Consider the following 46,519-nt stretch of genomic DNA (forward strand, 5'->3'; position numbering starts at 1 on the left):
TGCCCGCCTAACTCGAAGAAATTGTCATGGCGGCTGACACGTTCCAATCCCAGCAAACTTTGCCAAATTTGGGCCAATGCGGTTTCAGTCTCGCCTTGCGGTGCTTCATAACTGCGGGTCACAATGGCCGATTGATCCGGTGCAGGGAATGCCCGGCGATCGATTTTGCCGTTGGAGGTCAACGGAAAAGTATCCAGTATGACGAATGCGCTTGGCAGCATATAGTCTGCAAGATGCTGAGCGAGTTGCTGGCGCAGATCTGCGGGAATCAGTTTGGCTCCCGGACGGGGCTGCACGTAGGCAACGAGGCGTTTATCATCCGGAATGGTTTCACAGACAAGCACAATGGTGTCAAGAACGCCCGGGCACTGGGCGAGACGCGCTTCTATCTCTCCAAGCTCAATGCGGAAACCACGCAGCTTGACCTGAAAATCGTTGCGGCCCAGATATTCAATCATGCCATTTGGCAGCCAGCACCCCAAATCGCCTGTTTTATACATACGGGCACCCGGCTGTTCACTGAATGGGTCAGCAATAAACTTCTCTTCCGTCAAATCGTGGCGATTCAGGTAACCACGGGCAACGCCCGCACCACCAATGTGAATTTCCCCTCCAACTCCGAGAGGAGCCGGTCTGCCCTGTGTATCCAGAATATAAATACGCGCATTGGGCAAGGGATAGCCAATCGGGATGCTGTCTGCCATTGGCAGTGTATGTTGATTATCCAGCGTCAACGTTGTCGCAATGACCGTTGTTTCAGTCGGGCCATAGGAGTTAATCCAACGGCAGGATTGGGTTTCTGGCATTGATTGCCAATTCAGCAAATGCCGGAGCTCAGCCTTTTCACCCCCAACAATGATGGTATGCAGGAATTGACCGAAGCCACTGCGTCCCGTCATCATTTCTTGCACCCATTGGTGCCAGAAAGCCGTCGGCATATCCATGATGGTGATTTTCTGCTCATTGAGCAAGGCGACAAACTCGGCATCCGGTACACGGATATGGGCCGGGCGCAGAACCAGAGTTGCACCCGATGCAAGCGTTGGGAAAATGTCAGATACCGAGGTATCAAATGCTACGGTGGCAAATTGCAGGATACGATCGCCCGGCTTGGGTTCGCTGGTTTTGTGTTGGGTATGAATGAAATTCACCACATTCCGGTGTTCCAGCATGACGCCTTTAGGCTGCCCGGTAGATCCTGACGTATAAATGATATAGGCCAGATGATGTGGTTGAAGTCCCATCTTGTCGGCATCAGGGTTATATGCAGGTTGTTGCGCCACACTTTCCTGATGGGTGCGGTCATCCAGCAGCCAGACATTAACGCCCTGAACGGGCAAGCGCGACAGCAAGTGTTTCTGGGTCAGTAATAACGTTGGCTTGCTGTCTGAAAGCTGATAAGCCAAGCGATCGACAGGGTATTCTGGGTCGAGGGGAACGTAACCTGCGCCTGCCTTGAGGATCGCGTACATGCCGATAATCATGTCCAGACTGCGATCGACACAAATGGCAACGCGATCATCCGGGCGTACACCCGCAGCGATCAAATGATGCGCCAACTGGTTGGCATGATGGTTCAACTCAGCATAACTCAACTGATTTTCGCCAAATACCAGCGCCGTGGCATCGGGGGTACGTTCTGCCTGTTGCTCGAACAGCTGGTGGATTAAGGTGTTTTGTGGGAAGCTTCTGGCGGTATTGTTGAATGCATCCAGTAACTGGCTACGCTCTGCCGGTGGCATAATATCGATAGCTTCAATCGCTTGTTCTGGCGAGTTTCGCAGTGCTGCCACGAGACCTTCCAGCGCAGCATTCATATAGGCATTGATGCGGGCTGGATTGATTTGCCGATTGCATTGGGCAGTCAGGCTGAATCCGTCGTCAAAGTCATCGACATCCAGCGATAACGGATAATTACTGCGTTCTTCACCATCCAGTTCCCGGATGCCTTCCCAAGCCAGCTCCCCTAATTCTTCTTCATCCGCGCGTGGGCTATGGCGGAAATTGAGCAGGCTGTTGAACAGTGGCAATGAGGCCGGGATCCCGCTGCAACGCTGGGCCATCGCCAATGGTGCCTGTTCATGTTCCAGCAGGGCACTCAACTGCTGATAAGTCTCCTGAACGGCTTGCTTAACAGTACGAGCCTGTAATCTTACGCGGATTGGCAAGGTATTGATGAACATACCCAGTACTTCGGAAGCACCGGCACCACCTTGCAAACGTCCAAGCAGAACGGTGCCGAATACCACGTCGTCTTTCCCGCTGCATCGAGCCAATACTTGTGCCCATGCCACATGGAACAGGGCGGCGGAACTCATGCCCAATTGACGTGCGCATTCGCGTAAATTGTGGCTCAGATCGCTATCCAGTGCGAAAACATCTTCTTCGATTTCATTCAGATTGTTGCCCTGCACATCAAGCAATCCGAAAGGCAAGGTAGGCTCTTCCACATCTGCCAACAATGTTTGGAAATAATTCTGATGGGATTCCTGCGGCACTTTATTGATCTGGGCGATAAAGTTACGGTAAGGCAATGGTGTTGGTAAGTTTTCACTTTTACCCAGCAATAAGGTTTGTATTTCATTGAATATGATCTCCAGTGAGATATGGTCACAAACCAGATGGTGGTAAAGCAGTGAAAGCAGCCATTCTCCCGATGCGGGATCTTGGGCGATATAAGCCGCCATTAAGGGAGCCTTGGTAACATCCAGTCTTATTGCATAGGGATCGGCAATCAGGCGCAATTGCATTTCAGCGCTTTCTGTCGTGGAGGGATCGGTTGGAAGTTCAAGCTCAATGATCGGCAGAGGAGCACGGCGATTGACGACCTGTACTGGCTCAGGTAATTCTTTCCAGTGCACCGAGCTGCGCAAAATATCATGTCGGTCAATGACACGCTGGAGTGCCTGCAAGAAACTGTCCAGCCGTACCCGGCTGTCAAAGACCACCAGATGGTTATCCAGATAGATATCGCTTTCCTGTTCCAGCAAATGATGGAACAGAATACCTTCCTGCAACGGCCCCAACGGATAAATATCCTGAATATTCTGGACGCCACCCGTTATGCTTTCAATGACTTGGTCAATCTGGTTTTGAGTCATCTCCACCAGCGGCAGCATATCGGGGGTAATCGCCTGGCTCTCTTGATGAATAAGGTTAGGCGGAACTTCCTGTAAGCCGCTGTCTTGCCCGGCATTCTGGCTGATGAGAGCACTCATGGCGACCAAAGTCGGGGCAGAGAAAACGGCACTGACATCAAGGGAAAGGCCATGCTGGCGCAACTGTTCGATTAAATTGACCACCAGTAACGAGTGCCCGCCCAATTCAAAGAAATTATCCTGACGTCCGACTTGTTCTAAATTGAGCAAAGATTGCCAGATCATTGCCAGTTTTTGTTCGATTTCACCTTGCGGCGCTTCATATTCACGGCTGACAATCGCTGTGTGATCCGGAGCCGGCAATGCCTTGCGATCCAGCTTGCCATTGGCGGACATCGGGAAAGCATCCAGCATGACAAACGCACTGGGAAGCATATGTTCCATCAAGCGGCTGCTCAGTTGCTCACGCAGAAGAGAGGGGGTCAGCGTGACACCAGCCTGTGGGATCAAGTAAGCCACCAAGCGTTTATCACCCATGCCTTCTTCACGGGCAATGACTACCGCATCACTGACACCTTCACAGGCCGCAAGCTGGGTTTCAATTTCCCCCAATTCAATGCGAAATCCACGTATTTTGACCTGAAAGTCATTGCGCCCCATGTACTCAACCATGCCATTTGGCAACCAGCGTCCCAAATCTCCGGTTTTATACATGCGGGCATTCGGATGCTCACTGAATGGGTCAGCAATAAACTTCTCTTCCGTCAGATCGGGGCGATTCAAGTAACCACGGGCGACTCCGGCTCCGGCGATGTGGATCTCGCCTGTCACCCCGACGGGAACAGGCTGCCCGTGGGTGTCTAAAATATAAATGCGGGTATTGAGCAATGGATAGCCAATCGGAACCGATCCCATGAACTGCGGATTTTCTTCGCCGTTCCGGTTCAAGCTATTTAGGGTCAATGTGGTGGCAATGACCGTTGTTTCGGTTGGGCCATAAGAATTTATCCAACGGCAGGATTGTGTCTCTGGGCTGGACAGCCAATTCGTTAAATGGCGGTGTTCTGCTTTTTCTCCCCCGACAATGATGGTATGCAAATGAGGGCTGAAACCGCTGCGCCCCTCCATCATTTCCTGTACCCAGTGGTGCCAGAAAGCGGTTGGCATATCCATGATGGTGATTTGCTGCTCACGCAAAAAATTGACAAAGGTAATGTCCGGTATTCTGATGTGCGGCGGACGCAGAACCAAAGTAGCACCGGATGCCAGCGTCGGGAAAATATCAGACACTGAGGTATCGAATGCGACAGTGGCAAATTGCAGGATGCGATCCCCCGGCTTGGGTTCACTGGTCTTGCGCTGGACATGGATAAAATTCACAAGATTGCGGTGTTCCAGCATGACGCCCTTAGGCATGCCGGTTGAACCGGAGGTGTAAATAATATAAGCCAGATGTTCCGGTTTAATCCCCAGCAAGCTGGCATCAGGATTATGGCCCGGTTGCTGTGCCACGTGGTGGCGATTGTTTTCATCATCAAGCAACCAGACATTGACCGCCTGAGTGGATAAACGGGCTTGCAAATGCTGCTGGGTCAGCAATAACACAGGCTTGCTGTCAGATAATTGATAGGCCAGACGCTCGGCTGGGTATTCAGGATCGAGCGGAATATAGCCTGCCCCGGCCTTGAGGATAGCGTACATGCCGATAATCATATCCGGGCTGCGCTCTGCACAAATCGCAATGCGATCATCCGGGCGTACACCCGATGCGATCAGATGGTGTGCCAATTGGTTGGCATGCCGGTTCAGCTCAGCATAACTTAATTGGTTGTCACCAAAGGCCAATGCGATGGCATCAGGCGTTTGTTCTGCCTGCTGCTCAAACAGTTGGTGAGCCAGCAATTGTTGGGGATATGAAAAATCCGTGTCATTGAATTCCTGCAAAACTTGGGTGCGTTGTGCCGGTTGCAACAGTGGTAAATTTTCCACCCGTTGTGAATCATCCGTAATCATTGCGGCCAGCAAGGTTTGCAGGTAACCGGCGATGCGTTCTACGCTGGCACGGTCAAACAGATCACTGGAATATTCTAAATCACCCACTAAACCTTCTTCGGTGTCATTCATGGAAAGTGACAGATCAAACTGCGAAATGTTTTCGCTGGGATTGATCTCACTGATTGTGACACCGGGCAGCTCGATATCCTGTTGTCCCGGCGTATTATCCACTGACATCATTACTTGGAAGATCGGGCTGTAGCTGAGGCTGCGCGGAGGTTTCAACGCTTCAACCAATTGCTCAAATGGCAGATCTTGATGTGCATAGGCTTTCAGGGCATGGCTTCTGATTTGCGCCAACAAGCCACTGATTGTTGGGTTGTCATCCAGTTGAACCCTGAGTGCCAACGTATTGACGAAGAAACCGATCAATGGTTCCAATTCCCGATGTTGCCGATTGGCAACCGGAGTACCGATGACCAGATCTTTTTGTCCGCTGAGGCGGGAGAGCAATGTTGCCCAGCCGGCCATCAGGGTCATAAATAATGTTGTTCCGTGGCGCTGGCTGAGCGCCCTCAATCCGGAACTTAATTCTGGTGGCAGGATAATCTCGACACGCCCTCCGGTGTAACTCTGTTTTTCCGGGCGTGGTCTGTCCGTGGGCAACTCCAGCAACGCCGGGGCACCTTGTAGCGCGCTGCGCCAGAAATCCACTTGTTTTTCCAGCATTTCACCCTGTAACCATGCTCTTTGCCAAAGGGCATAGTCCGCATATTGAAGCGCCAAAGGGGGCAGGGGATCAGCCTGCCCTTCGCTGAATGCATGATAAAGGGTTGCCAGTTCATTCATCAGCACATTGAGTGACCAGCCATCAGAAATAATGTGGTGTTGAGTTAACAGCAAAACATGCTCGTCTTCTGCCAAGCGAAGTAACCGCCCCCTGATCAGGGGGCCTTTTGTGAAATCGAAGGGCTGGTTAGTTTCATGTCGGGATATTTCTCCGATGGCAGTGTGCTGATCAGCGACAGGCAGGTGGCTGATATCTTCCATTGCCAAAGAGAAACCAGAGTTCGGTTCACCAATGATCTGCCGGGCGTGGCCTTCCACCACTTCGATCGTCGTGCGCAAGATCTCATGGCGGGCGACTACCCTGTTCAGAGCCGCTTGCAGCGCATCCAGATCCAAATGGCCTTTCAGGCGCAGGCCACCGGGAATGTGGTATGCCGTCTGCGCAGCCGGATCTAACTGTGCCAAGAACCAGAGGCGCTGTTGTGCCCAAGAGAGAGGCAATGTTTTTTGATCGGCGCTTCTCGGTACAATCTGGTTATTTTCTTCTACCTGACTGTTCTGGATGCGTTCTTTAATTTTTTTCTGGAGTACTGCTTGTCTTAACTTAAGCAGAGTTTGTTCGTGATTACTCATTTAATTAATTATCTCCATTTAACAGGGCACGCAGCTCATCTTCGGACAAGTCTTCCAATTCCTTTTGCAGCAACTCGATATCTTCTTGCGCGAAAAAGGTCTCAATTTGCCTTGATGCAATAAGTTCAGCGAGTTCAGAAAGCGTTGAATGGGCAAAAATGTCCTGAATAGATACTTCAAGGTGGAATTCATCACGCAGTCTTGCCATTAATTGAATAATTGACAGAGAGTTGCCACCCAAATCAAAGAAGCTGTCATAACGGCCTACCTGTTCTAATTTCAACAAAGTCTGGAGAATGACGGCTATTTGTTGCTCTATCACTCCTTCAGGAGCCGCGTATTCATGGCTGGCAATCGCGGTACGATCAGGAGCAGGCAGAGCCTTGCGATCTACTTTTCCACTGGCAGTCAATGGGAATGCATCCAGCATGACAAAGGCGTTGGGCATCATGTAACCCGCCAGGTGGTTACTGAGCTGTTCACGCAGATCGTTGACATCCAATGTGGTGCCGGGTTGCGGAATGACATAGGCGACCAACCGCTTATCCCCGTCATCTTCCTCACGGGCAACAACCAGCGCTTCCCGGACACTGGTACAAGCCAGCAATTGTGCTTCGATTTCTCCCAGCTCAATGCGGAAGCCACGGATCTTGACCTGAAAATCATTGCGTCCCAAATATTCAATCGTGCCGTCAGGCAGCCAGCACCCGAGGTCTCCGGTTTTATACATGCGCGCATTGGGTTGTGTGCTGAACGGATCAGCAATAAATTTCTCCGCCGTTAAATCAGGACGATTCAGGTAACCCCGGGCAACACCGAACCCGGCAATGTGGATCTCTCCACTCACGCCGAGAGGAACGGGAAGACCGTGGGTATCCAGAATATAGATCTGGGTATTGACGTTCGGGTAGCCAATCGGGATCGCACTGGTGATCGGGGATGAATAGTTATTCAAAACCAGATTGGTGGCGATCACTGTCGTTTCAGTCGGGCCATAGGAGTTGATCCAACCACAGGATTGGGTTTCTGGCAGAGACAGCCAATCCTGCAAATGATGAAGTTCCGCTTTTTCCCCACCGACGATGATTTTCGTTAAGTATGGGCTGAAGCCCGTGCGGTTTGCTTTCACCTCCTGAACCCAGTGGTGCCAGAAAGCTGTCGGCAAATCGATGATGGTTATTTTTTGCTGAATCAGATAATCAACGAATGTCTGATCCGGTACACGGATATGCGCCGGACGGAGCACCAATGTTGCCCCTGCGGCCAATGTTGGGAAAATGTCAGACACTGACGTATCAAATGCCACGGTCGCAAATTGCAGGATGCGATCCCCCGGTTGAGGGTGGCTTACCTGATGCTGGACATGGATAAAGTTCACCACATTACGGTGTTCAATCATGACCCCTTTCGGTTGTCCGGTAGAGCCTGATGTGTAAATGATATAGGCCAGATGATGGGCTCCAAGCCCCAACTGCTCAGGCTCAGGATTGTGTTCCGGTTGCTGCGCCACCTGTCCGCGGAATATGTCATCATCCAATAACCAAACAGGAATATTTTCTGATGGCAGGCGCTCCTGTATGTGATGCTGGGTCAGCAACAATACCGGCTGACTGTCTGATAATTGGTAAGCCAGACGATCACTCGGATATTCCGGATCAAGCGGAACATAGTTTGCTCCGGCCTTGAGGATGCCAAACATGGCGATGATCATATCCGTGCTGCGTTCAACGCACAGCGCAACATGGTTGTCAGGGCGTATACCAAAGGCAATCAGGCTGTGTGCCAATTGGTTGGCGCGGCGATTCAGTTCGGCATAGCTCAGTTCAGTATCACCGGATACCAGCGCAGTCATATCAGGTGTCCGGGAGACTTGTTGTTCGAACATCTGGTGAATCAGCATATCCTGAGGATAATCCAGCCCGGTATCGTTAAAGTCTTGCAATAACTGGGTGCGTTCGGCCTGTGGCAGGATATCCATCGTATCGAACGACTGTTCCGGCGCATGTTGCAGAGCCGCAACAATCTCTTTCAGTGCGATTTCCATGTACGCATTCAGGCGTGCCGGATTGATTTGTTGATAGCACTGGACAACCAGTGAGAACCCGTCGGTCAGAGAATCCACGTCCAGTGACAGTGGATAGTTGCTGCGCTCTTCACCGCCGATGACCCGTATGCCTTCCCAAGCCTGCAAGGTAGACTGTGTGTTGTCATCCGGACTATGACGGAAATTGAGCAGGCTGCTGAATAACGGCATTGGTGCCTGAATGCCACTGCAACGCTGGGCAACGGCGAGAGGAGCCTGTTCGTGGTTCAACAATTCAGTGAGTTGCTGATTGGTTTCCTGTACCACTTGCAATACATTGCGGGCCTGTAGCTGAACACGGACAGGCAGAGTGTTGATGAACATACCCAGAGCCTGCGATGCTCCGGCCCCGCCTTGCAAGCGACCAAGCAGAACCGTGCCGAATACCACATCATCCCGCCCACTGCATCGTGCCAGTACCTGCGCCCATGCCACATGGAACAGTACCGCGACACTCATGCCCTGCTGACGTGCACAATCACGCAGATTGTTTGCCAGTTCACTGTCAAGGGTGAGGATATCTTCTGCAATTTCCTTGTGCTGAATTTCATCCTGATTACTGTTTTGCACTTCATGCAACCCAAACGGCAGCGTAGGCTCGTCCACATCTCCCAACAGTTGCTGGAAATAAGCCTGATGCACTTCCGGCGCTATACTGCGGGTTTGAGCGATGAAATTGCGGTAAGGCTGTGGGGCAGGCAAGCTGTCATCTTCTCCCAACAGCAGTGTTTTCACTTCATTGGAAATGAGCTCCAGCGACAGGTGATCGCAAACCAGATGGTGATTCAGCAGGGAGAGCAGCCAGTGTCCTGATTCATGATCTTGGGCAATATGGGCCGCCAGTAATGGTGCCTGAGTAAGATCCATCCGCATCGCGCGCGAGTCGGTCAGTCGGGAGAGCTGCGCTTCGGCGCTTTCTTCCACGGACAGCGTGTGCTCAATGACCGGCAATGATGCATGACGATGGACGATTTGCACCGGTAGAGCCAGCCCTTGCCAGTAAGCTGAAGTCCGTAGGATATCGTGGCGGTTGATGACTTGCTGCAAAGCAGTCAGGAAGGCATCAAGGCGCTCGCGGCTATCAAATACAAACTGGGTGCGCAGAAGGTAAGTATCACCTAGGGTTTCCAGTAAATAGTGGTACAGAATGCCTTCCTGCAATGGGGCAAGCGGGTAAATATCCTGAATATTGGCCGCGCCACCCGGTATTGCTGCGGTAACGAGGTCAATCTCATTTTGTGGCAGAGAGACTAAAGGCAACATATCCGGCGTGATGGCAGTACAGCCGTCAGGAATAAGATTGGGCGGTGCAATGAAGTCATCCGTGCTGTCCGGGCTGATTGATATCGCTTTTGCCATTTCTGCCAACACCGGAGTAGAAAACACAGTGCGGATATCGATAGACCACCCTTGGTTGCGCAATCTTTCCAACAGACTGACTATCATCAGCGAGTGACCACCCAGCTCAAAGAAATGGTCATGGCGGCCGACTTGTTCCAAGCCCAACAATGCCTGCCAGACTTCCGCGAGTACTCTTTCCTGTTCATTGACCGGCGCTTCATAACTGCGCATCGCTATTGCTGTCTGATCGGGCGCAGGCAGGGCCTGACGGTTAAGTTTGCCGTTAGGCATCAACGGGAAGACATCCAGCATCACAAAAGCGCTGGGCAGCATGTACTCGGTAAGATGCTGGCTGAGTTCTTGGCGCAGGCTTGCTGGTTCCAGTTCAATGCCGTCTTCTGCTATCAGATAGGCGACCAGACGTTTTTGGCCCGGTTCATCTTCACGGGCAAGAACGACGGCGTCACGCACACCATGACATTCCACCAGACGGGATTCAATTTCGCCCAACTCGATGCGGAAGCCACGCAATTTAACCTGAAAATCGTTGCGGGCAATGTATTCAATATTACCGTCAGGCAGCCAGCGGGCGAGATCGCCGGTTTTATACATGCGTGCTTCTTGGTTGTCAGAGAACGGATCAGCAAGAAAACGCTCATCAGTGAGATCCGGACGGTTGAGATAACCCCGGGCAACACCATCCCCTGAGATATACATTTCACCCGTAACCCCGAGAGGAACAGGCTGGCTTTGCGGATCCAGAATATAAATCTGGGTATTGCCAATCGGGCGGCCAATCGGAATTTTCCCGCTGTTGCTTCGGGTTAACGGAACTTCATAGATAGTGGCATAGGTTGTTGTTTCCGTCGGGCCGTATGCCTGCAACAGAGCTTTCGGTGGATAATTTGTTCTCAGGCTCATGACAGGGCGTGGATCGGCTTGCTCACCACCAAAAATAACATAACGCAAACCTGATAGCGCCGGGGCGAGCAGGCTGGCGTACTGATTGAACAGGGAAGTCGTGAGGAATAAGGCACTGACTCCCTCGGATGATAAACGCTGGCCGAAAGCCGCCGTTTCCAGCAAGGCTTTTTCCGGAAGCAACAGCAGACGGGCCCCGTGAACCAGACTGACCCAAACTTCCCAAGTGGCTGCATCGAATGAAATATTGGAGCTATGAGCCACACAATCATCAGGGCCAATATCAGCAAAGCCGCTATTGATAATGAGACGAAGCACATTTCGGTGCTCAATCATGACCCCTTTGGGTTTTCCGGTTGAACCTGAAGTGTAGATAATATAGGCCATATGGCGTGAAGTCAGCCCCAGGGCCTGCGAGTCCGGATTGTGGGTCGGCTGGCTTTCCATCAGTGCTTCACAGTCATCCAGCACCAAGATAGGCATGTTGGTGGCCGATACAGCTTCACCAGTTACAGGCTGTGTGGATGGGAGCGCGTTAACGAGGGTCTCAACCCAAGCGGTTTGAGTCAGTAAAACAACCGGAGCCGCATCGCCAAGCATATAGGCCAGACGTTCAGCCGGGTAAGTAGGATCGATGGGCACATAAGCCCCCCCCGCCTTGAGAATAGCCAGTAACCCGACCACCATTTCCGGGCTGCGTTCAGCACTAATGGCTACGCGATCATCAGGACGAACACCCAAGGCAATCAGGTGATGGGCCAGACGGTTGGCGCGCTGGTTCAGCTCCCCATAGCTCATTGTCTGATTTTCATAAATGAGCGAGGTTGCATCAGGGTGCTGTGCTGCGTATGCCTCGAACAATTGATGGATCAAGGCATCCCGTGGGAAATCCGCTTGAGTGGCATTGAAATCAAACAACACTTGTTGCCGTTCTGAGGCCGACAGGATTGGCAGATTTGCCACGGTTTTATCGGCATCGTGAACCATCGCTGCCAGTACATTACGCAAATAACCTGCCATGCGCTCAACCGTTGCATGCTCAAACAGATCTGAGGCATATTCCAGTGTCCCGTGGAGTCCAGCCATACTTTCAGACAGCGACAAGGTCAGATCAAAATGGGCGCTGCGATAGTTCTGCTCGACTACTGAGACGGACAAACCGGGCAGTTCAATGTCCTGAACGGGAGTGTTGTCCAGCGCCAGCATGACCTGAAAGATTGGGCTGTAACTTAAGCTGCGCTCAGGTTGCAGCGTTTCCACCAATTGTTCAAAAGGCAGATCTTGATGTGCGTAGGCAGCCAGTGCTTGCTCACGGACATGTGCGAGCAATTCAGCCACGGTCTGGCCATGTTCCGGCTTAACCCGCAGAGGCAGCGTATTGACGAAGAACCCAATCAAATCTGAAAATTCATTCCGTGGGCGGTTAGCGACAGGCGTACCAATGACAATATCTTCCTGACCACTGATCCGGGCAAGCACGATCCCCCAAGCAGCCAGTAGGGTCATAAATAACGTAGTTCCTTCACGTTGGCAGAGTGCCTTGAGCGAAACCAATAAATCCGCATCCAGACTGACTGCAACTTGCCCGCCTGCGTAACTTTGTACCGCAGGGCGCGGGTAGTCAGTAGGCAGTGTCAGCAATGCAGGAGCATCCTGAAGCTGGTTCACCCAGAAATTACGTTGTGACTCCAAGACATCGCCCTGCAACCATCCACGTTGCCATACCGCGTAGTCAGCATATTGAATGGGCAAAGGCGGCAGGGGATCGCCTTGTCCTGCAAGGGCAGAACGGTAAATTTCCCCAAGTTCACGGATCAGTACCCCGACTGACCAGCCATCGGAAATAATGTGATGCTGGGTGAGGATCAACGTATGTTCATCATCCGCCAATTGCAGCAACTGACCGCGGATCAGTGGCCCGTTGATGAAATCAAATGGGCTATTCATGTCCTGTTCAATCAATTCAGTAAGTTGGTGTTGCTGAGTTACCGCATCCAATGAACGGAAATCTTGGTAAGTCAGGGCAAAACCGGTATCCGCTGCATCGATTTGCTGGGAAGGCTGTTCATCGACCAGAACAAAACGCGTGCGCAGGCTCTCTTGTCGGGCAACAAGGCGATTGAGCGTGGCGGTGAAGGCCGTGTGGTCGAGCTGTCCCTTGAGGCTGAGAACCGCAGGGATATGGTAGGCCAGGCTGGCTGCCGGTTCGAGTTGGGCAAGGAACCACAAGCGTTGCTGGGCGAAAGAGAGCGGCAATGGTTGATTGCGATCTGCAACCGGAATGAACGTTTGCGTAGCCACTGAGGCGTTATTGAGCGCAGTGGCTAAATCTGCCAGAACTGGATGGGCAAAGAGTTGTTGCAAAGGCAGCTCCAGCCCCAGTTTCTGGCGCACAGATGCAGCAAACTGAACAGCAAGCAAGGAGTGCCCGCCTAACTCAAAGAAATGGTCAGAGCGACCGACTTTTTCCAATCCCAACAGGGTTTGCCAAATCTCGGCCAAGGTGATTTCCATGTCACCGATCGGGGCTTCATAATCACGTGTCACCGCGGCTGACTGATCCGGTTCCGGCAGGGCATTGCGATCAATTTTGCCGTTGGGAGTCAGGGGGAAAGCACCAAGCGTGACAAAAGCACTGGGGATCATGTAATCCGCAAGATGTTGGGTCAGTTGTTGACGCAACGTTGCTGGCGTCAGTTCAGCACCGGTTTTGGGGATCACATAAGCAACGAGGCGTTTTTCCCCCGGTGTTTGTTGTTGCAGCAGATCGGCATGCAAACCCATCTCACGGGCAACGACGATTGCTTCTTGAACGCCGTGGCACTGAACCAGTCTGGCTTCGATTTCACCAAGCTCGATGCGGAAGCCTCGGATTTTGACCTGAAAATCATTGCGGCCCAGATATTCAATCGTGCCATTTGGCAGCCGGCATCCCAGATCGCCGGTTTTATACATGCGGGCATTGGGCTGGTTGCTGAATGGGTCGGCAACAAATTTCTCGGCTGTCATTTCAGGCCGGTTCAGGTAACCCCGTGCAATACCGGCGCCGCCAATGTGAATTTCACCGCATACACCAAGAGGAACAGGCTGGCCATGTGCATCCAGAATATAAATGGCGGTATTGGGCAGAGGGTAGCCAATCGGGATATTGTTTTTCGGGGCAATGAGTTCAATATTCAGGGGCGCATCGCTGTTTTGTGCACGATGGTTCAGGGACAATGCATCCAAGGACAACGTTGTCGCAATAACGGTGGCTTCGGTTGGCCCATAGGAATTGACCCAGCGGCAGGCGCGTGTTTCCGGGCTGGACAGCCAATTCATTAAATGGCGGTATTCTGCTTTTTCGCCGCCGACAATAATCGTGTGCAGATAGGGGCTGAACCCACTGCGACCCGCCATCATTTCCTGTACCCAGTGGTGCCAGAAAGCGGTTGGCATATCCATGATGGTGATTTGCTGATCGCGCAAGAACGAGACAAATTCCATGTCAGGTATTCTGATATGGGGTGGACGCAGAACCAGCGTAGCGCCGGATGCCAGCGTCGGGAAAATATCAGACACTGACGTATCAAATGCCACGGTCGCAAATTGCAGGATACGATCACCGGGTTGGGGTTCGCTGGTCTGGTGCTGGGCGTGGATAAAATTCACCACATTGCGGTGTTCCAGCATAACGCCTTTCGGTTGCCCGGTTGAGCCGGACGTATAAATAATATAAGCCAGATGGTGTGGCAGCAGCCCCATTTGCTGGGCATCAGGGTTATGGGTTGGTTGCTGTGCCATTGCAATGCGATGGTCGTCATCATCCAGCAGCAAGAACGGCGTATTTTGCCCCGGCAAACGATCTTGCAAGTGCCGTTGGGTCAACAATAATGCGGGTTTGCTGTCGGATAATTGATAGGCCAGACGTTCGGCAGGATATTCCGGATCAAGGGGAACATAACCCGCACCCGCCTTGAGGATAGCGTACATGCCGATGATCATTTCCAGACTGCGGTCAACACAGATGGCAACCCGGTCATCAGGGCGTATTCCTGACACAATCAGGTAGTTTGCCAGTTGGTTGGCATGGCGATTCAGCTCCGCATAACTCATCTGGCTTTCGCCGAATATCAGCGCAGTCGCATCCGGCGTGCGCTCCGCTTGCTGCTCGAACAGTTGGTGAATCAACACATTTTGCTGATAGCTCAGCGCCGTGTCGTTGAATTCCACCAATAATTGTTCGCGTTGTTGCGGTTGCAATAACGGCAGATTTTCCACAGGCAGAGAATCATCCTCGACCATAGCTGCCAGCAAGGTTTGCAGATATCCGGCAAAGCGCTCAACAGTGGCATGTTCAAACAGATCGCTGGCATATTCCAACTCGCCAACCAAACCATTATCCGTATCAGTCATGGAGAGTGACAGATCGAAGTGAGTACTCTGGCGGGTTGATGGCAGCTCATCCAGCATTAAATCAGCCAGTTCAAGAGATTGCTGTACCGGCGTGTTGTCCAGGGCCAGCATAACCTGAAAAATTGGGCTGTGGCTCAGGCTGCGCGGTGGTTTCAGTGCTTCAACCAGTTGTTCAAATGGTAAGTCCTGATGGACATAGGCGGCCTGTGCATGTGTTTTTACCTGTGCCAGTAATGTCGCAACCGTAGGATTGCCTTCTAATTTAACCCTCATTGCCAGCGTGTTGGCAAAGAAACCGATCAGGGGTTCCAGCTCACTGTGCTGACGGTTGGCAACCGGCGCGCCAATGACAATATCTTGTTGACCACTGATGCGGGAAAGCAAGATTGACCACGCTGCCATCAATGTCATAAACAGCGTGGAACTATGGCGCTGACTCAGTGCCTTTAATCCTTGGCTCAACTCAGGGGAAAGTGTGAATGCCACTTGATCCCCGCGATAACTCTGTACTTCGGGACGCACTTTATCGGTAGGCAGCTCAAGCAGGGCAGGAGCTCCCTGCAAGGCATCACGCCAGAAATTCACCTGTTTTTCCAGTGATTCACCCTGCAACCATTGCCGTTGCCAGAGGGCATAATCAGCGTATTGCACTTTCAGTGCAGGCAGGGGATCTGCTTGTCCCTGATTGAACGCCTGATAAATGGCAGTCAGCTCATACATGAGGATATTCAGTGACCAGCCATCTGAAATCATATGATGCTGGGTCAATAACATCACATGTTCATCGTCAGAAAGTTTCAATAATTGACCACGAATCAAAGGATCCAAGGCGAAATCAAAAGGCTGGTTACTCTCATATTGCGCGGTTTCATCAATGGCCGCCTGCTTTTCTGCCTCATTTAACTGGCTGAGATCTTTGATGGTTAAATCAAAGCCACGGTCAGCTTCAGCAATGATTTGCTGGGCTACGCCATCGACCACTTTGATTGTGGTGCGCAGAATTTCATGGCGGGCAATAATTCTGTCCAGCGTGGCTTGCAGGGCGCTTTGATTGAGTTTGCCCTTTAAGCGCAAACCGCCGGAAATGTGGTATGCCGTTTGGGCGGCTGAATCCAGCTGCGCCAAGAACCACAGGCGTTGTTGTGGCCAAGAGAGCGGAAGCACTTGTTGCCGGCTGGCAGGCAATATCACCGGTTGTTCCGGGAGATCTTCTGCATGGCCGACAGCAGCTTGCGCTTGTACCGTCAGGGATTGAGCACTCAGCGACTGTGCCAAGTCCGACAATATGGGATGTGTGAATAAACTTTGCAAATCAACTTTGATATTGAGAGCCTGACGCACGCGGGAAGCCATCTGTACGGTCAGCAAAGAGTGCCCGCCCAGCTCAAAGAAATTGTCATGGCGCCCCACTTGTTCCAGCCCCAGCAGGGATTGCCATACTTCCGCCAGTTTTTGCTCTATTTCACCTTGGGGAGCTTCATATTCACGGCTGGCAATGGCACTGCGATCGGGTTCAGGCAGCGCCTTGCGGTCTATCTTGCCACTGCCGGTTAATGGGAACTCTTCCAGCATAACAAATGCGCTGGGGATCATATGCTCCATCAGATAAGTGCTCAATTGTTCACGCAAATGAGCCGGAGACAGAACAGTACCGGGTTGCGGGATCAGGTAGGCTACCAAACGTTTGTCACCGCCTGTTTCCTCACGGGCAACGACCACCACATCCTTGACGCCTTCACAAGCCGCCAGCTGTGTTTCGATTTCCCCCAACTCGATGCGGAACCCACGAATTTTGACCTGAAAATCATTGCGTCCCAAATATTCAATCGTGCCGTTGGGCAGCCAGCGCCCCAAATCCCCACTCTTATACATGCGGGAATTGGCTTTTTCTCTGAATGGATCAGAAACAAAACGCTCCGCAGTCAGTTCTTCTCTGTTCAAATATCCTCTGGCAACACTGTCACCACCGATGTGAATTTCTCCACTGACACCAATGGGAACCAGTTGCCCCAGTGTATCCAGAATATAAATGGGAGAATTGGTATTCGGATAGCCAATTGGAATGGAACCGTTGAGAGAATCGAACGCCTTGTCATCCAAAATCAGGTTGGTTGCGGTCACTGTCGTTTCAGTCGGGCCATAGGTGTTGATCCAAGTGCAATTTTGGGTAACAGGCAACGACTGCCAATCCGCCAAATGACGATATTCCGCTTTTTCACCACCGACAATAATGATGCGCAGGTGAAGGCTGAACCCCACGCGACCCGCTTTCATTTCCTGAACCCACTGGTGCCAGAATGCGGTTGGCAAATCGATGATGGTGATTTTTTGTTGTTCCAAGAAGTGGATAAATTCCGCATCCGGTACGCGGATGTGCGCAGGGCGCAGAACAAGTGTTGCCCCCGCAGAGAGTGTCGGGAAAATATCAGACACTGATGTATCAAATGCCATAGTGGCAAATTGCAGAATGCGATCTTCTGGCTGGGGATGGCTTATCTGATAATGAGAATGGATGAAATTGACCACGTTGCGGTGTTCGAGCATCACTCCTTTAGGCAGGCCAGTTGAGCCAGAGGTGTAGATGATATAGGCCAGATGGTGTGTTTGCAGCCCCAACAGGCTGGCATCAGGATTGTGTATGGGTTGCTGCGCCAGAACTTTCTGGTGACTGTCGCCATCAAGCAGCCAAACCGGAACGTCTGTTTCCGGCAATTGAGCCTGCAAATGTTGCTGGGTCAGCATTAACGCCGGTTTACTGTCTGACAGTTGATAAGCCAGTCGCTCGGCGGGGTATTCGGGATCGCATGGAACATATCCGGCCCCGGCCTTGAGAATGCCTAACATGCCAATAATCATATCCAGACTGCGATCAACACACAGGGCAATGCGATCGTCAGGGCGGATGCCAAAAGCAATCAAACTGTGGGCCAGTTGGTTGGCCCGTTGGTTCAATTCCGCATAACTCAGTTGAGAATCTTGATACACCAGAGCGACCGCATCAGGTTGTGATTCAGCCTGCTGTTCAAATAGCTGGTGGATTAATGAGTCCTGTGAGTGCGTCAGGGCAGAGTTGTTAAAATCGACCAATAATTGCTTGCGTTGTTGAGGCTCCATCAGCGGCAATTCGGCCACTGATTGCGTATCATCCGCCACCATTGCAGCCAGCAGGGTATACAGATGACTGACCATGCGCTCAATAGTGGCGTGGTCGAACAGATCACTGGCGTACTCCAGATCACCGGTTAAGCCATTTTCAGTCTCGTCCAAGGTTAATGTCAGGTCGAAGTAAGAGCTTTCCCTGATTAACGGGCGTTCTTCCAGAGTCAGCCCCGGCAGTGCAAAATGCCGCTGCCCCGGTGTATTGTTCGTTGCCAGCATGACCTGAAAAACCGGGCTGTGGCTCAGGCTGCGTGAAGGTTGCAGCGTTTCGACCAATTGTTCAAAGGGCAGATCCTGATGGGCATAGGCATTGAGCGCCTGCTGCTTCACTTGTGCCAAAAGTTCACTGACCGTAGGGTTATCGTGCAGTTGCACCCGCAATGCCAATGTATTGACAAAGAAACCGATTAAAGAAGCAAGCGCCGGTTGCTGGCGATTGGCGACCGGAGTACCAATCACAATATCGTCTTGACCACTGAGGCGGGATAACAGGGTGGCCCATCCGGCCAGCAGAGTCATGAATAAAGTGGTGCCGTGGCGTTGGCTGAGATCTTTCAAACCGGCTTGCAACTGGGCTGGCAGAGCCAAATCTATGCGTCCCCCGGCATAGCTCTGTTTGGCCGGACGTGGCCTGTCAGTCGGTAATTCCAGCAGGGCAGGGGCACCCTGCAAAGTATCACGCCAGAAATTGATCTGTTTTTCCAGCGTTTCTCCTTGCAGCCATTTTTTCTGCCAAACAACATAATCCGCGTACTGGATAGTCAGGGGAGGCAAGGGATCGGGCTGCCCTTGGCTGAACGCGTGATAAAGCGTAGACAATTCTTGCATCAGTACAGCGACTGACCAGCCATCAGAAATAATGTGATGCTGGGTCAGCAGCAGAATATGTTTATCTTCCGCAAGTTTCAGTAACCTTCCCCGCAACAGGGGGCCATTGGCAAAATCGAAAGGTTGATTCGCCTCAAGATAAGCGGTTTCTTCAATGGCCGCTTGCTGTTCTTCTGACGATAACTGGCTGAAATCTTCTATTGTCAGGGAAAAACCACAATCTGCGTCACCAACGATTTGCTGTGCTTCATCTTCTACCATAACGATAGTCGTACGCAGGATTTCATGGCGTGCGACAACTCTATCCAACGCCGCCTGTAAGGCGGCCAAATTCAGTTTGCCTGTCAGTTCCAAACCTGCGGACATATGGTATGCCGTCTGTGCGGCTGGATCCAATTGGGCAAGGAACCACAGGCGTTGCTGTGCCCATGACAGCGGTACGCCACTATCCTGTTCCCGCGGCGTAATTTCTGTTTTTTGAGTCGTCTGGCGGGTCAGTTTTGCTGATTTGGCTAACTCAAGTAGTCTTCTGCGTTCAGTTAATGGTAGAGATGAAAGCTCGTTATTGTTCATTTTATTGATCACCATTTAAAACAAAAAAGTAAAAACTAACTATTTGATTTATAAATATCTTGCAGAGACTCTGAATCAAATTGCTGCAATAGAGAGTCAATAATGCATTCTTCAAGCTGGCAGAGGGTTGGATGTGAAAACAGTTGATGAATTGAGAGTTCGACATCAAAGGTTTCTTGGATCTGAGCCTGTAACTGTAAAATCAGCAGCGAATGGCCGCCAAGTTCGAAGAAATTGTCATAACGGCTGATCCGATCCAGGCCCAACAATGATTGCCAGATAGCGGCCAGTTGTTCTTCTGTCTCGCTTTCCGGGGCTGCATATTCTTGGGTGGACATCGAAGCATGATCGGGAGCCGGCAACGCTTTACGGTCGAGTTTGCCGTTCGGGGAGAGAGGGAAGGCATCCATCATCACAAAGGCACTTGGTATCATGTAATCAGCAAGATGCTTGCTTAACTGCTCACGCAACTGGGAGATACTCAGTGTGCAACCCGGATTGGGAATAAGGTAAGCGACCAACCGTTTATCTCCCGCTTCACTTTCCCGCGCAACAACAACCGCTTCGCGCACATCTGTGCATTCAGCCAGACGAGTTTCAATTTCACCCAATTCAATGCGCAACCCGCGGATCTTGACCTGAAAATCATTGCGCCCCAGATAGGCAATACTGCCATTCGGCAACCAGCGCCCCAGATCGCCGGTTTTGTACAGGCGGGCTTGTGAGTCGGTACTGAAGGGATCGGCAATAAAACGCTCTGCGGTCAGTTCGGGCAGATTCAGATAACCACGGGCAACTCCGACCCCACCGATGTGAATTTCACCGGCAATTCCTACAGGGACTGGCTGCCCGAGAGCATCGAGAATATAAATTTGAATATTGGAAATCGGGTAGCCAATCGGCACCTGCCCGACATAGCTGTCAGGAACGCATTGCCAAGCAGTAACATCAATGGCGGCTTCGGTTGGCCCATATAAATTATGTAACTCACTGTGAGGCAATTGAGCCAGACACTGCTGTTGCAAGGCATAGGGAAGCGCTTCGCCGCTGCATAAAATTTGCCGCAGGGAACGACAACGGTCGGCGGGAACATAATGAAGAAAACTTTGCAGCATGGAAGGAACAAAATGCAGTGTAGTAATGCCACGGCTTTCGATTTCTTCCAGCAAATAATCCGGCTCTTTGTGCCCGCCGGGACGAGCCATCACCAATTGCGCGCCAAACATCAGGGGCAGGAAAAATTCCCAGACGGATACATCAAAACTGAATGGTGTTTTTTGCAGCACCTTATCTTGTGGGGTTAATTGATAAGTATCCTGTGCCCAGAGCAGGCGATTCACGACGCCACGGTGTTCATTCATCACCCCTTTCGGAAGGCCCGTAGAGCCGGAAGTATAGAGCACGTAGGCCAAATGGCGGGATGTTAGCCCTAAATGAGCGGCATCCAGATTATCACCAGATAGATGATTCAGACTGGCCTGAACCGTTGGGGTATCCAGAATCCAGACAGGAATGTCGGTCGCGGGTAATTTTTCCTGCAAACCGTGGTGTGTCAATACGATTACAGGCTCACTGTCTGACAGGATATAGGCAAGTCTGTCGGTCGGGTATTCTGGATCAAGCGGCACATACGCAGCACCGGCCTTTAAAGTGCCGAGCAGGCAAATAACCATATCCAAACTGCGTTCCATGCAAATTGCGACCCGGTCATCTGGGTGAACCCCAGCATCAATGAGGGCGCGGGCGAGCTGGTTGGCCCGTTGGTTCAACTCCCGGTAACTGAGCTGTTCATCACCGCAAAGCAGGGCCGTTGCCGCAGGATTGCGCTCAACTTGTTGCTCGATAAATTGGTGGATCAGCGCGTGTTGCGGGAAAGGTTTGTCAGTGTCGTTGAAATCATGGAGGACTTGCCGGCGTGCCTGTTCATCCATTAAAGGCAAACGATTAACTGACTGGTGCTCATCATTTGTCATCGCTTCCAGCAGATTCAGGAAATTCTGCATTAGCTGGCTGATGAACTCATCATCAAATACGGCGGTATCGTAATAAAAGGAATAACGGATCTGCTCATTGGCTTCCAACACATTGATAGTCAATGGAACAGGAATATCGGCATAATGAGGATAAGGGAAAGGCCGCAGTTCAGCGCTGCCCCATTTTATGGTTACCGAGTCATCCTCTGCCATCCAAAGGGCAGGTAAATCGTCAATATATCTGGCTTTCTGGAAAATAATGGCGTTCTGGAAAACCGGGGGCACTTCAGCGTTGCGCTGTAACTGTAGTTGTTCCAGCACTCTGGAGAACGGGTATTTTTGATTCTCAATACCTTGCCGAATAGTTTTTGTTGCCTGTGAGATATGTTCCTGTACCGACATCTCGCCATCGATTTGGCTGCGCAAAGCGACCGGATTGATAAACTCGCCGACCAGTTTGCCCCAGCGGGCACGGCCGCGTCCCGGCATAATAGAGCCGATAATAACGTCATCCTGCTCGGTATAGCGGTTGAGAAGAACCTGATAGGCAGCCAAGAAAATGGCAAACAGACTGTTGTCATATTTGGGGGCTAAATCCCGCAGCTTATTCACCAGAGAAGAAGGGATTTTTTTATATAAAGAAACCTTCCCGCGGACAGCGGAAGTCCCATTTTTAGAAGGCCACTGCGATACCGCTAAATTACCCGCCAACGCATTTTGCCAGAACTGTTGTTGTTTTTTGGCGCCGGCACTTTTTAACCATTTTTGTTGCCATTCTACATAGTCGTGATAGCTGTTTTCAGGCACTGGTTCCAGAGAATGCCCAGAGAGCAGTGCACCAAGCTCATCCAATAATATCCAGTAAGACCAGCCATCGACAGCCAGGTGATCAAATGTCACCATCATCACACTTTCATGCTGACTGCATTGATACCAACTGGCATAAACCCGCAATGGATGTGATAAATCAAAAGAATGCCAGCAATCATCCTGAACTTGTTTCTGGAGTGCTTCTTCGCTGAGATGTTGAGCATCGTGTATCGTAAGTGTGATTTTGCAATTGTCTGCAATGCAGTAGCCCAGTTCACCGTTATATATCCCAAAACTTGCCCGCAACATCGGGTGCCTTTGCAACAATACATTGAGTGCATTTTCTAATTGCTCGGCGGCTAAATCTTTAATGCGGGCACAAAATGCACTATTATTTTGACCGCGTTTATCAGGATCAATTTGATATTGAAACCAGCGGCTGCTTTGCGCTTCCGATAAAGGGAATGATTTCAATTGGTCAGGGTAATTCATTCTATAGCTCCCTTTTTATGGGTACATTAAAAATAAAAACATGAGAACTGATAAAACAAAAAATCACACTTGAGCTGAAACGAATGAAAAGCTAACGCCCTGAAATAGACTTGCATCTATTCCCGTTAGTAAATTTTCTATTTGTAAAGGCTCTGTTAGAAAAAATATCTATATTCGTCTCTATGAACACATCCAGAGTCAGTGAAATAAAAATAGCTGACCATTCTCATAAAAAAGAACAGTCTGATTTTCAATAAAACACTCGATTCCTTCTTATGCCTGAAAAAATCAAATTCTTCAGCTATTAGATAATTTTACATTAAATTTTTTTATTGCACATTTCTAATAATGCTTTTCTAACGTATCTAATTTTATTATAGGTTCTGCATGCTAAATTTTATTATGTGTAATGATTTTTATTCATTTAATAATTTGAAACTCATTGGATGCATAAAGCTAATAAGAGCCTAAGTTATTAGGCTCTTTGTGATGAGATTCATATTTATTAAATGGCTTAATGAATTTTATTATTTATTTCTTTGATATTGCCGTCTTCCAATTTAATGACACGGTCGGCGACATCAAAGTAAGCATCATCATGACTGATCACTATGACAGTTTTACCTTTGGATTTTAATTCAGGCAGCAACTCTGTGTAGAACAGGCGCTTGAATACGGGGTCTTGGTCGGCTGCCCATTCATCAAACAGATAAACAGGACGGTCTTCCAAATAAGCGGAAACCAATGCCAGCCGTTTCCGCTGACCTGCGGAAAGGTTGGTCGTAGAGAAACCACCATCAACAATTTTTACTTTATGCCCCATATTGAGAGCTTCAATATAGTGCGTTGCTTTTTCGGTAACATCTTTGTCGCTGGTGAGCAGTTGTTCAAAGAGATGGTAATCAGAAAAAACAGCAGAAAAATATTGGCGATAGTATTCGTTATTCGCTGACGTGACAGGAACACCATTGAGAAAAACAGAGCCTGATTCCTGTTCAAACAAACCCACAAGCAACATTGCAAGCGTTGTTTTACCGCTGCCGTTACCCCCGACAATAAAAACAATTTCGCCTTGCGATATTTTCAGGCTCAGCGGGCCGAGTGCGAACTGGCGATCTTCTCTATCGGTCGTGTAATGATGGACGACATTGCTCAGTTCAAGAGTGACGGGCTGGTTATTATTGAATGGGCAGGGGCCTTCAATCCGGTTGGACATTGCTTCTTCCAGTTCACTGTCGAGGCGGCGCATTTTATTCAATGAAACTTCAGCTTCTCTCAGCTCCGGAATGGCACCGATGACCTCAGATATAGGGCCAGACAGGAAAAGAACAAGCAACGAAACCGTGAAAAGTGTTGATGGTTCTTGAGGCAGCCAAATAGGAACAACAAAGACGATGATGCCAATGAGGATATAGAATGTGACAGAGCTGGCATTCAGAACCCATGCATAACTCGAATTCGCTTTAACGCAGATTTTTTGGAAAGTTTTAGCCGCTGGTGAGATAACTTTTTCAATAAAAAGATTGCCTTTTTGCTTATTTAGTTGCAGTTCCTTGCTGCCATCAATCAGGCTTTGGAAATTCAGGTAGATTTTATCTACTTGATCACGCATCAGCGTCATCAGGCGCAATGGGTATTTTTCCCATAAATAGAATAAGTACATTAAAGTCAGGCTGAGTGCAGCTAGAATGACAAGCAACTGCCAGGATAACCAGGCTAAATAACTAAAGCAGGCCAATATCAGTGTGATATTCCCAAAAACACTGGGAGCCAACATAAAAGAGTGTACGAATACATCAACGTCTTTGGTTAAGACCGCCAATAATCCATGTCGCCCAAGTTTATGTAGTTTTTTGAGTGGGGCACGTAAAATTTTATTACTCAAACTCAAGCGCAATGAAAAAATGGTGGCTTGGGCTAAATGAGATAATGTAATTTCTGATACGGTTTTTGTAATAAAAAAAAGAAAACAGATGCCAAAAAAGGTCCACAGAAATCCTGTCAGATTTATTGTCTCTGTAACGCCTTGGCTGATCATGCCAACTATCGCAGCACCGGCAAATCCACTAATTAATGCGCTTATTGTCGATACAAGCAGTAATACCCAAGATTGGCGATATAAATAAGCTATTAGAGTCATAAAAAACAAGCCATTGTCGAAGGTTATAATTAATATGAAAATTCATATATCTCTCTACACAATTCACTATAGTTGTTTTTTTCTTATGAAACTGCAAGAGTGATTTATATCATGGTGATATTAATAAATATTATTGTGATAAAAATTCATCAGGTAATGTAAAAGGGAATTTTAATTAATTTCGGTGAGCAACTTAGTGGCGTAATATTTTTTAATAAGCCATGTTATTTGTTAAAAATATAAAGTTAATATAAGAAGTTTATTCCTGTGTATTTATTATGTGAATGTCAGAAATTTGAATGATCGAAATAAATACATCATCAATATATAATTGAAGTAGCCAATATAAATTTTATCAATAAATCATCAAAGAATTTCCTGACAATCGTTTCACTTGCTGTTGGGTGTTCCATCTATCGCAGGGAAAATATCACCGGGAAAATTTTGCAGAGCAGGTGCACCTTGCCGGAAGAGGGTCTTCAACGCGCTTTTATGTGAACAACCTGCTTTTCACTTACGCTTCATTTACAGTGCGATAAGGACTTGCCAGAGAAAACAAGAAAAACTGCCTGAAAACCAAATGCTTTTGCAACAAGATTTAGGCGTTTTCATAAATTATAAAAGTAAAATAATTTACTTAACCATTTGATTTTTAATTATATTGTTGTCATATAGAGCTAAAGTTGCTAATTGCAAATATAATTTTTATAAGATGGGTATAAATTACAGTCATAATCATGAATAATTATTGAACAATATTTGCCCGCTTTCATTACCTTCAATTCTGTACTCATATTTGTTTATTTTTTTATGCATAAATAATGCATAAATTGAAAATAAAGCGAATTTTTTAAATTGTGAAAAACATCATAAAGTAAATCTATTGTGATTTTATTGTATTGACATTGTTAAATGCCACGGAGATTATGAGATTAAATACTAATCAAAAAGGATAAGAAAGATATTACGAAAATGTCATTGAGAGCGGGAAAGTTAACTTTTAAAACATGTGGTTTTAAAGACATATGTTTTTAAATTTATACTCTTAAAAAATGGAACTGTTTTTAAATATTGGAAACAGCAATAGATAATTTAAATGAATCTATTAATTAAGAATTACATTCAATGATATATAAGTTTATTTTTCTTTTTCCTCCTATTATTTGAGGATAAACAAATGCCAAACATGATCCAAAGAAGTTGGTTTGACCAGTATATGGTTCCTTGTTTTTCACCAGCAAAATTTATCCCGGTCAAGGCAAAAGGCTCGCGTGTATGGGATCAGGAAGGTAAGGAATACGTTGATTTTGCAGGTGGGATCGCCGTTAATTCATTAGGTCATGCCAATGATGAATTAAAGAATGCATTACGTCAGCAAATGGAAAATATCTGGCATATCGGTAATGGTTACACGAATGAGCCTGTTTTAAAATTAGCAAAATCGCTGGTTGAGAATACATTCGCTGATAAGGTTTTCTTCTGTAACTCCGGGGCTGAGGCGAATGAAGCGGCATTAAAAATTGCCAGAAAATACGCATTAGATAAATATGGCAGTCAGAAGAACGAAATTATTTCATTTGAAAACTCCTTCCACGGTCGGACATTATTTACAGTGACTGTCGGTGGCCAGCCAAAATATTCTCAGGACTTTGCTCCACTGCCACAAGAAATTAGCCACCTTCCGTTCAATGATATTGACGCTATCAAATCTCACATCTCTGATAAAACCTGTGCGGTGATTGTTGAACCCATTATTGGTGAAGGAGGAGTTATCCCGGCTGATCCTGCGTTTTTGAAAGCATTGAGGGAATTGTGTGACCAGCATCAAGCTGTATTGATTTTTGATGAAATCCAGACCGGCATCGGAAGAACCGGCTATTTGTATGCCTATGAAGAAACGGGCGTAAACCCCGATATTCTGACCAGCGCGAAAGGTCTTGGCGGCGGTTTTCCGGTCGGCGTCATGCTAACCACAAATGATATTGCTGATGCTTTCCAGCCGGGTACCCATGGCACAACCTTCGGCGGTAATCCACTGGCAGCAGCCGTCGCCAATAAAGTCGTTGAACTGGTGAATCAACCGGAATTCCTGGCAGGAGTAAAAGAGCGCCATCAAGACTTTATCCGCCGTATGACTGAACTCAACCAACGCTATCAGGTATTCAGTGAAATACGCGGCAAAGGGTTGCTGCTGGGCGCGGAGCTACTTGAAAAATACCAAGGCAAGGCAAAAACACTGACGAATCTCGCTGCGGAAGAGGGATTGATTGCCCTGATAGCAGGCCCGAATGTGTTGCGTTTTGCGCCGGCATTAAACATCGGGCAACAAGATATCGATGACGGCTTCATTCGCTTGGAAAGCGCCCTTAAGCGATTTGTGCAGGAATAAAGCTGATTTGAGGTGATATCATGATGCTATTTAGATCCGTTCAATATGAAGATTTAGGCGATATCCTTAATCTTTCGTCCCGTGCTGGTGTTGGCCTGACGACGTTACCAAATAATCAGGAAGTTCTGGCAGCACGGATTTCACGCAGCATTGATTCTTTCAACGATGCCAAGGGACGAGCACAACAAGGGTTTTTGTTTACTCTGGAAGACACGGAAAAGCATCGTGTTGTTGGTGTCAGTGCACTGGAAGTTGCGGTCGGGCTGGAAGAACCTTTCTACAATTTTCGTGTGCACAAATCAGTGCGTGCCTCCCGTGAGTTGGGGGTGTATAACTCGTTTGAAACGCTGATTGTCGGGCAAGATTTTACCGGAAGCAGTGAACTGTGTACGTTGTTCCTTGATCCCGATTACCACGGAGGGCGCAATGGCATCTTCCTTTCCAGAAGTCGTTTTTTGTTTATTTCCGCGTTCAGGCACCTGTTCCCGAAATCTATTTTTGCGGAAATGCGCGGTGTCGTGGATAAACAGGGTGAATCCCCATTCTGGAACTCCCTTGGGCAACATTTTTTCAATGTTCCTTTCTCTGAAGCTGATTATTTGACTGGTATCGGTTCCAAAACATTTATTGCCGAACTGATGCCATTTCATCCCATTTACGTCCCTTTGTTGTCAGAGGAAGCCCGTCAGTCTATCGGGCAGGTGCATGAAAAGACGATACCCGCCCGCATTATTCTGGAAAAAGAAGGGTTCGCCTATCACGATGCCGTCGATATTTTTGATGCCGGCGCCATTCTGGATGCAGAAATAGACAATGTACGCACTGTTAAAGCCAGCCGGCTTGCGCAAGTCAAAAAGAGCACAAATGTTTCCCGCACCCAAGAAGGTGTCGAATGCATCGTTTCTAACCTGCATTTTCAGGAATTTAAAGCGCTCCTTCTGAATATTCCAGAACCTCTGGAAAGTGATGAACTCCGGCTTACTCCCGAAGAGATGGAAGCACTTCAGGTGAATGATGGCGATTCGGTGCGATTTGCCCCTCTGTTCTCTTAATCGTTTCACTATTAAGCGTTTTCTCAGTTAAGGGTTTTCATAATGAATCATCAAGCAAATTACATAAGCGGTGAGTGGGTATCAGGGCAGGGCTTGCCTGTCATTAAACACTCTCCGGTTGATCAGACGGTTTTATGGCAGGCAAATGGAGCGTCGGCCAGTCAGGTAGACGACGCTTGTCTGGCTGCCCGCAAGGCATTTCCTGCATGGTCGAAATTAACGGTTGAGAAGCGCATTGCGATTATTCAGGCTTTTGCCGATCTCCTGACACAAGAAAAAGAAAATATTGCCCGGGTGATCAGTGAAGAAACCAGCAAACCGCTGTGGGAAACACGCACAGAAGTTCAGTCCATGATAGGCAAGATCGCAATATCCATTGAAGCATGGGAACAACGGACAGGATATTCCGAAACCGCCATGCCAGACGGCAAAGCCATTTTGCAGCATCGCCCCCACGGCGTCATGGCTGTTTTTGGCCCGTACAACTTTCCGGGGCATTTGCCGAACGGGCACATTGTTCCGGCACTGATTGCGGGTAATGTGCTGGTATTTAAACCAAGTGAATTAACCCCAATGACAGCAGAGAAAACAGTGGAGCTGTGGATCAAGGCCGGCCTGCCATCAGGGGTACTGAATCTGGTGCAGGGAAGTAAAGAAACGGGCGGGGCATTGCTGGACAACCGTGAAATTGACGGAGTCCTGTTCACCGGCAGCGCAACAACCGGCTTCCACTTCCATCGTGTATTGGCGGGGCAACCAGAAAAAATGCTCGCGCTGGAGATGGGCGGCAACAATGCATTGATTGTGGATGATTATGACGATCTCGATGCAGCGGTTTACACCATTATTCAGTCTGCGTTTATTTCCGCAGGGCAACGCTGTACCTGCGCCCGCAGATTGCTGGTGAAACAAGGCGAGAAAGGCGATGCATTGATTCAGCGTTTAATCGATGCAGCAGGGCAGATTGTTCCTGCGCACTGGAATGCTGAACCACAGCCATTCATAGGCGGTGTGATTTCTTTGGCTGCCGCAGAAGGTTTGCTGGAAGCACAATCTAAATTACTGGCATTGGGTGGGGTTTCCCTGCTTCCCCTGACACAGCCAGATCCCCGCTCCACCTTTATGAAACCGGGCATTATTGACCTCACCAATGCCAAGGGGGTGCCTGATGAAGAATATTTTGGCCCTCTGCTAACGCTAAACCGTTATGACTCTTTCGATGAAGCCATTTCAATCGCAAATGATACAAGGTTTGGTCTGGCTACCGGGTTGATTTCACCTGATGCTGCCTTGTTCGACAGATTATTGCAGGAAGCGAGGGCAGGGATTGTGAACTGGAATAAACCCCTGACAGGGGCATCAAGCAAAGCACCATTCGGCGGCATTGGCGCTTCGGGCAATCATCGTCCGAGTGCTTATTATGCAGCAGATTATTGTGCTTGGCCGATGGCTTCCCTGACGGCTGACAATATTGTCATGCCTGAAACTCCCGCGCCGGGGCTGGGTTTCTTCCGTTCTTAATTTTTCCATTCATAAATAGGATGTTATACGCAATTAACTTCCAGTTGCAGGAAGCAACTTATGTTCTTCCCGCAACTTGGGGAGAACATAGATGCATCTTAAAATATGACGGGTATAGAGGTGATTATGTCGGGAATTGAAGCAAATTTTGATGGTTTGGTGGGAATGACCCACAACTACGCCGGGCTATCAATAGGCAATGAAGCTGCCATGAATCATAAGGGGCAGGAATCCAATCCCCGTAAAGCCGCACTTCAGGGATTGATGAAAATGAAAGCGCTGTCTGATATGGGGCTGGTACAGGGGGTTTTGCCTCCCCAACAACGCCCCAATCTTCCTGTATTGCGGCAACTGGGGTTTACCGGCAGCGATGAGCAGGTATTGAACAAAGCGCTACGGTATTCTCCCTCATTGTTGTCGAGTCTGAGTTCTGCTTCTTCCATGTGGACAGCAAACGCCGCAACGGTTTCTCCTTCGGCAGACAGTGCTGACAGGCGAGTCCACTTTACGGTCGCCAACCTGAGCAATAAGGTGCACCGTTCACTGGAAAGTACTTTCACATCAAAAGCATTGAAAGCGACTTTCCCTGGCTCGGATTGTTTTGTCCATCATGATCCTTTACCGCAACATGCGGATTGGGGAGACGAAGGGGCCGCAAACCATAACCGTTTTTGTGGCGAATATGGTGAAGCGGGCGTCCAGCTATTTGTATATGGACGTAAATCCTTGCAGGAAGGTGTCGAACCTAAGCGCTATCCTGCACGGCAAACATTGGAAGCCAGTCAGGCCGTTGCCCGCCTGCATCAGCTTGAGGAAGAAAAAACCGTATTTGCCCAGCAAAATCCGGTTGCCATCGATAGCGGTGTATTCCACAACGACGTGATTTCAGTCAACAACCGCAACGTTTTTTTCCACCATCAGCAAGCGTTTTTGAACCAGCAATCAGTCATGGATGAACTCAGGCAAAAGATGGAACGCCTCGGACAAACATTGATTGCACTGGAAGTCCCGGCTGAGCAAGTCAGCATTCAAGATGCGGTTGAATCCTATTTATTCAACAGCCAGTTGCTGAGTCAACCCGATGGCAAAATGATGCTGATTCTGCCGGAAGAGTGCCGTCAGAACCGCAATGTTTCAGACTATTTGCAAGCGTTGGTTGCCGAGGCCAATTCCCCTATCAACAAGCTTCATTTCTTTGATTTGCGGGAAAGCATGCACAACGGTGGCGGGCCAGCTTGCCTGCGGCTTCGGGTGGCTTTGACTGAAACAGAACTGGCGGCGGTGAATCAGGCTTCTTTGATGACGGTGGAACTCTATCAGCGCCTGACGGCATGGGTTGAGCGTTATTACCGTGACTCTTTATATGTGGCGGATCTGGCTGACCCTCAACTGCTGAGGGAAGTTTATGAAGCTCTGGATGAATTGACTCAAATTCTCAAGCTGGGTTCTATCTACGATTTTCAGCGCTAATCAGGAGATTAAGATGGATTTACTGACATTACTGCTTGAAAAAAAGATTGATAGCCAGCTTAACCGTGTTGAAAACGGCATTGAAAATACGTTGCAGTTTCCGCCAAACATTAAGTCATCATGGCTGGCGGAAGGTGTATTGCATCTGCTTCCATTGCAGCAAGAACGGGCAACAAAACAACAGCTTGATACATTAATTATTTCAACCGGAATACATGGCAATGAAACAGCGCCCATAGAAATACTTATCCAAATATTGTCGCAATTGGCGCAAGGAAGCCTGCCATTGCGGCACAATCTTCTGGTAGTTTTCGGCAATTTGCCCGCGATGCGTGCAGGTGTCCGCTATTTGGATAATGACCTCAACCGTATGTTTGGTGGCCGGCACCAGAATTTCCCGCCGGGAAATGAGACCAAGCGAGCGGTAGAGCTGGAAGAGGTTATTCGGCAATTCTTTCGCGAGCCCGAAGTTATCTCTTCCGAGAAATGCTGGCACCTTGATCTCCATACTGCGATCCGGGGGTCTTGCCATGAGCAATTTGCTTTACTGCCTTACCAGACCCGCAAATATGCAGCGGATTTTTTACAGTGGCTGAGTGATAGCGATATTGATGCCGTGGTATTTCATAAAGCTGTGGGCGGGACGTTCAGCAATTTTACCAGTGAGCATTTCAATGCAGAAAGTTGCACATTAGAAGTTGGCAAGGCACTGCCTTTTGGCCAGAACAATCTGGCAAAATTCAGCAATATTGCGCAAGCATTGCAGGATTTGATTGCAGGTTCGCGGGAAATCAAAAGGAGCAAGCCGGCACTAAAACGTTATCAGGTCGTTGATGCCATCATCAAGCAGCACGATAGCTTCCAACTTAATATTCCAGAAGATACCAAAAACTTCACTGAATTGCCGGAAGGTTTCGAGATAGCCAACCAGCAAGATCAATCTTGGAAAGTCACGTCTCCTGCCAATTTTATTCTATTTCCTAATGCCCGTGTTGCCATTGGGCTTAGGGCGGGTTTATTGCTGGCAAAGTTAACATAACCGAGCCATATAAAAAAAGTAGCAGAGGTTATTCATGACGTATTCATCAAAAACACCTGTGGAGGGCTCCACAGGTGAGCAAAAACTGCACCGTGGATTAGGCAAACGGCATATTCAATTGATAGCTATCGGCGGAGCCATCGGTACCGGCTTGTTTATGGGAACAGGGAAAACTATCGCGGTATCAGGGACTTCCATTATTCTGACTTATCTATTGATTGGTTTTTTTGCTTTCATGGTGATGCGGGCAATGGGAGAGATGCTGCTCACTAAATTGGAATACCGGACATTTGCTGATTTCGTGGCAGACTATCTCGGGGATAAAGCCAGCTATTTTCTGGGCTGGACATATTGGATGAGCTGGATAGTCAGTTGCATTGCGGATGTTGTGGTTTGTGGCGGTTATATCCAATACTGGTTTCCGGACAGCTATCTTTGGCTAAGTGCCCTGCTGATTTTAGGGTTGATGTGTTTGAGTAACTTTTTTTCTGTTCGCTTATTTGGCGAAACAGAATTCTGGTTTGCCATGATTAAAGTGGTGGCGATAGTCGCTTTGATTATCGTTGGTATTGGCATGGTATTTATAGGATGGACTTCTCCCAATGGTGTGACAGCCTCTGTCCGTCATCTGACAGAGCCGGACGTATTCTTGCCGAATGGCTTATTTGGTTTCTTCGCCGGTTTTCAAATTGCTATCTTTTCTTTTACCGGGATTGAGCTGGTTGGGACAGTCACGGGGGAAACGAAAGAGCCGGAAAAAATCTTGCCTAAAGCCATCAACAGCATTCCTATCAGGATCATTATTTTTTACGTACTCTCTATCATGTGCATTATTGCCGTGACTTCATGGCCACAAATTTCACCGGAAATCAGCCCGTTTGTGACATTATTTGCCTTGGCCGGGCTCCCTGCGGCGGCGGCAGTGATTAACTTTGTGGCGCTAACCTCTGCCATGTCTTCGGCAAACAGTGGGTTATATGCTTGTACTCGCATGTTGTATGGGTTATCGACTGAGAAGCTGGCCCATCATAAATTCGGGCGGCTTTCCATCAAAAGTGCCGTACCTGTTTTCAGCCTGATATTTTCCACTATTTGTATGGCAAGTGGAGTATTCCTGCTGTTTCTTATCCCCAATGTCATGAAATTATTTGTTATTGTCTCTACGGTTGCCGCGATTATGGTTATTTACAGTTGGTGCATGATTTTGCTGGCTTATCTGGCTTACCGTAAAAAGCGCCCGGATTTACATAAAGCATCCATCTATAAAATGCCGATGGGCATCCCAATGACGTGGTGCACCTTAATATTTTTCGCCTTTACCGTCGTTATCATGATATTTGATTACGATACGCGCGTTGCTTTATACAGCACTCCGGTATGGTTTGTTATTTTGGAAGTTTTGTGGCGTATGCGGAAAGCCCGGGCACAAAAAAGAACGCTTTCTCAAATAGAGAGTTAATTTCAATAAATGCGCTGAGTAAATGCAACGTTCCGAGTCTCTCACCTTGCTTTGTTACATAACGGCAAGTAACAGTAAGGTGGGATCTTAACTGAAGGTATTTTCTGGTCGGGACAGCCTACCGAAATGACTAACAACCTATCCTCAAAGAATTTTATTTCACATAAGCAATTCACAATAAAAATACAGCATGCCTCCAGAGCAGCTTATTTTCTTTGCAAATTCAAATAAGGAATGAGATTAATTTCCTATAATATCATCGGCTTTAGTCTGTGGTTATTGGTTTTGTAAACATAACGTAAACATGATGAAAAAATGCATAGCCAAAAAGGAAAGCGTTTGTGAGAATGCTTACGTCAGTTATGTTGTGTTTATGTTTTTTAATTGTTAATTAAAGGATTTATTTTGGCTGATAAAATGGAATAAATTACCAACCTCAATGAGATAACAATGAAATTTCTAGGTACATAGATAACGGAAATTCTCATATTATTCTCAATGATAAAGAAGCACATGATGATTTTTATGGTTATGTAACTGGCGTGAATGCGCTAAGAAAGTTTGCTTATGGTTTTTATTATTCAACAAATCTCCCATGACTCCCGTGGACACAGCAAATTTCAATTTACATCTAATAAATAAGGTATAAAGTCATGAACAGAAAAATCGCGGCTTGTTTATTAACACTCTTTCTCGGAAGCGTTACTATCCCTAGCGCGTTAGCAATAGTCTGCTCTCTAACCCCAGACCCTATAAAACCACTTTGCAAAGATGTCTGTCCTTTATTACCTAATGGTGTACAAACTATTTGTAAATAAATGCGAGAAGTGAAATGGTTAGGAGCACACAGTGACCCTAACCATTTGTTAATCCTACTTTGACCAAGAGCTTCCCGATACCTTTTCGGCCAATAACCAGCTAAGGCCATCTATTAAGCCACCTCGCCAGCACAACATATCATGTCCACCATTAAATACCCGATAATTGACGTGGTGCCCTGCCGCTATCAACGCAGCATGCATCTGGTCATTCACAAAATGAATATCTGCTTCACGGGAACCTGCTTCCTGAAAAATTTTCAGTGATGAAGGGGCGACTTTTTTATCAAGAACTTGTTGTGTCAACCAACCTGGTTGATGTTCAGAAGATGACTGAAATTGTTGAACGATGGCGCTGTCAGGCCACCAAAAAGACCCTGATTGTGTGAGTACACAACCAAAACGTTGGGGCCAATGCAGTGCGGCATACAGCGCTGCTAAACCGCCGTAGCTTTGCCCTGCTATCACTGTCTTCGCCGGATCGTCACTAAAAACAGCATATTGTGAGATCATCGGCAATAGCTCGTCCTGAATGGCCTGCCAAAAATCAGGATTGCAGGGAAGTTCCTGATCCCGATAAAACATATCAATCGAATCAACCAAAAGCCAGATTGCTTCTGGTAGCTGCTGTGCTTCAGTCGCTGCGTCAATCACGGGAAAAATTGGCATCTTCTCTGCCCAACTCAACCCATCCAGCAGAATAATAAGAGGGCGGGGCTGCTCTGTTGCTTCTCCTGTGGCATAAAGCCAGACACGCCTTTGATTGTTGAGGCGTTCACTGTGCCAATCCAAATGCAAGAGCGTTGTTTTGCCAATGGATGCTGTATCACTTGGATCAATGGCAGATTGTGCCCAGATGGATTGGTCGGGTGCATAAGGCATATGCATTGCCGACCAAAGCAGGCCAATTCCACTGCTGTGCTGGTCTTGCCGATTTAAAGGATCTGGGGTGGAAAATGGAAAGAGTGAAATCCACCATTCACGTTGCTGCTGCTGTTTTTGTTTAATGTCTTGAGAAAATGGCGGGGGTAAATAGGCATCAGTCACGGGAATAAACCGATAACTCCCTCTCCAGTCATCGTCGAGGCTGACAGAACAATACCAAATATCGGTTTTAGGTAAGCGCTGTAAGCACTGTGGCTGTGGAAGTCGGTAGCTGGTGATGCCATTAATGTCGATATAAACCCGGCTCAGCGTTGAAGTTTGTTCATCTCCATCAGGGGCGCGCCAAAAAAATGTTGCCTTAGCCTGATGGTTGCTGGCGTCTTCTATGATTGGCGTTCCTAGAGCAGAAATATGTTCCCACCATGACTCACAACCCGCATGGGAATCGGCTAATAAACTAGCGGCAGTACCTGATGGTTGAAATATCAACTTCATCTTCTTACTTCCTTTCAAAATATTCGCTTATAAATCATGCGCATGCTTTTATATCGGGTCTGGCGATATAAAAGCAATAATTAACAAACATTATTGATAATGATTTTTGTTTGCAATATGATTTATAAAATTTATTGGTCGTACCAGCTAAATAGTAAAGTTAATGGGTTCACTGTCCCGTTTAACAACTGAATGAAATTAGAATGATAATACCTAAGTTATTTTATTGATATTTAATGATATTTTTAAATAATTCTATTTTAAGAGATGAAACACATGGTGCTGTTTGTCAATAATCAAATGTTAAAAACCACAAAAGAAACCAAGAAAAAACATAACTATAATAAGTTATTCTTAACACTTTCTTCAGCTTTACTACTATCACCTTATGCTACGGCAGACAATAAAACGACCAGTGATAGTGAAGATGTGATAATTGTCACCAGTTCAAATAATACGGGCAGCGCACCAAAACATTTCGTAGAAACAGAAAGCACTGCCGGCACGAAAAGTAGCACTCCTCTCATCAAAACACCTCAAACAATCAGTGTCATCAACCGCAACCAAATGGAAGAGCAGGGTGTAACGACGGTGGCTGATTCCCTGAACTATTCCAGTGGTGTTATCACTAATTACCGTGGCTCTTCCAACCGTCATGATGAAGTCATTACCCGAGGCTTCCGTTATGCACCTAAATTCCTTGATGGTTTAAGCTATAGCACAGGCACAACAGGCCAAATCGACCCTTGGCTCTTGGATCGCGTGGAATTGGTGCATGGGCCTGCATCTGTGTTATATGGCCAAACCAGCCCTGGCGGGTTAATTAACATGACCAGCAAAAAGCCAACGGTACAACCCATCCACACAATACAAATGAAGGGCGGAAGCCAGAGTCTCGGCTCGTTTGCCTTTGATTTTGGTGGGGCACTCAGTGATGATAATGCAGTGCTTTATCGCTTGAATGGGATTCTCAGTACCAAGAAGCAGTTCGTCAAAGGTAATAAAAATGAGCGTATCGCCATTGCTCCAGCGCTGACATGGACACCGAATAACACGACAACGTTCACCTTATTAACCAGTTACCAGAACGATCCGAAGGCAGGATACCGCAACTTCTACCCTCGATATGGCACCGTAACGCCTGTCAAGGGTGCAGGTTATATGCCCTACAACATGAACCTCAGCGATCCCTCTTTCGATAGCTCCAGACGGGAACAAATGTCTGTTGGTTACATTTTTGAGCATGACATCAATGATATCTTCTCGTTCCAGCAAAACCTGCGCTACAGCAAATCTGATGATCGCTCTCAGTACATGTTGTATTTTGCAGATGAAGGCGAAAAACTTCCTGTCATAACGAGATTTGCGCAACGTGAACGCAATGAAGCCCAAGGAATAGGTATCGATAGCCAACTGAAAGCCTTTTTCTCAACCGGCAATCTCGAACATAACATGATAGCTGGATTGGATTACAAATGGGTCGATAGCCATATTCATTGGAAGCGTGACAAAAAAGGAAATTACGATTTAAATTGGTCAAACCCTGTCAGGGGCGTGAACGTCAATGAAAGTGCTCTGCTTTCTTTCATCAATGATAAAAAGGAACTCCATCAGTTAGGCGTTTATTTGCAAGATCAACTGAGTTGGGAAAACTGGAATTTAACCCTATCAGGCCGTTATGACTGGACTGAAACCACGCAACAAGATCTTCTCAATAAGAGCTTGCAAACCCAGAAAGACAACGCTTTTACCGGACGAGCTGGTTTACTGTATGCCTTTGATAACGGTATCTCGCCTTATATCAGCTACAGCACATCCTTTGAGCCTAATTTGGATCGAGGCGATCCGGCAAAACCCAAATTCAAACCCACAACAGGCGAACAGACAGAGATTGGTATCAAATTCCAGCCGCAAAACCACAATACAATGTTGACGCTTTCTCTGTTTGACATCACACAGGAAAACATTACTACCAAAAAACCGGATGATGAATACAAAGAGCAAATTGGTAAAATTGGCTCAAAAGGGGCTGAAGTGGAAATCAACGCCCAGATTACTCCGGAAATTGAATTAATCGCATCCTATACCTACACAGATGCCAAAATAAAAAGCGATAAAATTGCTTCACGCGTTAACAGAAAAGTCGCCGCTATTCCTGAACATATGGCTTCTGTATGGGGAAGTTATAGTTTCAACCAAACCGCTCTGAAAGGGTTCACATTGGGGGCTGGTGTTCGTTATATGGGGAGTGCGCCCGGTGATTTCGCAGAAAAATTCTATGTACGTGCTTACACCCTATACGACCTGATGGCGAAATATGATCTTGGTGAAGCCACATCGCAATTAAAAGGTGCCAGCGTAAAATTAAATGTGAGTAATTTAACCGACAAACACTACGTTGCTTCGTGCTCAAGAGATTTTTCCTGCTTCTTTGGCAGTGGGCGCAGTATAGCTGCAACGGTGGAATATAACTGGTAAGAAAAAATTCACTTATCTCAGTGGCAGAAATTAAAGAATGATGATAATCCACATCATAATAAAAATTTTCTGCCACTATCTGCGTTCCTTCATTAGTAAATCCTCTCTGCCATCATAAATATCGTAATTAAGACTTCTCCTAAATCATCAAAAAATTGAATCCCATTAGATACGCTAATTAATGGTTGAGTATAATAAACACTCACCCAAAATATCATGCTTATTTAAGATAAATATATCATATTAAATCCTGATAAATTATTGGTCATAGCAATGAAATCAGAAGAGAAAGCCAATGAAAAACAGCAAGGAGTCCATGTATCTGCGGGAAAGGGCCTATCTGCGGGAATTGGCTCAACGGGTGGCGAAAGACTCGCCCCATCTGGCCGATTTTCTGTTTGCTGCCCATGATCCGGATATTGAACGTGTTTTCGAGGCTTTTGCCCTGTTGATGGCCAACTTACGGGATAAAATTGAGGATGATTGCCCCGAAATTTCCCACGGCATCCTGTCCCGTATCTGGCCGACTGCCCTGAGTCCCATTCCGCCCACAACCCTCATGCAGTTTCAGCCCATTGACGGCGAACATCAGGGCACCCTTGATATCCCGGCAAGCACGCCAATTTCTGCGGAAGTCAACGGCCAGTTACTCACCTTTAAAACCTGCCGTTCCCTGCATATCGAACCGCTTATCGTGCGGGACAGGGCGGTGAAAAAAACCGGCACCCACAGCGAAATCGTGCTGACGCTTTGCCAGACCGGCATGTCTTCTCCGGTCTGGCAAAGCGGGGCACTGTCTTTTTTCCTTGGCACCGACAATGCGCGGGCAGCGCAATTAAGCCTGTGGCTGGACGAACATATTTGTGAGATGCGCCTCAGGGCACAGGGCGAGCAGCGTAAACTGAGCGGTTTCCCGTATGGTTGGCATAACCTGTTCGACAACCCCATCCTGCCGATGGAAAAGCGCACTTACGCGGGTCTGCAATTGTTGATGGAATATTATGCGCTGCCTCATTTGTCCAACTTTGTGACGGTGGATATCAGCGACAGTTGCCGGGAAGTGCCGCTCAATGCCGATGGCAGTTTCGAGCTGATTTTTCGCTTTGAAGGCGAGTTGCCGTTGGAGGATGTCAATGATGCCTTTCTGTTGGGCTGTGTGCCCGCCATCCATCTGGAAACCCTGACCAGCCAACCCCTTTTGCTGGAGGAAGGCAACCATCGCTACCCCTTGTTCCTCGGTGAATCTGTGCAGTTGTATCGGCTGCGCGATATTCAGGTCGTTCAGCAACCCGATGAAACCCAGCAACGGGGCTCTCCTTACCGTTATCTGCCCATCGACCAGTTTACGCCGTCAACGCCTGAACTGGCGGAAGAGGGGGAGCCGGACACGTTTTATTACCTGTTCCAGCGCGAGCGAGATTTACTGGGCAGGCTCACGAACCAACTGCACTTTTTTGACTTGAGCGGCAAACCGGCGACACATTTGCCTGCCCTGCGTGTTGCCGGTGATTTTATCGGCTACCACACGCAAGCCACTGCCTTAAAACCCGGCGACATTACCGTCACTCAAGAAAGCTCCCCCGCCCATCTCAACGTACAGAATATTCTGCCTGTCTCTGACGATTATCCGTCCTTACTGCAAGAGAATGCTGGCTGGTCATTGCTGTCCTGCCTCTCCAGCCCGCCGGTATTGCTGTTTGCCACCGACAGCCTGAAACAGTTTCTCCGCCTGTTTGACGCTTATCCCGAACTTAATCGTCCGCTCAGCCGCCATATCCGCCGACATATCGACGGCATTGTCCGGGTGGAAGAGCACCTGACTGACCGCATAAAACGCGGCCGGCCTGTCCGCGGGCATTGGGTCGGGCTGACGCTCAACCCCGACTGTTACGCCAACGCGGGAGAAATGTACCGCTTTTGTCGGTTAGTCCATGAAGCCATGGCGTGTTTTATCAGCCAGTCCACCTTCGTCAAATTGGATGTGTTTACCCCGGACACACGTGGCACGTTGTGGGCTTTCCGGGAAGTCTACGGCGCACGCCGGGAGATGTAAGTCATTGACGCATCATAATAAGGAGCAAAACACACGATGATGAAAAATATTATTGATAAGCTGCCTGCCGCCAAAAGTGGCTTGCGGTTTACGTTTCAAGTTGCGGGCGTTCCCGACGAGACGTTCAGCGTGGGGGAGTTTTCCTTGCAGGAAGGGTTATCGGAGTTGTTTACCCTGAACCTGACACTGGTCAAAACCCATTCCCTGAACCCATTCAAGCCGTTGGATGAAGTGGATTTAACCGCCCTGTTGATGCAGGAAGCAGTGTTGCAAGTTTTCCAGGGCGTACAATTGCAACGCAAAATCACCGGCATCGTCTCCCACGCTGACTGGGTCGGCACCGACGGCAATAAAACCCTGTACAGCCTGACTGTGCGTCCGGCACTTTGGCGCCTGACACTCAATCAGGAAAGCCGGATATTCCATCAACAAAATGTGCCCGCCATCCTGACAGATTTGATGAAAAAACACCACGTACGGGCAGATTCGAAACTCTACGACCCCCATCAAGACCGGGAATACGTGACCCAGAAACGCGAATCCGATTATGGTTTTTTCAGCCGACTGGCGGCGGAAGAAGGCATCAGCTTCTGGTTTGAAGACGAAACCGCCTTTTTCAGTGACAGCCATTTAGGAATGACTGCCGGATTGCCGCTGACTTACAACCCGCAACCGGAAACCGCCCACGGCATCGATACGGTTTATCAGGTGCGGCTGGGGGTCGGCATGAGTCCGCAGCGCAGCCTTCACAAAGACTTTAACTATGACAACCCGCGCTATCACCTCTCGCATATGCACAGCAGCGAAGGGTTCCGCGATTTTGGCACTCAAACCCCGTATACCGTGTTTGAAAGCTACGGGCGTTTTCAAAAAGATGCAGCGGCCAAACCGTTTCTCAAATACCGCCATGAAGCGCTGGATAACCAGAAAAAAACCGGCAGCGGCGGCAGTAACTGCATCAAACTGATGCCGGGTAAAATCTTTGAAATCACCAGCCACCCGCACGCCCCGCTCAACGCCCGTTGGCAGATTGTCGGTATCAGCCATCACGGCCGCTGCCCGGAAGCCATGGGGGATAACGGTGGCGAGGGCACCACGCTCAGCAATCACTTTAGTTTCATCGACGGCCTGGCCGACTGGCGCCCGCCGTTCCATTACAAACCACTGGCAGATGGTGATGAAACCGCCACGGTAGTGGGCCCGGAAGGAGAAGAAATCTTCGTCAATAAAGACGGAGCGATAAAAGTCCATTTCCACTGGAACCGTTATGACAAGGCGGATGACGGCGCATCCTGCTGGGTCCGTGTGGCGCAGGGCTGGAACGGCAACGGCTTCGGGTTCATGGCCATTCCGCGCATCGGGCAGGAAGTGATTATCTCTTACCTGAACGGTGATATTGACCGCCCGATTGTCACCGGTTGTGTCTACAACGGCCTGAACCGACCACCGCTGGACTTACCGACCGAGAAAACCCGCACGACTTTCAAGACCAAAACCCATAAAGGCCAAGGCCTTAACGAACTGCGGTTTGAAGATGCGAAAGGCAGTGAGGAAATTTATTTCCACGGCCAGAAAGATTTTACCGCCCAGATTGAAAATGACGTCCGCTGGCATATCAAACACGACCAAAAACAACGCATCGACAACAACCGTTACCACGACATTCGTGCGGATGATCACCATCAGGTCGCCGGTTCGCGCAAAATCACCACCGACGGCGATGTGTCTCACCGGATTGCAGGCAGCCAGCATATCCAAACCGGGGATGCCACCGTGATTGACAGCGGGCAGGAAATCCACCTGAAAAGCGGCGGCAAAGTGGTGCTGGAAGCCGCTTCAGAAATCACCCTGAAAGTGGGCGGCAGCTTTCTGAAAGTCACACCAGGCGGGATTTTATCTTCACCGATTAATGTCGGACAGGGCTCAGCCGGCAGCGGGCGTGGGTTGGCGCTGCAATTGCCGGAGGGGGTAGAACCGTTGCCGGAGGTTAAGTTCGCCGCCAAACCCCCTTGTGCCATTCTCGCACAGCAAGAGGAAAATTGGGTTATCACGGGAGCAGAAGAAGCATGATGGAATCTTCCGATTGGAGAAGTTGGCTGTCACATCAAGACAGAGGGGAATGTTATTTTCTGGTCAACAGTCTGGCGGAACCGAATCCCGTCCAGCTCTTTTACCTCAACGGTTGGACAGAGCAGGCTTTTCCGCTCTACAGCGGTACGCCGATGAGTGCCATGTTGGAACAAAGCCCGTGGCTGATTAAACCCAAAGCCAACTGTCTGCCGGAACTGGCGTCATTGCTGGATAAACATGCATTCAGTGATGCCAGTTGGGGTTGGGGCTATCGCAGTACCTTGCCGTGGGCATTTCAGTTAGAACACTGGCGGTTACATCAGCAGGTCTTGCTGCGCGGTCGCGTAGTGGTTTTGCGCCTGATGGATAACCGTATTTTCACTCCCCTGCTGCCCGCCCTACAACCGGGTGACTGGCGTGAGCTTTTAACCCCAGTCAATGAACTGATGATCGATACGCCCGAACCGCATTGCTATTACCGACCAGAAAATTGCCCTCAGGAATTGGCAGAAAATTTATTTGTGCTGGGGGAACATTTGATTGAAGCCCGCTATGCAACCGATACAGCCCTTAATAATTTGGCTTATGCGCTAAGTTGCCAGCTTTGGGAAGAGAACGCTGAATTGGCATTAAAACTGGATGAACCGGAAGGGCAATTACAAAGCAGCTTGGTGGCGTGGTTGAAACGGGCGAGAGACGAAAAACAGAACCTGAATAAACTTACCGTTGAACGTTTTATAACAGATAACCAACAGATTGCATCTAGCAAAGAAATTTAAAACGAATTTAGGAAGAAAAGAATGGGTCAATTAGAATCGACAGATTGTATTGATTGTCAGAATACACTGAAACACTGGATTGAATTTCAGCTTGTGGATGAACAGGGTAAGCCATTGGTTGGAATACCTTATAAACTAATGAGTGTGGGCAATAAAAAAGATATCCGTACAGGTGTTACTGATGGTGAGGGATTCTTACGGGAAGAGAATTTGCCACCAATGCAAGTGATACTTTGGACTGATGCACAAAAGCTCGCCGATGAAATGGAGCTCAGGCCATTAAGAACAGTGCGTGGGCCATTAGGTTCAAAAGTTCGATTTGATACTCAAAAGCAAGGGCATTCTTATCATTATGTTAAGATTGGTGACCTTTGTGATAAAGCACCTCAAATTGAGAACTGGAATGAAAAAGAATTACCTAAATACCACTTCTCGGATAATAAATTCCATGGGTTTAGAGCCGGATTTGTGGATACTCGTTACGTGCTGGAAATCTGTCCTTTCCGTGCATGGGTGCTGTTGTTGCACCATCAAAAAGAGTATTCACTGGTGAATGCCTATAATCAGGGTTTAATGTCAGTGTTGGCTTATGCTAATGCAAAAGATAATGGTAATGATGAAACAAAAGAATACAGTGGCTCTGTCTTTCATTTCTTCAAAGATCAACTTCTAGACTTATCTCGTTTGCCTAACCAAATTGAGCAGAAGCAATTCCAACCTATTGTATATGATGTACCTTTCCGTGAACGCTATATTCATGTTGAATTTATAGATACAGATGAAGATCTAGACACGCAACTATTTTATGTGGCTAATAATAAAGAATTAATTATTAGTTGGCGGGGAACGGCACAAGGTCAAGATGGATTGACTGATTTAGAATTCAAACCAATAAAATTATCTGAAGAATATCTCAGCAAGGGAAAAGTCCATAAAGGTTTTTGGCAAGCATTTATGTCCGTAAATAACGAATTTGTAAAAGTTAATGGTAAAGTTTCAACAGAGGAAAAAAATATATTTAACGATATAAATAAATTAGCTATGGATAAAGAGCTTTTTATCTGTGGCCACAGTTTAGGAGGCGCATTAGCCTTACTCCATAGTGCTCAACTAAGAGCATACAACCCTTGTTTATATACTTATGGAATGCCAAGGGTAATCACTTATAGCGCAGTGATGGAAATCAACAACATTATTCATTATCGACATATCAATAAGAATGACCCTGTCCCGACCGTGCCTTTTGAAAGAGACATGGATAACCCTTTTTTCCAACAAGGCATGGATTTAGAGGGGTATCATTTAGAAGTAATATTACTTCCAATGGAAAAGATATTTCCTGAAAAAACAAAAAAATTTATTGAGAATACAAAATCAAAAGAAGTTTTTTTGCATCAAGGAAAAACAGTTCACTTCTATAAAGGTCGGGCAATAGAAGAAAATGTTTTTTTGTTGGGTGAAAAATACACTGAAACTGAGTTGTACTTAGTCCCTTCTTTATTACCCGAAGAATTAGCAAAAGAGGATTTTTTTCCTATTAATAAACAGCCTATAAAAGTTGAAGAATTCAGAACACGTCTTGATCTGTTTTATATTTTAGACCATCTTAGTGGTGACTATATGGAATTCATAAAAAAAAGAATCCTTGAACTCTGTATTCCTAAATATAATACAATATACAAAGAAGACAAACATAGGTTTGAAAATGCAATGGAATTTGAAAATAAATATAAGCAGAGCTTTATAAATGGTAATAAGCTAAAATCAGAAAAATTAAAAAATAACGACAATAGCCCTATGCACCAATACTTTTTACGTTTGGATCAACAATTGGAATCTACCTTATTAGTGAGTAAAAAAAGTAAGGAAGGACAACGCGCTCTAAATTATTTTATTATGTACAATAAGGATTAATCTAATATGAATGCATCAAAATTAATAATTGTTTTTATAATAACATCTATTTTGACTGGCTGCGGTGAATTTTTAGACGTTAAACTTGATAAGAATTTCCCACTTAATATAAAAAATAGTGGTCAATCAATTATTATAGCCAGTACAGCCCCAATTAACACAGAACCTAAGATTCTAGTCAAATATATTTCTGATAAATGTACTAGAACACACTTCAATTCTGATTTTATGCCTACAGGGAAAGACAAAAGAACAAGAAAAAGGGATTTAAATTTTCAACGGATAAATAATAACAAATTTGAAGTAAAAGTTCCCTTAAATGGAGGTGGTTGGTGTGATTGGAAACTTAGCGACATGACTATAGGCCTTATTTACACTCAGCACCCACTTGCAAAAAAAGACACTAAATTTTATAAAAGTGGAATTTTATCAGTATCTATCAACGATATGAATAAATCACGAGATTCTAGTGAAAAAAATATCGAAAATAAAATAGACTATACTCCAACTTTTTACACAGAATATGAAGAATATATAGGTAAATACTCTGAAATTGTATTTTTATCCCCTGAGGTAGATTCAGATTATCGCTTATGGTTGCGCTCAGGTAATGATGGATATATTAATTACAGTCCTAAACTAGATACATCTAAGATTACAAAAGTATTCCAAGATAAAGAAAACAAATGGACTGAATATCCTAATGGCGAAATTAAATATGAGAAAAAATAAATTAATTATAAATGTGTGAAGTGATAATGATTTTAATTGCGTATATACTTGATTTTGATATTTCAATGATAAAGCCGGTGCGTCATGAGCAAAATTTGTGAAAAATAATATTAATACTTGGATTCGACTAATAAG

General features: G+C 47.5%; 17 protein-coding genes (1 of these 17 running past the window's edge). 12 read left to right on the top strand and 5 right to left on the bottom strand.

Annotation, left to right across the window (positions count from 1 at the left end; genetic code table 11):
• From FE392_RS14200 to FE392_RS14215, 4 genes are all read right to left on the bottom strand, one after another.
• Positions 1-6,515: the 5' portion of a non-ribosomal peptide synthetase gene (locus FE392_RS14200; protein WP_319930871.1), read on the bottom strand. The gene continues 973 nt to the left of window position 1, outside the view; the window shows 6,515 of its 7,488 coding nt (coding positions 1-6,515); it begins with the start codon at positions 6,513-6,515; the stop codon falls past the left edge of the window.
• Between the two features lie 4 nt (positions 6,516-6,519).
• Positions 6,520-19,815, bottom strand: coding sequence for a non-ribosomal peptide synthetase (locus FE392_RS14205; protein WP_319930872.1), 13,296 nt, complete (start codon positions 19,813-19,815; stop codon positions 6,520-6,522).
• 35 nt (positions 19,816-19,850) lie between these two features.
• Positions 19,851-23,090 (bottom strand): non-ribosomal peptide synthetase, encoded by a 3,240-nt coding sequence (locus tag FE392_RS14210; RefSeq protein ID WP_319930873.1) that lies wholly within the window; start codon positions 23,088-23,090, stop codon positions 19,851-19,853.
• A 514-nt stretch (positions 23,091-23,604) separates the two neighbouring features.
• Positions 23,605-25,230 (bottom strand): cyclic peptide export ABC transporter, encoded by a 1,626-nt coding sequence (locus tag FE392_RS14215; protein ID WP_319930874.1) that lies wholly within the window; start codon positions 25,228-25,230, stop codon positions 23,605-23,607.
• A 1,177-nt stretch (positions 25,231-26,407) separates the two neighbouring features.
• Between FE392_RS14215 and FE392_RS14220 the strand changes: the two genes are divergently transcribed.
• From FE392_RS14220 to FE392_RS14245, 6 genes are all read left to right on the top strand, one after another.
• Entirely contained in the window at positions 26,408-27,619 is a 1,212-nt protein-coding gene (locus FE392_RS14220) for an aspartate aminotransferase family protein (protein ID WP_319930875.1), read from the top strand.
• Between the two features lie 20 nt (positions 27,620-27,639).
• On the top strand, positions 27,640-28,671 hold the full coding sequence (gene astA / locus FE392_RS14225) for an arginine N-succinyltransferase (protein WP_319930876.1): 1,032 nt from the start codon (positions 27,640-27,642) through the stop codon (positions 28,669-28,671).
• A 42-nt stretch (positions 28,672-28,713) separates the two neighbouring features.
• Positions 28,714-30,192, top strand: coding sequence for a succinylglutamate-semialdehyde dehydrogenase (gene astD, locus FE392_RS14230; RefSeq protein WP_319930877.1), 1,479 nt, complete (start codon positions 28,714-28,716; stop codon positions 30,190-30,192).
• Positions 30,193-30,318: 126 nt separating this feature from the next.
• The gene (astB, locus tag FE392_RS14235; protein WP_319930878.1) at positions 30,319-31,662 is read left to right on the top strand and encodes an N-succinylarginine dihydrolase; all 1,344 of its coding nucleotides are present in this window, start codon (positions 30,319-30,321) and stop codon (positions 31,660-31,662) included.
• A gap of 13 nt (positions 31,663-31,675) precedes the next feature.
• Complete coding sequence (gene astE, locus FE392_RS14240) at positions 31,676-32,701, top strand: succinylglutamate desuccinylase (protein WP_319930879.1); 1,026 nt, start codon at positions 31,676-31,678, stop codon at positions 32,699-32,701.
• 34 nt (positions 32,702-32,735) lie between these two features.
• Positions 32,736-34,160 carry an amino acid permease gene (locus FE392_RS14245; RefSeq protein WP_319930880.1) on the top strand — a complete coding sequence of 475 codons (1,425 nt, stop codon included), beginning with the start codon at positions 32,736-32,738 and terminating at the stop codon, positions 34,158-34,160.
• Positions 34,161-35,032: 872 nt separating this feature from the next.
• Here the strand turns inward: FE392_RS14245 and fes are convergent.
• Positions 35,033-36,358, bottom strand: coding sequence for an enterochelin esterase (fes, locus tag FE392_RS14250; RefSeq protein WP_319930881.1), 1,326 nt, complete (start codon positions 36,356-36,358; stop codon positions 35,033-35,035).
• Positions 36,359-36,634: 276 nt separating this feature from the next.
• Here fes and FE392_RS14255 point away from each other — a divergent pair, with 276 nt between their 5' ends.
• The 6 genes from FE392_RS14255 to FE392_RS14280 all read left to right on the top strand — a co-directional run bounded on the left by FE392_RS14255 (position 36,635) and on the right by FE392_RS14280 (position 46,384).
• A complete protein-coding gene (locus FE392_RS14255) occupies positions 36,635-38,836 on the top strand; it encodes a TonB-dependent siderophore receptor (RefSeq protein WP_319930882.1) in 2,202 nt (733 codons plus the stop codon).
• Positions 38,837-39,131: 295 nt separating this feature from the next.
• Positions 39,132-40,889: a type VI secretion system baseplate subunit TssF gene (locus FE392_RS14260; RefSeq protein WP_319930883.1), complete on the top strand. Its 1,758-nt coding sequence runs from the start codon at positions 39,132-39,134 to the stop codon at positions 40,887-40,889.
• A gap of 36 nt (positions 40,890-40,925) precedes the next feature.
• On the top strand, positions 40,926-42,959 hold the full coding sequence (tssI, locus tag FE392_RS14265; RefSeq protein ID WP_319930884.1) for a type VI secretion system tip protein TssI/VgrG: 2,034 nt from the start codon (positions 40,926-40,928) through the stop codon (positions 42,957-42,959).
• Entirely contained in the window at positions 42,956-43,738 is a 783-nt protein-coding gene (locus FE392_RS14270; RefSeq protein WP_319930885.1) for a DUF4123 domain-containing protein, read from the top strand. Before tssI ends, FE392_RS14270 begins: the two co-directional genes overlap by 4 nt.
• Positions 43,739-43,759: 21 nt before the next feature.
• Positions 43,760-45,652, top strand: coding sequence for a lipase family protein (locus FE392_RS14275; protein ID WP_319930886.1), 1,893 nt, complete (start codon positions 43,760-43,762; stop codon positions 45,650-45,652).
• Positions 45,653-45,658: 6 nt separating this feature from the next.
• On the top strand, positions 45,659-46,384 hold the full coding sequence (locus FE392_RS14280) for a hypothetical protein (protein ID WP_319930887.1): 726 nt from the start codon (positions 45,659-45,661) through the stop codon (positions 46,382-46,384).
• Positions 46,385-46,519: the final 135 nt, after the last annotated feature.

The organism is Xenorhabdus santafensis (assembly GCF_033949405.1).
Lineage (GTDB): Bacteria > Pseudomonadota > Gammaproteobacteria > Enterobacterales > Enterobacteriaceae > Xenorhabdus > Xenorhabdus santafensis.

Coding starts and splice junctions, on each gene's coding strand:
- FE392_RS14215 (WP_319930874.1), bottom strand. CDS start 25,230: ATGACTCTAATAGCTTATTTATATCGCCAATCTTGGGTATTACTGCTT.
- FE392_RS14270 (WP_319930885.1), top strand. CDS start 42,956: ATGATGGAATCTTCCGATTGGAGAAGTTGGCTGTCACATCAAGACAGA.
- astD (WP_319930877.1), top strand. CDS start 28,714: ATGAATCATCAAGCAAATTACATAAGCGGTGAGTGGGTATCAGGGCAG.
- FE392_RS14205 (WP_319930872.1), bottom strand. CDS start 19,815: ATGAACAATAACGAGCTTTCATCTCTACCATTAACTGAACGCAGAAGA.
- FE392_RS14255 (WP_319930882.1), top strand. CDS start 36,635: ATGGTGCTGTTTGTCAATAATCAAATGTTAAAAACCACAAAAGAAACC.
- tssI (WP_319930884.1), top strand. CDS start 40,926: ATGATGAAAAATATTATTGATAAGCTGCCTGCCGCCAAAAGTGGCTTG.
- astE (WP_319930879.1), top strand. CDS start 31,676: ATGGATTTACTGACATTACTGCTTGAAAAAAAGATTGATAGCCAGCTT.
- astA (WP_319930876.1), top strand. CDS start 27,640: ATGATGCTATTTAGATCCGTTCAATATGAAGATTTAGGCGATATCCTT.
- FE392_RS14220 (WP_319930875.1), top strand. CDS start 26,408: ATGCCAAACATGATCCAAAGAAGTTGGTTTGACCAGTATATGGTTCCT.
- FE392_RS14280 (WP_319930887.1), top strand. CDS start 45,659: ATGAATGCATCAAAATTAATAATTGTTTTTATAATAACATCTATTTTG.
- FE392_RS14260 (WP_319930883.1), top strand. CDS start 39,132: ATGAAAAACAGCAAGGAGTCCATGTATCTGCGGGAAAGGGCCTATCTG.
- FE392_RS14210 (WP_319930873.1), bottom strand. CDS start 23,090: ATGAATTACCCTGACCAATTGAAATCATTCCCTTTATCGGAAGCGCAA.
- FE392_RS14275 (WP_319930886.1), top strand. CDS start 43,760: ATGGGTCAATTAGAATCGACAGATTGTATTGATTGTCAGAATACACTG.
- fes (WP_319930881.1), bottom strand. CDS start 36,358: ATGAAGTTGATATTTCAACCATCAGGTACTGCCGCTAGTTTATTAGCC.
- astB (WP_319930878.1), top strand. CDS start 30,319: ATGTCGGGAATTGAAGCAAATTTTGATGGTTTGGTGGGAATGACCCAC.
- FE392_RS14245 (WP_319930880.1), top strand. CDS start 32,736: ATGACGTATTCATCAAAAACACCTGTGGAGGGCTCCACAGGTGAGCAA.